Here is a 56204-nt window from a genome sequence, read left to right as displayed (position 1 = left end):
TGAACTTCCCGATCGCGCTGATCGCGTGGATCGGCGTGCGGCTCGGGGTCGCCGCCGACACCAAGGACGGCCTGACCGACGACAAGCTCGACCTGCCGGGCGCTGCTCTCAGCATCGCGACCATCGGCCTCGGCTGCTACGCGCTGACGAGCGGCGTCCAGCACGGCTGGCTCTCCGCGATCACGCTGGGCTGCGTCGCCGGCGCGGTCCTCGCCGCGGTGCTGTTCGTCCTGCGCGAGCGTCGCACCCCCGCCCCGATGCTCGACCTCACGCTGTTCCGGAACGGCACCGTGCGCGGTGCGTCGATCGCGCAGGTCGGCACCGCGGTCGCGATGGCCGGGATCATGTTCGGGCTCGTCCTGCACTTTCAGTACGCCTGGGGCTGGAGCCCCGTCAAGGCCGGCCTCGCGAACCTGCCGATGATCCTCACGATGCTCGGCGCGACCCCGTTCTCGGAGTGGCTGGTCTCCCGCTTCGGGCACCGCGTCGCCTGCCTCGTCGGCGCGGCCTTCCTGGCCGCGGGCGTGGGCGGCATGGCGTACGGCGTGGAGCACGGCTACCTCGTGATCGCCCTCGCCATGGTCGTCATGACCGTCGGCCTGCGCACGGTGATGACCGTGTGCGCCGTGGCCCTCGTGGACGAGATGCCCGCCAACCGCACGTCGATGGGCACGGCACTCAACGACACCGCCCAGGAGGTCGGCACGAGCGTCGGGACGGCGGTCGTCGGGACGCTCATCGCGACCCTCGTCGCGAGCCAGCTCCCTCCGGGGGCCTGGAGCAACGAGCTGATCGCGTCGTTCTTCCACGGCGAGCGCGTCACCTACGTCGTGCTGGCCGTCGTCGTCGGGGTCTTGGCCGCCTTCGGCGCCTCGACGCTGACGAACTCGCGATCGACCGAGGAGCACGCCGACGACGAGGAGACGGCTGAGCCGGAGCTCCAGCCGGCGTCCGCCTGATCCCGTCGCGGCAGGCGGGGCGCGCGCTCAGCGCGGCTTGCGCGCCACGACGAGGTCGCGCTGGATCGCCTGGTCGACGCGGTGCTCGAACCCGTGCCACGGGTCGGGCGCCGCGTCGTCGCGGACGTCGCCGAGCACCTCGAGCCCTGCGTCCCGGAGCACGTCCTCGAGCGCGGCCCGCGGCGCGACCCGGACGTTCCACGAGATCCCGACGGCGCCGCCCCGGCGCAGCAGCCGGACCCAGCCGGGGAGCGCCTTGGTGAGCAGGGGGACGGGGGAGCGGGTCAGCTCGTCGTGCGGGGTGGACCGCCCGCCTGCGCCGCGCGTGCCCGACGCGCGGTTGCCGTGCTGGACCCCGTACGGCGCGTCCGTGACGATCGCGTCGAAGTGCCCCGCGGGGAAGAGGTCGGCCGCGCGCACGGTGTCCGCGTTGACGAGCTCGACGGCGATCGTGTCGCCCGCGCGGTACTCGTCCGCGGTGGCGCCGACCGTCGCCTCGAACCGGCGGCCGAGGCTCCTGCCGTCCCGGCGCACGGTCGAGAGCCCGGCCGTGTGCTTGAGCCGGTGGTTCTTGAGCCAGGTCCGCAGGAACGTCGCGTACGCCTCGACGTCCTTCTGGTCGACGTCGACGCCCGCCGCGTCCCAGCCGCGGACGAGCGCCTGGTTGAGGGTGGTGCCGCGCCCGGCCATCGGGTCGAGGACCCGCAGCCGGCGCCGGGCCCCGTCGGGGCGCGTGGTCCAGGGGCCGGCGAGGTCGCGGGGGCGGTCCGTCGCCGCGACCGTGACGTTGACGAGCAGGCGAGTGAAGTCCTCGTTGGTCTTCCCGGCGTACTTCTGCACGGTCAGCAGGTCCGAGTCGAACAGGTCGACGGCCGCCCGCGTCACCGGCCGCAGCGTCGCGTCGTCCCCGTCACCGTCCACGACGAACAGCGCGTACGCCGACGACAGCGCCGACAGCAGCGCGAGGTCGGTGCCGGCCGTGTCGGGCCGGGCGGCGTCGTCGAGCGTGAACGTCACGTAGGGGAGCCCGCCGAGCGTCGTCGTCCCGACGTCGCGGAGCCGCCCCTCGAAGGCGCGCTCGGCCAGCACCGCCATCTCGGCGACGGCGAGCGCTGGCGCTGCCTGCGCGTACACGCGGTTGTGCGACGGGGAGACGAGGAAGGCGTACCGGGTCACGGGCAGCATTCTCCCGTGCGCGCCGCCCCGCCGCCGAACCTCCGGAATCTGCTGCCCACCGGCTGGTGATACAGCAGATTCCGGCGACTCGGCAGTCGGCGATGCGGGGAGCCAGCCCGGCCGAGTCAGACCAGCACGACTACTCGTGCTGCCACGAGTGCCACAGCTTCGCGTAGTCCCCGCCCGCGGCGACGAGGTCGTCGTGCGGCCCGATCTCGGTGATCCGGCCGCCGTCGACCACGGCCACGCGGTCGGCGTCGTGCGCGGTGTGGAGCCGGTGCGCGATCGCCACGACGGTCCGCCCTTCGAGCACGCCGTTGAGCGAGCGCTCGAGGTGCCGGGCGGCGCGCGGGTCGAGCAGGGACGTCGCCTCGTCGAGCACGAGCGTGTGCGGGTCGAGCAGGACGAGCCGGGCGAGCGCGATCTGCTGCGCCTGCGCGGGGCTGAGCGCGTGCCCGCCGGAGCCGACGGCGGTGGCGAGCCCCTCGGGGAGCGCCTCGGCCCAGGTGCGGGCGTCGACGGCCTCGAGGGCGTCGAGCAGCTGCTCGTCGGTCGCCGTGGTGTCGGCGAGGCGCAGGTTGTCGGCGAGCGTCCCGACGAACACGTGGTGCTCCTGGGTCACGAGCGCGACGTGGCGGCGCAGGTCCTCGAGCGGCAGCTCGACGAGCGGGACCCCGCCGACGGTGACCGACCCGCCGGTGGGCGGGTGGATGCCGGCGAGCATCCGGCCGAGCGTCGACTTCCCGGCACCCGACGGCCCGACGATCGCGAGGCGCTCGCCGACCCGCAGGTCGAGGTCCACGTCGTGCAGGACGTCGTGGCCCTCGCGGTAGGCGTAGCGGACCTGCGTCCCGACGACGTGCTCGTCCGCGGGGACGGCGGTGCCGGCCTCGCGGTCCTGGTCGACGAGCCGCACGCCGATGACGCGCGACAGGGAGACGCCGGCGACCTGGAGCTCGTCGAGCCAGAAGATGAGGTCGAAGACCGGGCCGCCGAGCTGCATGCCGAACGCCACGACGCTCGTGACGGCGCCGACCGACGTGTGGCCCTGCGACAGCAGCCACCCGCCCCACAGCAGCACGGCGACGGGCGCGAACGCGAACGCGGCGTCGACCGACGGGATGAGGACGGTGCGCAGCCGCAGCGTGTACCGCTCGGCCTCGAAGGCCTCGCGGAGGTTGCGGTCGACGCGGCGACGCATCCGCGCGCCCAGGTGCAGCGCGTCGGTGGTCCGGGCGCCCTCGACGGCCTCGGTGATGGTGCCGTTGACGGTCGCGTACGCCGCCGACTCCCGCAGGTACCCGGGCGTCGCGCGGTGCAGGTACCAGCGCGTCGCCACGACGATCGCCGGGACGCCGACGAGCAGCCCCAGGGACACGAGCGGCGCCACGATGAAGGACGCGACGAGCGTGAGGACGATCGTCACGACGCACACCATGATGCGCGGCACCCCGAAGCGGACGGCGTGCTGGAGCCGGTTGACGTCGTTGGTCGTGCGGGCGACGAGGTCGCCCGTCCCGGCGCGCTCCACGGTCGACAGCGGGAGCCGCGTGACCGTGTCCATGAACTCCTCGCGGAGCTCGGCGAAGACCTGCTCGCCGAGGACCATGGACGCCTGCTGGGCGAACCGGATCACGACGGCCTGCAGGAGCACGGCACCGAGCAGCACGGCGACCATGCGGTCGACCGCGGTGTCCGTGGTGCCGCCCGTGACGTCGTCGACGATGCGGCCGAGCAGCCACGGCCCGACGAGGCCCGCGACGGCGGCGACCGTGTGGAGCACGACGACGCGCGTCAGGGCGCGGCCGTGGGCGCGCAGCAGCGCGACGGTCGCGCGGCGGGTGGTGGCGCCGTCCGCGATGGGCAGGACGGTGGCGGTCATCGGGTCCCTCCGGTGGTCTGCAGGCGGGCCGGGTCCTCGGGCTCCTGCGAGGAGTCGTCGGCCATGCCACGCCCGACGACGGCGCGGTAGCGCGCCGCCGCGGCGTCGCCGCGGCCGAGCAGGTCGGCGTGGGTGCCGTGGGTGGTCACGAGCCCGTCCTCGAGGAGCACGACCTCGTCGACGTGGTCGAGCACGAGCGGGCTCGCGGTGACGACGAGCGTGGTACGCCCGCGCCGGACCTCGGCGACCCGCTCGGCGATCCGCGCCTCGGTGTGCGCGTCGACCGCGCTGGTCGGCTCGACGAGCACGAGGACCTCGGGGTCGGTGAGCAGGGCGCGGGCGAGCGCGACGCGCTGTCGCTGGCCGCCGGACAGCGACCGGCCCTTCTCGGGCAGCTCGCCGGTCAGGCCGCCGGGCACGGAGTCGAGGACGTCCTGCGCGTCGGCGACCATCATCGCCGCGAGCAGGTCCTCCTCGGTCGCGCGGCCGCGCGCGTCGAGCTCCTCGCCGAGCACGCCCGAGAACAGGTGCGTGGTCGCCTCGGACACGACGATGCGGTGGCGCACCTCGTCCTTGTCGAGGTCGGTGAGCCGCACGCCGCCCAGGCGGACGGGCGTGTCGGCCTCGTCCTCGTCGTCGAACCGGCCGAGGCGGGTGGCGACGCGCGCCGCGGCATCCGGGTCCGCGCTCACGAGCCCGACGACGCGGCCCGGCTCGAGCCGCAGCCCGCTCGCCTCGTCGACGAGCTCGGAGCCAGGCTCGGGGGCGTGCGTGACGGCGTCGGCGGACTCCGTCGCGGACTGCGTCCCCAGGACGGCCTGGACCTTGCCCGCCGAGATGAGGCCGCGCGTCGTCATCTGGAGCATCTGGGTCGCGAGCTGCAGCGGCCACGACAGGAACGCCGCGTAGGCGTAGAAGGTCACGAGCTCGCCCGGCGTGATCTCGCCGGCGACCGCCGCGTGCGCCCCGAGCCAGAGCACGAGCGCGACGAGCAGGCCCGGCAGCAGCACCTGGAGGCCGTCGAACACCGACTGGACGGTCGCGACGCGCACGCCCTCGCGGCGCACCTTCTGCGACTGCTCGGCGTAGCGGCCCGTGAAGACCTCCTCGCCGCCGATCCCGCGCAGGATGCGCAGGCCCGAGACGGTGTCGGCGCCGAGCGCCGTCAGGTGGCCCTGGGCCTCGCGCTGCGTGGCCTGGCGCGACTGGAGCGGCTTCACGAGCAGCGCCATGATCCCCGCCACGACGGGCAGGCCGACCACGACGACGAGGCCGAGCTTGAGCGACTGCGTGCACATGACGACGGCGACCGTCACGTAGGCGAGCACGCCGCCGACGAACCGGCCGGCCATCGCGAAGACGTCGCCGATGCGCAGCGCGTCGTTGGCCACGGCCGAGACGACCTCGCCCGTCGGGAGCTTCTGCGTGATGCGGTGCCCGGTGCGGGACGCCTTGTAGCCGACCCGCTGCGAGAACGAGAACGAGGCGCGCAGCCAGTTCTGCACGTCGAACCGGTGGCTGAACGCGCCACCGACCACCATCACCGCGCCGTTGACCAGCATGATCGCGCACCAGCCGAGCAGCTGGGAACCGAACCCGTGCGTCAGGCCGTCGTCCAGCGCGCGGCCGATGAACAGAGGGGTGAGGGCCTGGGAGACCATGGTCGCGGTGCCCGCGACCAGCGACGCGAGCAGGATCCAGCGCTGACGCCACGCCTGCCACCACAGGGCGCGTGCCGGGGATCCGAGCGGGGGTGTGCCCGGGTCGGGAAGGGGGAGGGTTCGCACCTCGTAACATTAGGTCGGGCCCCCCACACGAGGCCCACGGTTTTTCCCACAGCGCACGCCCAGCCGCGCACCGTCGTGTGCGTGACGCGAAGCCCGAGGCAGGCCCCGCATGACCACCCCCGCGAGCCCGAGCACGTCCGGCCCGTCGACCCCGGGCGGCGCGCCCGCCGCGACGTCCGAGCAGGCCGAGGCGGCCCGCACCGCGATCCGCAAGGCGCGCGGCGCCCTCGCCCGCTACCGCGTGATGGCGATCGTCACCGGCGTCATGCTCCTGCTCCTGTGCGTCGAGCTGATCCTCAACTACGTCGTCAAGGTGTCGTGGGAGGACGCGATCCGCTGGATCCCCTTCGCGCACGGCTGGATCTACGTGATCTACCTGGTGACCGTCGTCGACCTCTGGTCCAAGATGCGCTGGACGTTCGGGCGGCTCGTCGCCCAGGTCCTCGCCGGTGTCGTCCCCGTGATGAGCTTCATCGTCGAGAAGCAGGTGCACCGCGACGCCGAGGCCAAGCTCCAGGTGCTCGCGGACCAGTACGGCGTCTGACGACGACCGCCCGTCGCGCCCGACTTTCCTGACAACAGGCGTACGTACCGGTTCGCCCGCATGATGGTTCCTCGTCCGCAGGGGAACCTCACAGGCGGGAGAAGCACATGGTCACGATCACCCTCACCGGGATCATCTACGCGATCGTCGTCGGGCTCGTCATCGGCGCTCTGGGCAGGCTGTTCGCCCGGGGACGCCAGAACATCTCCATCCTCGCGACCATCCTCATCGGGATGGTGGCGGCGTTCCTGGGCGCGATCGTCGCCGGCTGGCTCCACGTGCGGCACACTGAGGGCATCGACTGGATCCAGCTCGTGATCCAGGTGGCCCTCGCGGCGCTGTTCGTCTCGCTCTACGCCGGGCGCGGCGGCCGTCGGGCACGCATCTGAGCCGACGGACGGAGAGCGCATGGCCGACGACGAGATGACGACGGCCGAGCTCGCACGCTACGCCCGGCAGCTCGCGCTGCCGGGCGTCGGCGTGCCCGGGCAGCGGCGCCTGCGAGACGCGCGCGTGCTCGTCGTCGGGGCGGGCGGGCTCGGCAGCCCGGTGCTGCTCTACCTCGCGGCGGCCGGCGTCGGCACGCTCGGGATCGTCGACGACGACGTCGTCGACACCTCCAACCTCCACCGCCAGGTGATCCACGGCGACGCGCAGGTGGGACGGCCCAAGGTGTCGTCCGCGCGCGAGGCGGTCGCGCGCGTCAACCCGCACGTCCGCGTCGAGGAGCACGCCTTCCGGCTCGACGCGACCAACGCGCTCGACCTGCTCGCCCGGTACGACGTCGTCGTCGACGGGACGGACTCGTTCGAGGCGCGCTACCTCGTCTCCGACGCCGCCGAGCTCGCCGGCGTCCCCGTCGTCTGGGGCGCGATCCACCAGTACTCGGGGCAGGTCGCCGTGTTCAGTGCGCGGGGCGTGGGCGAGGTCGACGGCGTCACCTACCGGGACGTCTTCCCCGAGCCCCCGCCGCCCGGCACCGTGCCCGACTGTGCGACGGCCGGCGTGTTCGGCGTCGTGTGCGGGACCGTGGGGACCGCGATGGCGACCGAGGTGATCAAGCTCGTCACCGGCGTCGGGCGCACGCTGCTCGGACGCCTCGCCGTCTACGACGCGCTCGACGGCGAGTGGCGCTACCTCACCGTCCGCGCCGACCCCGCCCGCACGCCCGTGACCGCGCTCGCCGAGCCCGAGCCCGTCGCGTGCGCCCTCCCGGAGCCCGCGGCCGCCGCTGACCGGATGGACGTCGGCGAGCTCGCCGACCGCCTGACGCGCGGCGGCGTCGTCGTGCTCGACGTGCGCGAGGACTGGGAGCTCGCCACCGAGCCCTTCGACCCGGCCGCCGACGCCGACGTCCGCCACCTGCCCTTCGGGCGGGTCGTCGCCGGGGACGCGGACGCGGCGCTCGCGGGGCTGCCGCGCGACGCGGTCGTGGCGGTGCTGTGCAAGGCCGGCCCGCGCGCCGAGCGGGTCACCGAGGCCGCGCGCGCGGTCGGGGTGGACGCCCGCGTCGTCGACGGGGGCCTGCTCGCGTGGCGCGCCCGCCCCGCTGCTGCGGCGCGCTGACCCGTCAGAGTCGGGCGTAGCGCGCGCGGGCGAAGAAGTAGACCCCGTACGCGATCAGGCCGAGGGCGACGACGGCCAGCAGGACGACGCCCGCGGGCAGGGCTGCGAGCGACTTGAGAGCCCCGTCGAGCCCTTCCGACTTCCGGGCGTCCGCCGTGACGGCGGCCACCCCCGTCAGGACGGCCACGACGGCCAGCGCGACGCCCTTGGCGACGTAGCCGGTCCGTCCGAGCGCCATGACGGCACGCCCCCGGGTGCCCCCGGGGACCCTGATGTCCTCGCGGAACGTGGCGCGCACGCCCTTCGCCACGAAGTAGATGGCCACGCCGAGCACCACCAGCGCGACGGCGAGGAGGAGCGCGCGACCGCCGGGCGCGTCGAGGAGGCGCGCGCTCCAGGTCCGCGTCGTGCCCTTGTTGCTCGACTGGTGGCTCCGTGCGACGCCGTAGGCGCTGCCGCCGACCGCGAGGTAGGCGAACCCCTTGCTGGCCTGCTTGACGCGCCGCATCCAGGCGTCCCGGTCGCCGCCGCGCACCAGGGCGGCCTCGAGCAGGAGGAACAGCCCGAGCGCGAACAGGGCGACCATGATCACCCAGAGCAGGACCGGGCCGCCGGGCTGTCTCCGGAGCGTGGCGAGGGCCCCGCTCGGGTCGGCCGACCCGCTCCCCCCGAACGCGATCCGCAGGGCGACGACCCCGATCAGGATGTGGACGAGGCCGGCGGCGGCGAAGCCGACGCGAGCCGCAGCGCGCATCGGGGTGCTGGCCTTGACAGCGGAAGCGGTGGCCCGGGCGTCGTGGGCGGAGGGCACGGTGGTCGGCACGGCGTCACCGTAGCCCCCGCCGGACCGCTTCGCTCTCCCGGCGCTACAACGCCAGGTCCAGGTTTCCCGCCCGCACGACGCCGTCCACGGGCGACGACGCGAGCGCCTGCTCGCGCCGTGGCACCCGGCCGGCGCGCGCGGCGTCGTGGCCGGCCTGGACCGCGAGCCGCATGGCGCGCGCCATGCGCACGGGGTCGGTCGCGCGCGTGACGGCCGTGGCGAGCAGCACGCCGTCGCACCCGAGCTCCATCGCGAGCGCCGCGTCGGACGCCGTCCCCACCCCGGCGTCGAGGATCACGGGCACGCCGGCCCGGGCGGCGATGGCCTCGATGTTCCGCGGGTTCGCGACCCCGAGCCCCGAGCCGATGGGGGAGCCCAGGGGCATGACGGCCGCGCAGCCGACGTCCTCGAGGCGGCGCGCGAGCACGGGGTCGTCGTTCGTGTAGGGCAGGACGACGAAGCCCTCGCGCACGAGGGTCTCCGCGGCCTCGAGCAGGCCGACGGGGTCGGGGAGCAGCGTCACGTCGTCGGCGATCACCTCGAGCTTGACCCAGTCGGTGCCGCAGGCCTCGCGCCCGAGCCGGGCGGTGAGCACGGCGTCGCGCGCGGTGAAGCAGCCGGCGGTGTTGGGCAGGGCGCGGATGCCGAGGCGCTCGAGCAGCGACCAGACACCGTGGTCGCCGGACCTGTCCGCGCCCGCCGGCGTCGGCGCGAACCGGCGCAGGGCGACCGTCGTCAGCTCGGTGCCGGACGCGACGAGCGCGTCCTCGAGCGCGAGCAGGCTCGACGCACCGCCGGTCCCCATGACGAGCCGGGACCGCAGCGGGGTCCCCGCGATCGTGAGCGTGTCAGCCACCCTGCACCGCCCCCACGACCTCGACCCGGGCGCCCGGGAGCACCGCGGTCGTCTCCCAGAGGCTCCGGGGCACGACGGCGTCGTCCACCGCGACGGCGATCCCGCGGGCCGTGCGGTCCGCCGCGAACGCGGGGACGAGCCGGGCCACCAGGTCGGCGACCGGCAAGGCGCCGTCGAGGGGGTACGGCTCGCCGTTGACGAGGGTCGTGGGGGCGGGCGCGGTGCGCGCCGGGGGCGGCGGGGTCATGCGGTCCTCCTGTCGTGCTCGAGGGTGAGGGAACGGCCGCGGCCCGCGAACCGGGCCGGCGCGGCGGCAGCGAGGGCGACGGCGTCGGCCGGGGAACGGCCCGTGAGCTCGGCGGCCAGCGCGGCGCCCGTGATCGGCGCGAGGAGCACGCCGTTGCGGCCGTGCCCCGTCGCGAGCCACAGCCCCGGCACGCCGGACGGCCCGACGAGCGGGCGGCCGTCGGGTGTCGTCGGGCGGGCGCGCTGCGTCACGTCGACGAGCGTGGTCTCGTCGAGCGCGGGGACGAGCGCGCGGGCGTCGCGCAGCAGCGCGAAGGTGCCCCCGGTGCGCGGGCGGCGGACGTCCGCGGTCTCCTCGGTCGTCGCCCCGACGACGACCTCGCGCGTCCCGTCAGGGCGCGGCGCTCGCGGCACGACGTAGACCGGCCGGCCCTGGACCCGGCCCCGCACGGTCCGCGTGAGCCCGAGGTCGGGGCCCGCCTCGAGCCGTACGGTCTGCCCGACGACGCCGCGCACCGGGACGGGCACGTGCGGTGCGTCCGGGGCTTCGTGGAGGGTGGTGAGCGCCACCGATCCCATGCCCGCGGCGAGGACGGTGAGCCCCGCGCGGTGGAGGTGCCCGGCGTCGTCGACGGCGCCCACCACGCGGCTCCCGTCGAGGACGAGCCGCGTGGCGGCGGCGCGCACCCGCCGCGCCCCGGCGGTGGCGAGGGCCACGGTGAGCGCCCGGTGGGTGGCACGCGGGTCCGCGCGGTGGTCGTCGGGAGCGAGCGCGGCGGCCGCGACCGGCCCGAGGGCCGGCTCGAGGCGGCGGGCGTCCGCGACGGTCAGCGACGCGGAGCGCAGGCCGGCGGTCTCGTGCGTGCCGAGGACGCGGCGCAGGTCGTCGCGGTCGCCGGCGTCGTAGCCGACCAGCAGCGTGCCGGCGGCCTCGAACCCGGGCTCCGCACCGGACGCGTCGGCCAGCTCGCGCGCGAAACCCGGCCAGCGCGCGGCGCCCGCGAGGTGCAGCGCGGTGGCGGCGACGTCGTCGGGCTCGGCCTCGCCCACGGGCGCCAGCATCCCCGCGGCGGCGTGGGTGGCCCCGTCGCCCGGAGCGGGGTCGAGGACGGTCACGTGGGCGCCCGTGCGGGCGGCGTACCAGGCGCACGTCAGCCCGACGACGCCGCCCCCGACCACGAGGACGTCGGGCACGCGTGAGCGCGGCGGGGGGACGGCAGGCACGAGGATGCTCCCTTCGCTGGCATGACCCAGAGCAGGTTCGACGGTCGACGCCTCCGCCGGCGTCCTCTCAGCCCCGGCCCCGGACGGCGTCGAGGTTCGACGACCGGGCGGGAGGGGCTCCCGTGCACGCGTCACACTACACTCGCGCCGCATGGCCGCCCCCTCGTCGTCCGCGCCCGTCACCCGTCTCGCCGACGCCCGGTTGTACCTGTGCACGGACGCCCGGCCGGGAGGCCGCGACCTCGCCGACCTCGAGGCGTTCCTCGATGCCGCGCTGCGCGGGGGAGTGGACGTCGTCCAGCTCCGCGACCGCTCGCTCGACACCCGCGACGAGCTCGCGCTGTGCGAGATGGTGGCCGACGTCGCGGGGCGGCACGGCGCGCTCTGGGCGGTCAACGACCGGGCCGACGTCGCGCAGCTCACCGGCGCGCCCGTCCTGCACACGGGCCAGGACGACCTGCCCGTGCGGGCCGCGCGGTCGCTCGTCGGGCCCGGCGTCGTGCTGGGTCGCTCCACGCACGACGACGCCCAGGCCGCCGCCGCGGACGCAGACCCCGACGTGGACTACTTCTGCGTGGGACCCGTCTGGGCGACGCCGACTAAGCCGGGCCGTCCGGGCGTCGGGCTCGACCTCGTGCGCCGGGTCGCCGCGTCGCGGCCCACGACGCCGTGGTTCGCGATCGGCGGCATCGACGCGGACACCGTGGCCGAGGTCGCGGAAGCGGGGGCGACGCGGGTCGTCGTCGTGCGCGCGATCACCGGCGCCGACGACCCGGAGGCCGCGGCCCGCGAGCTGCGCGAGCGGCTCGGGTGACCTAGCGGCGGTAGCGGTACGCGTTGACGAGCGACCAGACGTAGGAGATCTCGCCGAGGACGACCACGACGACGGCCGCGACCTTCCACCACGTCGCGGCGCCAGTGCCGAACGCACCCCAGAGGATCGAGGCCACGACGAGCTGATCGAGCAGGAACCTCCACCAGGCCTGCTCGACGGTCGACGCTCGGCCGATCAGGCGGCGCTCCCAGCGAGGCTGCTCGCGCGTCATCGATCGCCCGGTGTCGTGGTGGTCTTGGTCGTGATTGTGCGGAATGCTCGCGTCCTCGGGAGTCACGTCCGACATCTTGCCATCGGTGAACGGCCCGCACGGGCGGGCGCACCGGCGCGACTATCCTGGGACGGTGACGACTCCCGCCACCGACATCCCCGGTCCCGTGACTCCCCGCCCCGTGCTCGTCGTCGACTTCGGCGCCCAGTACGCGCAGCTCATCGCGCGCCGCGTGCGCGAGGCGAAGGTGTACTCCGAGATCGTCCCGCACACCTTCACCGTCGAGCAGATGCTCGCGAAGGACCCGGCCGCGATCATCCTGTCCGGCGGCCCCTCCTCCGTGTACGCGGAGGGTGCGCCGTTCGTCGACCCCGCCCTGTTCGACGCCGGGGTGCCCGTCATGGGCATCTGCTACGGCTTCCAGGCCATGGCCCGCGCACTCGGCGGCGAGGTCGCCCAGACCGGGCTGCGCGAGTACGGCGGCACCGAGGTCGAGGTCTGCGAGGCGGGCGTCCTGCTCGCCGGCACGCCCGACCACCAGACGACCTGGATGAGCCACGGCGACGCCGTCCACCGCGCCCCCGAGGGCTTCGAGGTGCTCGCCACGTCGTCCGGCTCGCCCGTCGCCGCGTTCGAGGACCAGGGCCGTCGCCTCTACGGCGTGCAGTGGCACCCCGAGGTCAAGCACTCCGCGCACGGCCAGACCGTCCTTGAGCACTTCCTCTACGAGGGTGCCGGGCTCGCCGCCGACTGGACGCCCGGCAACGTCATCGCCGACCAGGTCGCCGCGATCCGCGCGCAGGTCGGCGACGCCCGCGTCATCTGCGGCCTGTCCGGGGGCGTCGACTCGTCCGTCGCCGCCGCGCTCGTCCAGAAGGCCGTCGGCGACCAGCTCACCTGCGTGTTCGTCGACCACGGGCTCCTGCGCGAGGGCGAGGTCGAGCAGGTCGAGCGCGACTTCGTCGAGGCGACCGGCGTCAACCTCGTGATCCGGGACGAGAAGCAGCGGTTCCTCACCGCGCTCGCCGGTCACACCGACCCCGAGACCAAGCGCAAGATCATCGGCCGCGAGTTCATCCGCGCGTTCGAGGACGCGGCGCGCGAGATCGTCGAGCGCGCCGAGGCCGACGGCGGCGCCGGGGGCGAGGTCAAGTTCCTCGTCCAGGGCACCCTCTACCCCGACGTCGTCGAGTCCGGCGGCGGCGAGGGCGCCGCCAACATCAAGTCCCACCACAACGTCGGCGGCCTCCCCGACGACCTCCAGTTCGAGCTCGTCGAACCCCTCCGCACCCTCTTCAAGGACGAGGTCCGCGCCGTCGGGCTCGAGCTCGGCGTGCCCGAGGTCATCGTCTGGCGCCAGCCGTTCCCCGGCCCCGGCCTCGGCATCCGCATCATCGGCGAGGTCACCGCCGAACGACTCGACACCCTCCGCGCCGCCGACGCCATCGCCCGCGAAGAGCTCACCAAGGCCGGCCTCGACCGCGAGATCTGGCAGTGCCCCGTCGTCCTCCTCGCGGACGTCCGCTCCGTCGGCGTCCAGGGCGACGGCCGCACCTACGGGCACCCCGTCGTCCTGCGCCCCGTGTCGTCCGAGGACGCCATGACCGCCGACTGGACGCGGCTGCCCTACGACGTCCTCGCCACCATCTCCACCCGCATCACCAACGAGGTCGCCGACGTCAACCGCGTCACCCTCGACGTCACCAGCAAGCCGCCGGCGACGATCGAGTGGGAGTGAGCGGGCGGTCGGTGCGTTGCCTCGTCGGGGGTGTGGGGTCCGGGGTCTGTGCGCCGGTCTTCCATCCGCCTCCGCTCGTTCCTCGCTCCGGCTCCCGCCAGACCCGCCACGACCGGCGCACACACCCCGGACCCCACACCCGGTCGTCAGCGCGCGTCCACATGCCGCTGGGTGCGCTGACATGCCCGCGTGGTTGGGCAGGTGCGCCGGTGACCTTTCGCGCACGACGGCGTCGCGAGCAGTGACGCGGTGAAAGCCCCTCGGGTGGTGGCCACCGACCTCGACGGGACGTTGCTCGGGGCCGACGGGCGCGTGTCGGCCCGGACGGCTGGGGCGCTCGTCGCGGCTGCCGAGGTGGGGATCGACGTCGTGTTCGTGACCGCGCGGCCGCTGCGGTGGCTCGACGACGTCGCCGAGCACGTCGCCGGCCACGGGGTTGCCATCTGCTCCAACGGCGCCGCCGTCGTCGAGGTCGCGACTCTCGCCGTGCTCGAGGAGCACGGCATGGACGACGCGCTCGTGAGCGAGCTCGCCCGGCGTGCGCGAGACGTGCTCGGCGGGCCGGGGAACACCCAGCTCGCCGTCGAGCACGCCGGCGGCATCACGCTCGAGCGGCACTACGAGTCCGAACACCCCACGCCGGACGGCACGCCGTTCGTCGAGCGGCTCGAGGACCTCCTGCCCGGCTCGACCCTCAAGCTGCTCGTGCGCACCGGGACGCCGCGACCCGACCTGCACGCCCTCCTCGCTGACGCGTTCGGGCCGCTCGCCACCGTCGCCGACTCCGGCGCCGCCGACCTCGGCGAGATCTCGCGCCCCGACGTCAGCAAGGCCACGACGCTCGCGACGTGGCTCGCCGGGCGCGGCATCGCGGCCGACGACGTCTGGGCCTTCGGCGACGCCCCCAACGACCTGCCCATGCTCCGGTGGGCGGGCCGCTCCTTCGCCGTCGCCAACGCGCGCCGGGCCGTGCAGGACGCGGTCCACGAGGTCTGCCCCGCGAACACCGACGACGGCGTCGCGCAGGTCGTCGAGCGCGCCGTCGCGCTCGCGTCCGGCTGAGCCGCGCTCCTTGCTCGCCCGCGTCAGCGGGACGCGGCGTCCTCACTGACCGCGGCGGCCGGGACCGTGAGGTACCGGTCCAGCAGGTCGGGCCACTCCGGGCCGAACCCGTCCGACGGCGTCAGGTGGCCGCCGCCCGCGACCGTCACGACGTCGGCGCCCAGCGGGGTCGCGTACTCGTCCCACGGTCCCTCGGGGCTGAACGGATCGCCCTCCCCGGTGACGACGAGCGCCGACCGCGCGCCCGTCGTGGTCGGCGGTGAGGCCACGAACGGCGCGACCACGGTCGAAGCCAGGACCGCGGACGAGGGCGGGGACACCAGCAGCACGCGTTCGACCGTCGGGACGAGACCGTCCGTGACGGCGCGCAGCCACAACGGCACGGCGAGGCTGTGGCACACGACCGTCGTGCTCGCCGGGTCGAGGGTGGCGAGCTCGGCCGTGAGCGCGTCGAGCCACGCCTCCAGACGCGGCTCGTCCGTGTCGGGGAGCTGCGGGTAGCGCACCACGTGGCCGCGCTCGGCCAGCTCGCCGGCGAGCCAGTGCTGCCAGTGCTCCGGCGGGCGGTGGTTGCCCCAGCCGTGCAGGACCAGGAAGCCTCTCGTCATGGCGTGAGCCTAAGGCGCCGCGCCGCGTCGTGCGGCTCGCGCCTCGGCCCGGACCCCGCGGGTACCGGGCCGAGGCCTCACGCGACTCAGCGGACCGAGCACGCCTTGCCGTCGAGGCGGAAGAGCATCGGCTGGTCGCCCGGCGGCGTCGAGGCCGTCCCCGCGAGCGCGAACGACGCCGTCGCTCCCGGCCGCAGCGCGTGCGCACCTCGCGGGGCGGACGCCGTGACGTCGTCGCCGGACTGGTGCACCCGTGCCCCGATCCCGAGCACCGCCCGCTGCCCGTCGGTGTACGACCAGGTGAGCTCCCAGCCCCGGACCGTGGACGTGCCGCTGTTGCGGACGGTCACCGCGCCGGCCCACGTGTGCGGCGTGACCTTCGTCGCCCGGTAGGTGACCTGGCAGGTGGGCGTCGGGAACGGCGGTGAGGCGAGCGCCACGAGCTCGCGGGCCTGCTGCGCGAACCACGCGCCCGCGGCCGGGTCGGCGTTGCCGCCGCGCGCCGGGTCGGTGGACCGGCCCGCCGCGTCCGTGTCGCCGGTCCCGCGGTCGCACTGCCCGTCGGACTCGCCGGGCACCTTGATCCATAGGTACGCGTCGACGAGCGGGACACCGGGGTCGAGCGTGGGGCGCGCGCCTGCGCCCCGGTCGGGCGGGTTGCACCAGACCTGGGCGTCGGGCCAGCCGTTGCCGGCCGGCGGCGTCCACGGCCCGACGCCGTTGCGGCTCGTGTCGATCACGAAGTGCGCCTGGTGGGCGGGGTCGGGCGTGAGGCCCGTGGACGCGAAGTCGTCCGCGTACTTCTGGTCGGTGAGCGCCCAGGTCGAGAAGTCGCCGGGGCTCGCCGGGTAGTACTGGCTGCCGCAGTAGCTCGGCTGGTACCAGGACGACTGCGTCGAGAGCTCGATGCAGTCGCTGATCCAGGTCCCGTACTTGACGAGGTGGTCCGTCGACTCGTAGTTCGAGGCGTTGAGGAAGAAGCCGTCCGCCCGCTCGACGCCCGCCTTGATGAGCCGGTCCGCGATGTCACCCGCGCCCAGCCAGCCGCTGTGCGTGCCGTCGAGGTAGACCCTGGTCCGGTCGCCGCCCTTGAGGGCGTCGACGGCGTGGTTGAGCTGCGCGTACCGGTCCGCGACCGCGGTGGCTCGGTCCACGTCGGCCGGCTGGCACCACTCCGCGTTGCCGCCGAGGTCGGTGTTCCAGGGGATGATGCCGAGCCCGTCCGGCTCGAGGATCACGATCGCCGGGCGGTCGCCGATCCCCGCCGCGACCCCGTCGACGAACGCGTCGTAGGCGGCGGTGTCCTGGGCTCCGCCCGCCGAGTACTGCGCGCAGTCCCGGTACGGGATGTCGTAGACGACGATCGTGGGCACCGCGCCGTCGTCCGCGGCGGAGGTCGTGACGCGTTGGGCCTCGGCCTTCGCCTCGGTGGGCGTGCCGGAGGTGATCCAGGTGGCCGAGGCGTACGAGCCGAGCAGGACGGCGTCGTCCCTTGCCTGCCCGCTGAGCGTGCGCGCAGCCTGGACGGTGGTGCTGTCGGGGTCGACCCAGGGCGTCGTCGGCGACGGCGCCGGGTGGTGCGGGGCGGCAGTGGCCGGGACGGCCGTGAGCCCGACGACGGCGAGCGCGACCGCCAGCGCAGATGCGGTGACCGCGGGCCGACGTCCCCTGCGCCGGGGCCGCTGGAGGTGAGGAGTGGTGCTCTGCAGGGTGCCGTTCGTCATGGAAGCGCTCCCACACTCGTGGAAGTCCGGGACGTCGTTGTCTCGGACTGCACGCCCGCAGAACGTCCGGCATGTGCCGCAGGTCACACGAGCGAGCGAGGCAACGTTAGGCGGAGGTCGCCCGCCGGGTCAAGCCACCCCCCGACGCACGCGGGCGCCCGTCCCGCCGCCGCCGGAGACCGGCACGCAGCAGCACGGGCGCCCGAGCGGACGGGTCAGGAGCGGTCGCGACGACGCACGCCGGTCACGATCGACCCCAGGACCAGCGCCACGCCCGCCCCGGCGAGCACGCCGATCGCCACGGTGCCGCCGTCGACGGTCGCGCCGCCCGCGACCGCGAGCGCCAGCACCCCGCACACCACGACGACGAGGCCCCACACGACGGCACCGACCCGGATCGCACGCCGCCCGCTCCTCGCAGGTCCGGCGGCCGGCTCGGGAGCCGCGGGGTACGCCTGCGCGCGGGGCGGTTCCGGGGCGACCGGCGCGGCTGCCGGGGAGGCGGCGGGAGTGCCGGGCGTGTCGTCGTCGGGCGCGTCGAGCGTCCAGAGGGCGTCGACGCCCGGCTCCTCCGCGGGCAGGACTCGTGTGCCGCCGTCGCGCGCGTCCGCCTCGGGCAGGTCGAGCCGCTGGGTGGGGTCGGGCTGCGGCGTGGAGTCGAGCGGTGCGGTCGCGGCGAGACGTTCGGTCGGGGCGCCGGAGCCCTCCACCGGGTCGAGGCGCTGGGTGGCGTCCTGCGAGCCGTCGGTTCCCTCGGGGACCGGACCGGTCCCGGGCTGCTGGGTGCTCATCACTTCTCCTCGATGGTGACGGTGCCGGCGCCGGAGCTGATGTCGAGGTCGAGCTGCGGCGTGGCGCCCGCGGCGACGCCCGCGGTCTCGAACGTGTCACGGTTGGCGTGCCCGCCGTGGCGCGACTGGTGGTCGGCGGCGGGGCCGACGAGCCAGTCGACGTCGCCCGCGAACAGGTGGACGGTGGCCCGCACCTCGGCGCCCTTCGGCACGAGGATCGTCGTGTCGCCGGCGCCGAGCTTCACCGGGATGGTGAGAGCGTCCTCGCCTGCGGCGGGCAGCGCGAGCCGGGTCAGGTCGACCGTGAGGTCCCCGACCGAGTACGTGTAGCCGTCCTGTGCGGCCGTGATGTCGGTCGCGACGACGGGGGAGTCCGGGGCGATCGCCCGGACGTCGCCGTCGAACGCGCCGCTGTTGTCGAGGGTCGCGGTCGGCAGGACCACGAGGCCCAGGATGATCGCGAGGGCGGTCAGGCCGCCCGACCCGCGGCCGCGCAGACCCGCGACCACGATGCCGAGGCCGAGGAGGACGAGGCTGATGCCGCCCCACACGAGCCACGGCGAGGTGATGTGCCCGCCGCGGTCGAGGCCGAACACCACGGCTCCGGCGACGAGGCACAGCCCGACGACGGCGCTCGCGATCGCGCCCGAGCGGCGGCGGCGCCGCTTCTCGTCGCGGTCCTGGGTGGCGACGGGCGCGGGCCGGTCGAGGTCGGGGGCGCGGAGCGGCTCAGGGCTCGGCGTGCGGATGGTCGACGCGGCGGCGTACGGCGCGGCGTACGAGGCGGTCGGCGCGCTCGGCGCCGGCGGGACCGGGCCGCCCGCGGGAGGTGCCGGGTACGGCGCGGTGGGGTGCTGCGGCGCCGTGCCCGCATACGCCTGCGGTGCGCCGGGGTAGTGCTGGCCCGGGTGGGGCGCGCCGGGGGTGGGCTGACCCGGGTACGGCTGGCCGGGGTACGGCTGGCCCGGCTGCTGCGGTCCGGAGGACCCGGGGGTGCCGTAGCCGGTGCCGTTCGGGCCGCGGTGACCGCGCGCGCTGAGGACGGCGGCGACGACGACCGCGACGCCGGCGAACAGGCAGAGCCAGAAGATGCCGGCGATCCAGTCGTCGCCGCGCCACCAGCTCCACGCGCCCAGGCGCCAGTTCACGCCCAGGATGAACGCGACGATCGGGCCGACCATCTCCCCGCGGAACTGGCCGTGGACGGCGTCGCGCAGGAGGCTGCGGCCGTTACGGTCGTCGGGCAGGAGGGCCCACGCGATCGCGTAGACCACGAGGCCGACGCCGGCGACGAGGCAGAGCACGAACCACACGCCGCGCACCAGGAGCGGGTCGACGCCGAGGCGGCGGGCGACGCCGCCAGCCGTGCCGGACACCCAGCGCTCGTCGGTGCGGCGGAGCCCGAGCCGGTCGAGCCACTCGAAGAACGAGTCCCCGTCGCGCTGCGGCCCGCCCTGCGGCGGCACGCCACCCTGCGGGGGGACCCCACCCTGCGGCGGTACCTGTCCCTGCGTCGCGCCTCCGGGCTCCGCGCCCGGGGCACCAGTCGTCGTGTCCATGGCTCCATCGTCGCGGCACAGCGGTGCCGCGGACCATGCGGTGGAGCCCTGATCCGACCCTGAGCACGCCCCCGGAGCCCGGAGGGAGCCCCTGATTCTCGGCCCTCAGGGGCGCCCGGATGCCCCTGAGCCCGGCCCTCCGTGCCACGATCGGAGCATGACCACCACGCCCGGACCGCCGCCTGCGCCCCCGCAGGCCGCCTCGCCCGGCGCGCCCCTCGCCGCGTCGGGCGCCGCGAGGCCCCCGCTCCTGCGCCCCGAGGCCGGACGGCGCGTGGGCGGCGTCTGCGCGGGCGTCGCCGCGCACGTCGGGATCCCCGTGCGGACCGTGCGCCTCGCGATGATCCTCGCCGGTCTGTCGGGCGTCGGCGTGGTGCTGTACGTGTTCTGGTGGATCACGATCCCCGTGGGCGACCCGCACGTCGCCGCCGAGGAGTCCCGGCCCGCGGAGCTGCAGCGCCTCGCCCGCCGCCTCAGCCGCGAGCGCTGGACGTTCCCCGCGCGGGACGTGCTCGCCGGGGCGATCCTGCTCGCCGCGGCCGGGATCCTCGTCGCGGAACGGCTCGGCTGGGACGTCAACGCGGGCTGGGCGCTGCCCGTGCTCGTCCTCCTCGCGGGCCTCGCGCTCGCCTGGTCCCAGCTCGACGCCGCCCAGCGCGGCCGCATGCTCTCGCACGCGGGCGGCCGGACGCCGGGCTCGATGCTCCGGCTCGGGGGCGGGCTGCTGCTCGTGCTCGTCGGGGTGCTCCTGCTCGTCGGGCGGACGGCGTCGACGGCCGACATGGCCCGCGCCTGGGTCGCGGCCGTCGCCGTGCTCGCGGGCGCCGCCCTCGTGCTCGCGCCGTGGTGGCTGCGGCTCGTCCGCGCCCTCGGTGACGAGCGGGCCGCGCGTGCGCGCGAGGCCGAGCGCGCCGACATCGCGGCCCACCTGCACGACTCCGTCCTCCAGACCCTCGCGCTGATCCGGGCCTCCGCCGACGACGCCGACCAGGTCGCCCGCCTCGCACGCGCCCAGGAGCGCGAGCTGCGCGAGTGGCTGTACACGGACCGGGCCGTGAGCGGCACGTCGCTCGCCGCCGACGTCCGCGAGCTCGTCGGCCAGGTCGAGGACGCGCACGGCGTGCCCGTCGAGGTCGTCGTCGTGGGGGACTGCGTGCCCGACGACGCGAGCTCGGCCCTGCTCCGCGCCGCCCGCGAGGCGCTGCTCAACGCCGTCCGGCACGGCGAGCCGCCCGTGTCGCTCTACCTCGAGGTCCGGGCCGACGCCGTCGAGGTGTTCGTCCGCGACCGCGGCGACGGCTTCGAGCTCGACGACGTCCCCACGGACCGCTTCGGCGTGCGCGAGTCGATCCTCGGGCGCGTGCAGCGCCGGGGCGGGACGGCCGTCGTCGAGAGCAGATCCGGCTGGGGGACCGAGGTCCACCTCGAGATGCCCCGGACCGCGACGCGCGAGCGCCCGCCCGGCCCGCCGTCCGGCCCCCGCAGCGCGGACGTCCCGACCACCCGACCCGATCCGGCCGAGGAGGCCCACACGTGACCGCCGACCAGGACGCCACCACCGCCCCGACCCCCGTCGACGTGCTGATCGTCGACGACCACCTCATGTTCCGCGCCGGCGTGCGCGCGAGCCTCGACGCGCGCGTGAACGTCGTCGGCGAGGCCGCCGACGTCGACTCCGCGGTCGAGGCGGCGCACGCGCTCCGCCCGGCCGTGGTGCTGCTCGACGTGCACCTGCCCGGCGGGCTCGGCGGCGGTGGCGCCGAGGTGGCGCGCCGCTGCGCCGACCTCGCCCCCACGACGCGGTTCCTCGCGCTCTCGGTGTCGGACGCCGCGGAGGACGTGGTCGCCGTCATCCGCGCGGGCGCTCGCGGGTACGTCACCAAGGCGATCACCGGGCCCGAGCTCTCCGGCGCCGTGCAGCGCGTCGCGGCCGGTGACGCCGTGTTCTCACCCCGGCTCGCGGGCTTCGTGCTGGACGCGTTCGGCACCGGCATGGGCGACGTCGCGATCGCGGACGACGAGCTCGACCGGCTCTCGGCGCGCGAGCAGGAGGTCATGCGGCTCATCGCGCGCGGCTACACGTACCGCGAGGTCGCGAGCAAGCTCTTCATCTCCGTCAAGACGGTCGAGACGCACGTGTCCGCCGTGCTCCGCAAGCTGCAGCTCTCCTCGCGCCACGAGCTGACCCGCTGGGCGGCGGCGCGGCGCATCCTCTGAGCGCCCGCCGACGCGGGGGTTCCGTGACATGTGTCCGCATGCTGGAAGGCGCCTTCATCGCGGCGTGATGCCCGTTCTACGTTGATTGCGGGGATGGCCCGACGCCTGCCCTGGAACGTGAGCGACTCACCGATGAGGGGAACCACCCATGTCCAGCAGTGCTTCCGTCCGGCCCGTGCGCGACGTGCGCGGCACCGGAGTCTTCGCGATCGTGGTCGGGATCGTCCTGATCCTGGCCGGCGGCGCCGCGTACGGTGCCGTCACCCTGCAGCTCAGGGCCGAGAACGTCACCGTGTCCGACGGCGCCCGGTTCCTCGCGGGCGCCCGGGTCCAGGACCCGCTGACCGCGTACGCGCAGGCCGACGCGATCGACCGGGACGCGCTCGAGGCGACCGGCGGCAAGACCTACGCCCAGCTCGGCCAGGACGACCCCGCGCGGGACACGGCCCGGACCGCGTCGTTCCTGCGCGCGTCCCTGCTCACGTCCGTCGTGGCGTTCGGCGTCTCGCTCATCGTCGCCGCGAGCGGCCTGGTCTTCCTGTTCCTCGGGGCCGCGGTGCGGCGCCTGGGGAAGAACGACGCCGCGATCGTCGAGCAGTTGCCGGCGGCGGTCGCGGCGGTGCTCGCGGACGGCTCGTCGCGCGGCCCGGAGCCCGAGCTCGCCCCCGCCTGAGCTCCGTTCCGGCCGCGCCGCGCCGCCGCGCGGCACCTGAGGGCCCGGTCTACGGTGAATGTCGGGGCAGGTCAGACGCCCGCCCTGGCTCGACGGCACGTGCGCGACCCGACTCACCGAGGGGAACACTCATGTCCAGCAGCGTCACCGTCCGGCCCGTGCGCGGGGTGCGCGGGATCGGGCTCTTCGCGATCATCGTGGGGATCATCATGATCCTCGCCGGCGGCGCCACCTACGTGATGGTCACGTCGCAGCTCCGCGACGAGAACATCACCGTCTCCGACGACGCGCAGTTCTTCGGCGGCGCGCGCGTCCAGGACCCGCTCACCGCCTACGCGCAGGCCGAGGTCATCAACAAGCACGCGCTCGAGATGGCCGACGGCCAGACGTACGCCGAGCTGCCGCAGGACGACCCGCGCCGCGCGACCGTCATGAACGCGTCGTTCCTGCGGGCGTCGCTGTTCACGTCGGTCGTGGCGTTCGGTGTCGCGCTCCTCGTCGTAGCGTGCGGCGTGCTCTTCCTGCTCATCGGCATCGCGCTCAGGCGCCTCGGCAAGGGCGAGGTCAGCGTGCTCGGCGTCGTCCCCGCGGGCTCCGCGGGGGCGTCCGCCGAGACGGTCGCACCGGCCGCCCCCGTGGCTCCCCAGCCGGAGCCGACCCGGCCGGCCGCGCCGCCCGTCGAGCGCACGTCGTCGCGCCACGTCGCACCGCCCGAGGCGACCGCGCCTGCGGCCGTCCCCGAGGCCCCCGGCGTCCGCGACGACACGGTGCGCGAAGCGCCTCCCGCCCCCGAGACACGGGTGCAGGAAACCCCGGCGGCTCGACCCGCCCGGCCCGACGAGCCCTCCGCGGCCGCAGAGCCCGCTGCCGAGCCCGACGGCACGGCGCCTCCGACGAGCGACGCGCCGCGGACCGGGACGACGCCGCCCGACGACGGCACGACGCCAGGCGCGCCCCGGCCCTGACCTGCGCCGAGCGAGCGGCCCGGATGTCGAGCACGCGGTACCGAGCCGTTTGTTCGACATCCGGGCCGCTCGCTCGACACGGGCGCGCCGGACCTAGGGTGGGTGCCGTGACCACGACCGCCCCCACGCTGGTGGGCTGCTCCCACGGCACCGCGAACCGTGCCGGCCAGCTCGCGATCCGCAGCATCCTGGACGACGCGCGCGCCGCTCGTCCGGGGCTGAGCGTCCTCGAGACGTACGTCGACGTGCAGGAGCCGCAGGTCGAGGAGGTCCTCGGCTCCGTGCCCGCAGGCACGCCGGCAGTGGTCGTGCCGCTGCTGCTGTCGGCCGGCTTCCACGTCTACGTCGACATCGCCGAGGCGGCGGACGCGCGACCCGACACGGTCGCCGCCGACGCGCTCGGACCCGACGAGCGGCTCGTCGCCCTGCTGCGGCGCCGGGCGGTCGAGGCGGGCGCGGCCGCGGGCGACGCCGTCGTCGTCGCGGCCGCCGGGTCGAGCGACGCGCGGGCCGTCGCGGACGTCGAGGCCGTGGTCGGGGCGTTCGCGCGCACGTGGGACGGTCCGGTGAGCGTCGGGTACGGGTCGATGGCGCGTCCGTCGGTCGCGCAGGCGGTGCAGGCCGCCCGCGACGCCGGGGCGGAGCGCGTCGTCGTCGCGTCGTACCTGCTGGCGCCCGGCTGGTTCCACGACCAGCTCGCGGGTTCCGGCGCCGACGTCGTCTCCGAGCCGCTCGCCCCTGCGCCCGAGCTCGCCGACGTCGTCCTCGACCGGTACGACGCGGCCGCGCGACTCTGACCGCTCGGGCGCCCGCGGCGGTGCTGGACGCGCGAAAGTGCTGGTCCGGGGCCACGATCGGAGGGTGACCCCCGACCCGCCGCCGCCCGCGTCGCTCGCCACCCTCGACCCGCCCCGAGCCGTCGACGAAGGCCCACGGCCGGTCCTCGCCCGCCGGATCGGGACCGTGGGACTGCTCGTCGTCGTCCTCGCGGGTGCGCTGAACTTCTTCGGCCTGTGGACCTCGACGACGATCCGCACCGAGGACGGCTGGTCCGTGAGCGTCCACTACGCGCGCATCGCGCGCGCCGGGCTCGACGCGCCGTGGACGGTGACGGTCCAGCACCCGGGCGGGTTCGGCAAGGAGATCGAGCTGCGCGTCACCTCGGCGTACTTCGACATCTTCGAGAGCCAGGGCCTGGACCCCGAGCCCAGCGACGAGACCTCCGACGGCACCGACGACACGTGGACGTTCAGCGCGCCCGAGGGCGACACGTTCGCGGTCTCGTTCGACGCGTACATCCAGCCGTCGAGCCATCGCGGAGCCTCGGGCCGGGTCGCCGTCCTCGTCGACGGGCGCGAGGTCGCGTCCACGCCCTTCCGCACCACACTGCTTCCCTAGGAGCTGCCATGGAGATCGTCGTCCGCGCGCTCGTGCTGTTCCTGTTCCTGTGGTTCGTGACCCGCGTCGTGGGGAGGTCGACGCTGGGGGAGCTGAGCACGTTCCAGCTCGTGCTGTTCGTGGTCATGGGCGACCTGATCCAGCAGGGCGTCACCCAGCAGGACTACTCGGTCACGTCCGCGGTCCTCGCGGTGGGGACGTTCGCGCTGCTCACCATCCTGCTCACGTGGGTGGGCGCGAGGTTCCCGCGCAGCCGCGCCGTCGTGCACGGGGTGCCGGTGGTCATCGTGTCCGACGGCGAGCCGGCCTACGAGGTGATGAAGCGCGAGCGGGTCTCCCTCGACGACCTGCTCGACGCCGCGCGTCAGCACGGCGTGGAGCACGTGCGCGACATCCGGGTCGCGGTGCTCGAGGCGAACGGGCAGATGTCGTTCTTCACGCGGGACGAGGAGCGCGAGCAAAAACCCGCCGAGGTGCCCGAGACCTAGGGCGTGCCTGACAATCGTTTCGTCCAGGCGATGACGGCGTTCAGGGCGACCGCGGCGCGGTAGACGATGGCGTGCTTGTCGTATCGGGTGGCCAGGGTGCGCCACCGCTCGAGGTGGCAAAACCGGCGTTCGATGACGTTGCCGTTCCTGTAGCCGGGGGTATCAAGACTGACGGGTCGCCCGCCGCGTGATCCGCGCCGTTATGCGGTGGCCCTTTTCGTCGTGGGGCTCGGGGTCACGGCCTTGATTCCGCGCCCGGGCAGGTGGGCTCGGATCGCCCGGTCCTTCAACCTGCTCAAGCAGCGGCGCGGCCTGGCCACCCGATACGACAAGCACGCCGTCGTCGACGGGGCCGGGGCCGTCCTGGTCGCCACCGTCACCTGGCTACGGAGGTCCTAGGACAGTTCCAGCCACTCGCACGGCTCGCCCGTGGCCGCGGCTACCTGCCGCGTGACCCGCTCGATCCATTCCTCGGCCCGAGGCATGTCCGCATCGAAGGTGACCTGCCAGCCGATCTCCTCACCGGAGTACGAGACCTCGACACCCCCAGCTCGGACACGGAAGTCACCTGCGCCACCAATCGGTTCGCAGTCCCAGCCGGCTGGCTGCAAGACCTCTGTCATCCGGTCGCTCGGCAGCGCGGGCCAGCCATGATCGGCGCTGGCACGGATCAGAAACTCACGCATGGCCGAATCATGGCAGACCAACTAGGAGACACGCCCTGGCTCGTAGTGCTCCCGCCACGCGGGGCTGAGCGTCACGACGTCGCCCACGACGACGACGGCCGGCGGCCGCACGCCCGCCTCCTCGACCGTCCGTGCGAGCGTGCCGAGCGTGGCGACGGTCGTCCGGAACCGGGACCCGTAGCCGTCCTCGACGACGGCCGCCGGCGTGTCGGCCGACCGCCCGTGCGCGACGAGGGCGTCGGCGGTGGCGGCGAGGTGCGAGACGCCCATGAGCAGGATCAGGGTGTGGTCGGGCGCCGCCGGCACTGCCCCCACGGACTCGTGCCCGGTGAGCACGGTGAACCCGCGCGCGAGGCCGCGGTGGGTCACGGGGATCCCGGCCGCGGCGGGGACGGCGACCGCGCTGGTCACGCCCGGCACGACCTCGACGGGGACGCCCGCGGCGCGGCACGCCTCGGCCTCCTCGCCGCCGCGCCCGAACACGTACGGGTCCCCGCCCTTGAGCCGGACCACGCGGTGCCCCGCGAGCGCGCGGTCCACGAGGACCCGGTTGATCTCGTCCTGGGGAACCGGGTGGTGGCCGCTCGTCTTGCCGACGTCGACGACCTCGACGTCGGGCGCGAGGTCCGCCAGCACTCCGCGCGGCGCGAGCCGGTCCACCACGACGACGTCCGCCTGGGCGAGCAGGCGTCGCCCGCGGACGGTGAGCAGCCCGTCGGCGCCGGGGCCGCCCCCGACGAGCGCGACGCTCCCCGTCCCGGGCCTGCGCCGCGTGGCGCGCACGGGGAGCTCCCCGGCGTCCAGGGCCGACGCGACGGCGTCGCGGACCGCGCGGGCCCGGCCCGGGTCGCCGCCGGCGTTGACCGCGACGGTCACCGGGGCGCCGTCGTCGAGCGTGGTCCGGGCGACGGCGGGCGTCCAGGCGCTCGCGAGCGCGGCGTCACCGGCCGTGACGCACCACGTGCGCTGCGCCTCGGCGTCCGCGGCGACGACGGCGTCGACCGCCGGGTCGCCCGTCGCGACGTGGACGAGCCAGGCGCCGTCAAGATCTCCCGCGCGGTAGGCGCGGCGCTCCCAGACGAGCCGCCCCGAGTCCGCCAGATCCGCGAGCTCGGTGACGGCGTCGGGCGCGACGACGAGCACGTCGGCGCGCGCGTCGAGGAGGCCGCGCGCGCGGCGTGCCGCGACCGGCCCGCCCCCGACGACGACGACCCGCCGCCCCTCGACCCGCAGGCCCAGGGGGTACAGGGCGGCGTCCTCGGTGGTCACGGGCGTCAGATCGCGTACTGCGCGGGGCGCTGCTCGGGGTGGCGGGCGGCGGCGAGCGCGTCGCCGACCATCCCTGCCGCGAGCGTCGCGCCGTCCTGGGCGTCGATGAGCAGGAACGCACCGGTCCGGCGGGACGTCACGTACTCCTCGGCGGCGACGGGCGACGCGAGGCGCAGGGTGACCCGGCCGATGTCGTTGAGGTCGAGCTGCTCCGCGGGGACCAGCTCGGCCGCGTCGAGGTCGAGCCGCCCGACGACGTCCCGCACGACCGCCTGGACGGTGCGCGTGGTGTGCTTGAGCAGCACGCGGGCGCCGGGCCGCAGCGGGCGGTCGGACAACCACGACACGGTGCCCTCGACGTCCTGGGTGAGGTCGGGCGCGTCGGTCGCCGCGGCGACGAGGTCGCCCCGGGTCACGTCGATCTCGTCCTCGAGGCGCAGGGTGACCGACTGCGGCGCGAACGCCTCGGTCAGCCCGGCGAACGGGTCTTCGGCGAGCAGGGTGTCGGCGGTGTCGATGCCGGCCACGCGCGTGCGGCGTCCCGACGGCAGCACGACGACCTCGTCCCCGACCCGCACGACGCCGGACGCGATCTGGCCGGCGTAGCCGCGGTAGTCGCGGAAGCGCTCGTCGGGGGCAGCGCCCTGGGGGCGCAGCACAACCTGGACGGGGAGGCGGAACGCCTCGGTGTCGGGGTCGTCGCCGGTCGGCAGGTCCTCGAGGAGCTCGAGGAGGGTCGGGCCGTCGTACCAGGGCGTGCCCTCGCCGCGCTCGACGACGTTGTCGCCGACCAGCGCGGACACCGGGATCGTGTGCACGTCCGCGACGCCGAGGGAGCGCGCGGTCTCGCGGATCTGGGCCGCGAGCTCCTCGTAGCGGGCTTGCGAGTAGTCGACGAGGTCGATCTTGTTCACGGCCACGACGACGTGCGGCACGCGCAGCAGGCTCACGACGGCGAGGTGGCGGCGCGTCTGCTCGAGCAGGCCCTTGCGGGCGTCGATGAGCAGGACGACGGCGTCGGCCGTGGAGGCGCCCGTCACCGTGTTGCGCGTGTACTGGACGTGCCCGGGGCAGTCGGCGAGGACGAACGAGCGCCGCGCCGTCGCGAAGTACCGGTACGCGACGTCGATCGTGATGCCCTGCTCGCGCTCGGCGCGCAGGCCGTCCGTGAGGAGCGCGAGGTCCGCGGTCTCGAGCCCGCGGTCGCGCGAGACCCGCTCGACGGCGTCGAGCTGGTCCGCGAGGACGGACTTGGAGTCGAAGAGGAGGCGGCCGACGAGCGTGGACTTGCCGTCGTCGACCGAACCGGCGGTCGCGAGGCGCAGCAGGGTGCCGGTGGGAAGCACGGGCGCGGGGAGCGTGGGGGTGCTCATCTAGAAGTAACCCTCCTTCTTGCGGTCCTCCATGGCGGCCTCGGAGATCCGGTCGTCCGCGCGGGTGGCCCCGCGCTCGGTGATGCGGGTGGCCGCGACCTCGGCGATGACGGCCTCGACGTCGCGGGCGTCGGACTCGACGGCGCCCGTGCAGGACATGTCTCCGACCGTCCGGTACCGGACGGTCTGGGTGCGGACGCTCTCGGCCTCGGCGTCGTTCCGGGGCTGCGAGTACGGCCCGACGGCGAGCAGCATGCCGTCGCGGTCGAAGACGTCGCGGTCGTGCGCGTAGTACAGCTCGGGCAGCGCGATGTCCTCGGCGGCGATGTACCGCCAGACGTCGAGCTCGGTCCAGTTCGACAGCGGGAACACGCGCACGTGCTCGCCGGGCCGGTGCCGCCCGTTGTACAGGTTCCAGAGCTCGGGGCGCTGGTTGCGGGGGTCCCACTGGCCGAACTCGTCGCGCAGGGAGAACACGCGCTCCTTGGCGCGCGCCTTCTCCTCGTCGCGCCGGCCGCCGCCGAACACGGCGTCGAACCGGTGGCCCGAGATCGCGTCGAGCAGCGGCTGGGTCTGGAGCGGGTTGCGGGTACCGTCGGCGCGCTCGCGCAGGCGGCCGTCGTCGAGGTAGTCCTGGACGCTCGCGACCTCGAGCCGCAGGCGCAGGCGCTCGACCGTCGCGTCACGGAACGCCAGCACCTCGGGGAAGTTGTGCCCGGTGTCGACGTGCAGGACGGGGAACGGCACGGGAGCCGGCCAGAACGCCTTGGCCGCGAGGTGCAGCATGACGACGGAGTCCTTGCCGCCCGAGAAGAGCATCACGGGCCGCTCGAACTCCGCGACGACCTCGCGGATGATGTGGATCGCCTCGGACTCGAGCGCCTCGAGCTGGCTGAGCCGGTGGTCGCCGCCCGCGAGCGCGCCGCTCGTGGCGGCGTCGTCGGCGGTGGCGGTCCCGGCGACGTCGATGGTGTCGGTGAGTGTCATACGTGCAGTCCGCATTCCGTCTTGTCGAGGCCGGCCCAGCGGCCCGAGCGGGGGTCTTCTCCGGGGGCGACGCGTCGCGTGCAGGGCGCGCAGCCGATCGACGGGTAGCCGTCGTTGAGGAGCGGGTTGAGGATCACCTGGTGCTTGGTCGCGTAGGCGAGGAGCTCGTCGAACGTCCAGGCGGCGAGCGGGTTGATCTTCACCAGCCCGTTCTTCTCGTCCCAGGTGACGAGGGGTGTCGCGGACCGGGTCGGTGCCTCCTCGCGGCGCACCCCCGTGACCCACACCTCGTAGCCGGCGAGCCGGTCGTGCAGCGGCTCGACCTTGCGGAGCTGGCAGCACAGGCCCGGGTCGCGCGACCACAGGTCCTTGCCGTGGGCGGCGTCCTGCTCGGCGACGGTCTGCCGGGGCGTGATGTCGACGATCGTCACGTCCATGCTCGTCTCGACGGCGTCGCGCGTCCCGTAGGTCTCAGCGAAGTGGTAGCCGGTGTCGAGGAACAGGACGTCGACCCACGGCTTGATCGCGGCGACGACGTGCGGCAGCACGGCGTCCGCCATCGAGCAGGCGACGGCGACCGAGTCCCCGAACTCGCGGGCCGCCCAGGCGACGACCTCCTCGGCCGTGGCCTCGCGGGTCGCGTCGGGCGACGCCCCCGGCCAGCCCGGGCCGTGCAGCTCGGCCTGCCCGCGCCGGACGATCTCCTTGAGCTCGGCGGCCGAGCGCTTGGGCCGCGCCTCGGCGGCGCGACGCTCGGCGTCGGCGGCCTTCGCGGCGTCGCGGGCGCGGGTCCGCTCCTGGGCCGCGGCGCGCAGGGCGGCAAGCGGGTCGGCCGGAGCTGCTGCGGTGGTCGGTTCGGTCGTCACTGGAGTGCCTCCTCGTTCGCGCGGTGCGCCCACTGGGCGAACGTCTCGCCGTCCTGACGCTCGTCGCCGAAGCGGCGGACGAGCCGCTCGACGTAGTCGGCGACCTCGCTCGCCGGTACCTTGAGCCCGCGCACCGTGCGCCCGAGGCCGCCGGCGTCCTGACCGGTACCGGCGAGCCCTCCGCCCAGGTGGACCTGGAACCCGGGGACCTGCTCGCCGTCGACCGTGATGATCTGGCCCTTGAGGCCGATGTCCGACGTCTGGATGCGAGCGCACGAGTTCGGGCAGCCGTTGAGGTTGAGGTCGATCGGCTGGTCCGCGAGCCAGGGCAGGTCGGCGAGGCGACGCTCGAGCTCGGTGATGACGTCCGTCGCGGTGTCCTTGGTGTCGACGATCGCGAGCTTGCAGAACTCGAGGCCCGTGCACGCCATGGTCGAGCGGCGGAACGGGCTCGGCTGCGCCGTCAGACCGAGGGGCTCGAGCCCCGCGACGAAGGCGTCGACCTGGTCCGCGGGCACGCCCAGCGCGACGAGCTTCTGGAAGGCGGTGAGCCGGACGCCGAGCGCCCCGGTCCGCTCGACGAGGTCGGCGAGCCCGGAGATCGTGTCGCCGCCGATCCTCCCGACGAGCGGTGCTGCGCCGATGTAGTAGTTGCCGTCCTTCTGCAGGTGCACCCCGACGTGGTCGCCGCGGCCCGTGGCGGGAGCGGGGGCGGGGCCGTCGGCGAGCCGGTAGCCCAGGTACTCCGTCTCGAGGACCTCGCGGAACTTCTCCGTGCCCCAGTCCGCGAGCAGGAACTTCAGGCGCGCCTTGTTGCGCAGCCGCCGGTACCCGTAGTCGCGGAAGATCCGGCACACGCCGTGCCATACGTCCGCCGCCTGGTCCTGCGTGACGAACGCGCCCAGGCGCTCGCCGAGGCGGGGCGTCGTGGACAGCGCGCCGCCGACCCACAGGTCGTAGCCGGGCCCGAGCTCCGGGTGCACGACGCCGACGAGGGACACGTCGTTGATCTCGTGCACGACATCGAGGCTCGGGTGCCCGGTGATCGCCGTCTTGAACTTGCGGGGCAGGTTCGCGAGCTCGGGGTCGCCGAGGAACCGGCGCTTGATCTCGAGGATCGCGGGGGTGGGGTCGATGATCTCGTCGGCGGCGAGGCCCGCGACGGGGCTCCCGAGGAACCCGCGCGGCGTGTCGCCGCAGGCCGTCGTCGTCTCGAGGCCGACCGTCGCCAGCCGGCGCCAGATCTCGGGGACGCTCTCGATGTCCACCCAGTGGTACTGGACGTTCTGGCGGTCCGTGATGTCGGCGGTGCCGCGCGCGAAGTCGGCCGAGATGCTGCCGAGGACGCGCAGGGCCTCCGCGTTCAGCAGCTGGCCGTCCGAGCGGACCCGGAGCATGAAGTAGCGGTCCTCGAGCTCTTCGGGCTCGAGCGTGGCCGTCTTGCCGCCGTCGATCCCTGGCTTGCGCTGCGTGTACAGCCCCCACCAGCGAAAACGGCCGTGCAGGTCGTCGCCGGGGATCGAGTCGAAGCCCTCGACCGCGTAGATCTCCTCGATCCGCGCGCGGACGTTGAGGCCGTTGTCGGCGGCCTTGAGCTCCTCGTTGGAGTTGAGGGGGGCCGGGCCGTCGACCTTCCACTGGCCGTTGGGCCGGTTGTTGCGGGACGGGCGGACGGCCGATGTCGCGGGGGCGGACGTCGTGGTCATCGGGCTCCTTGGGGGCCGCGAGCACGCGCGGAGCGGGAGCCTCAGCCGGCAGAGCCGGGGGGAGCCGAGGACCGCTGTCGCGCGCCCTCGCTCGGGGGATGGTGCCGCTCAGGCGGCAGGACCGAGTTCGGGCTGGTCAACAACAACACGGGGCGACGGGGCACATGCCCGGACGCGCGCCCGCGCACGCCACGGCAGCCGGGGTCACCGGCGCGAGGGGGCGTGCGGAAGCGGTCATGGCCCCGACGCTAGCGGCGCGGCGCCCGTATGCCTAGCCGCTGTCCGGATGCTGGACCGCCGGTCTCGGGATCCGGGCCTGTCTTTCCGGGCGCTGCGGGTGAAACGCGACACGACCGGCGCGATCCGGTCGAATCGTTTGGAGTGTCGGTGGCGCCGACGGGGGAGACGGTGCGACCGTAGGGGCACGTCGGGCGACCGGTGGGGCGAAATACGAGGCGTCCTCCCGGAACGGTCGGCGTGCAGGGCCCGCCGAAGACGGCGGCAGGAAGAGGGGCACTTCATGACAGAGACTCCGCCGCACCTGCGGGGGACACGACACACCACCGACCACGGGGAGATCCAGGCCTGGGCTGCGGCGCACGGCGCGCTGCCCGCCGTGGCGCGCACGGGCTGGCGAGGTCGCCGGGCCGAGCCGACGTTCGCGCTCCCGGGCGACGCCGCGGGGCTCACCCTGGTCGACTGGCCGGCGTGGTTCCGGCTGTTCGACCGGTCGTCGCAGGTCTTCAGCTACCGGATCGAGGCGGGCGAGCTGCTCGTGCCGGGTGACGTCGAGGCCGAGCAGGCGGACGAGGCCGGCGCGCAGGCCGCCCTGGCGGCGTCCGCCCGCGCCGAGGACGCGCGGCGGGGGGTCGGGCCCGCGCGGCGGTTCCGGCGCGCCGTCGTGACCGGTGGCGCCGGGTTCCTCGGGAGCCACGTCTGCGAGGCGCTGCTCGCGCACAACGTCGAGGTGCTCTGCCTGGACGACTTCTCGACGGGCGCCGAGCGCAACGTCGCCGACCTGGGCTCGCTGCCCGGGTTCGGGTGCGAGGAGGTCGACGTCCGCACGCTCGAGCCCGACCGCGCCGCGGGGCTCTTCGCGGGGGCGGACCTCGTCGTGCACCTGGCGTCCGCGGCGTCGACCGTCGACACCGCGCGCCGGCCCGTCGAGACCCTCGAGGCCGGCGCCGTCGGCACGCGCAACGTGCTCGCCGCGGCGCAGGAGGTCGGCGCGCGGTTCGTGCTCGGGTCGTCGTCGGCGCTCGACACCGACCCCGAGTTCGCCTACCGACTCCGCTCGAGCTGGGCCGCCCCGGACGGCGCGCCGCCCCTGTCGGTGTACGTGGAGGCGAAGCGGTTCGCCGAGGCACAGACGGCGACCTGGCTGGCGTCCCGCGGGCTCGACGGCGGCGTCGTGCGGATGCACAACGTCTACGGCCCGCGCATGCGCACCGACGACGGCCGGATGATCCCGACGTTCGTCGGCCAGGCGCGGCGCGGCGACCCGCTCACGGTGCCGGGCGACGGCGTGCGCACGCGCCAGGTCTGCTTCGTCGACGACGTCGTCACCGGCTTCCTCGACTACGCCGCCAGCGACCGGCGCGAACCGGTCACGGTCGGCGGCGGGCCGCGCCTGAGCGTGCAGCGCGTCGCGGAGGACGTCGGGTCGGTGCTCGGCCTCGACACGCGCATCGAGCACGTCCCGCCGTCGCCCGACGACGTCGACGCGCTCGTACCCGGCCTCGCTGTCGGCAAGCTCGTCTCACCCGCCCAGACGACGCCGTGGGTGGAGGGGCTCACGCGGACCGTTGCCGCATTGAACTGACGTGGCGGATCCCACGCCGCGCCCGTTTCACGACACCCGTGTCAGAAAGATACGATCGCGCCCATGAAGGTCCTCTTCGACATCTTCCTGATCCTCCACTTCGTCGGCTGGGCGATCGTCCTCGGCGGGTACCTCACGAGCATGCGCAAGCCGGGGCTGCCCGTCGGCGTCTTCCACGGCGCGGCCACCGCGGTCGTCGCGGGCCTCGTCATGATGGGCATCTACGAGTCCAACAAGGACGTGCTCAACTACGAGCTGTCCCAGGCCGCGCTCGGCGCGAAGCTGGTGTTCGCACTCATCGTCGCCGTGCTCGCGTTCGTCGCGCAGCGCAAGAAGGAGCAGACGCCCGCGTGGGTCAAGCACGGCGTCGGCGTGCTGGTGCTCGTCAACATCGTCATCGCGGTCTTCTGGCTCTGATCCTGGTTCTCCGTCGCCCGACGAGGCAGCCTGGTCGCCAGGTGTGACGCCGGTGTTCACCGGGTGCGACGCCCGCGGTCGGGTTCGCGGGCGGGCGCGGCGAGGTGGTTCGGGCTGTCGTGCTTCGGCCCTGGGGGCCGTGCGCACTCCTTGACGCCGTTTACCACCTCCCCGCGCCCACCCGCTCGACCGTTGTCTCGCCGTCGTCGTTCAGGGCTCCAGCACGACGAGCTGCTGCGTCGCGCGGGTCATCGCGACGTACCGGTCCACGGCGGCGGTGACCGCTCCCTCGCCGGCGGCGAAACCGCCTGGGTCGACCAGCACGACGAGGTCGAACTCGAGACCCTTCGCGGTGACGGGGTCGAGCCACCGCACCCGCTCCCGGTCGGGCTCGCGCGAACCCTGCCGCTCGCCCTCGGGCTCCACCCCGATGACGCACGCCACACCGTCGTGCCCCGCCAGCCAGAGGTCCAGGACGTCGTCGAGGTCGGCGACCCGGCCGCGGGCGACGGGGAGCCCGCTCGACCGCACCGACGTCGGGACGTTCGCGTCGGGGATTGCGGCACGGATGACGGGCTCCGCAGCGTCCATGACCTCCGACGGCGTCCGGTAGTTGATGCCGAGCCCGGCCACTCGCGTCCCGGTGATCCCGGCCCCCGCGAGCCGGTCCTGCCAGGACTGCGTGAACCCGTGCCGCGCCTGCGCGCGGTCGCCGACGATCGTCAGGCTGCGCGACGGGCACCGCGCGAGGAGCACCTGCCACTCCGCGTCCGTAAGCTCCTGGGCCTCGTCGACGACGACGTGCGCGAACGGTCCCGCGAGCCGGTCGGCGTCGGCCCGGGGTGCGGCCTCGGTCGTGCCGAGCGCGCCGCGCAGGTCGGCGCCGCGCAGCATGCCCATGACCTGCATCTCGGAGCCGTCGGCCTCGATCAGGTCCGCGACGACGTCGTCCATCCGGGCCGCGGCGGCCTCGGCCTCCGCCCGCTCCCGACGCCGCCGCCGCGACGCCGCGGGGTCGCCGAGCCGCTGCCGGGCCGCGTCGAGGAACGGCAGGTCGGCCGTGGTCCACGCCTGCGGCTCCCGCCGCTGGAGCGCGCGGACCTCGTCGGGCGTGAGCCACGGCGCGCACAGCCGCAGGTAAGCCGGCACGGACCACAGGTCCCCGACGACGTCCGCCGCGTCGAGCAGCGGCCACGCCTCGCCGAGGGCGTCCCGGAGCTCGGTGTCCTGCTCGAGCGCGCGACGCACCTGCTCGGGCGGCACCTCGTCGTCGTGCTTGTCGACGAGGAGCTCGAGGAGCGCGTCCCACACCTCGCCGCGACCGTCGTTGTGCGGCGTGCCCGGCTCGGGCGCCGCGAACGCGTCCGCCCAGTCGCCGGCCGTCAGGCGCACGTCGGCCCACGGCGTCGAGACGGTGCGCCCGCGCGTCGGCGGCTCCTCGTAGAACCGGATCCCCGTCTCGAGGGCCCGCACCAGGTCGGCCGACGCCTTGAGCCGCGCCACCTCGGGGTCGGTCTCGACGCCGGCGCGTGCCCCCTCGGGAACGAGGTCGCGCAGGGTCGCGAGCTGCACCCCCTCCTCGCCGAGGCTCGGCAGGACGTCCGCCACGTAGTCGAGGTACGGCTGGTGCGGCCCGACGACGAGCACCCCGCCGCGCCGCGCGTCCACCAGCGGCTCCGCGTACAGGAGGTAGGCGGCACGGTGCAGCGCGACGACGGTCTTCCCGGTGCCGGGACCGCCGTCGACCACGAGGGCGCCGCGTGCCCCGGCCCGGATGACGGCGTCCTGGTCGGCGGCGAGCGTGCCGAGCACGTCCCGCATCCGGGGCGACCGGGCGCCGCCGAGGCTCGCGACGAAGGCCGACTGGTCGTCGAGCGAGGCGGTGCCGAGCGGGCCGTCGGCGCCCGTGAGCGGACCGGCCGTGAAGATCTCGTCCCAGTAGTCGGTGATCCGCCCGGACGTCCAGCGGTACCGGCGCCGGCTCGCCAGACCCATCGGGTCCGCGAGGGTCGCACCGAAGAACGGCTCGGCCGCGGGGGAGCGCCAGTCGACGAGGAGCTGGCGGCCGTCCTCGTCGGTCAGCCCGAGCCGCCCGACGTACACGGTCTCGGTGTCGTCGGCGCGAACCATCCGGCCCAGGCACAGGTCGACTCCGAACCGGCGCAGCGTGCGCAGGCGCGCGGTGAGGCGGTGGACCTCCTGGTCGCGGTCGAGGGCTTGCTGTCCGGCGCGGGCAGGCGCGCGGCGGGCGGCGTCGAGGCGGTCGGACAGATCGGCGACGGTGCGCTCGAGGCACGCGGCGACGTCCGCGAGGTGCTGCGCGTCGTGCGCGACGAGCGCGGGATCGGCCTTGGCGGCCAGGTGGTGGGGGAGGGCGAACAGGTCCGTCGTCGGCTGGGTCACGTCTCGGCTTCCGCTCCGGGACCGCGGCCGGACGGGCCGCGGCCTGCGATTCTCCGCCCCCACCGGGGCCTTGCCGCAAGACCCCCTGTGAGCTATATCTTGAAAATGGAGGGGTGAGTGTCGACCCGCGGCAGGATGGTCGTCCATGGTGACGACGGCGGACTGCGAGCGGGTCCAGAGCGCCTGGTTCAGGCTCCGCGCGACGACGCTCGGGGGCGTGGCCCACCACGACGGCGACCTCGAATGGACCGACGGCCCCGACGGCCTCAACCTCCTCTTTCCCCGCAACCTGACGACGGCGGCCGTGCGCCGCGGCCTCGACCGTGCGCGCGCCGCCGGGCGGACGCCGGTGGGTGCGTGGCTCGCGTCTGACGTCGACCCGACGGCGCTGGCCGACGCCGGGTTCGAGCGCGGCTGGTCGCCGTGGTGGATGGTCGCGGACCTGGCGGACGTCGCGGCAGCGGCCCCGGCAGCAGGGCCGCACGTCACGCTCGAGGAGGACGCCGACGACTACCGGGGCGAGCACGCCGCCTACCGCGACCAGCTCTCGCTCGCCCGGCTGCGGCCACGCGTCGCCTGGTACGCGGCGGCGCACGTCGGGCCTGGCCGGCGGTTCGCGGGACGCGCGTGGTCGTTCCTCGACGGCGGCCTCGCCGGTGTGTTCGACATGGCCGTGTGGCCGCCCTTCCGCCGCCGCGGGCTGGGCACCGCGCTGCTCGGCGCGGTCTGTGCTGCCGCCCGGGAGGCCGGGGCGACGCACGCCGTCCTCAATGCGACCCCCGAGGGAAAGCTGCTCTACGAGACGTGCGGGTTCCGGCAGGTCGGCGAGGGCGCGACGTGGTGGTGGCACGCGCCCGCCGGGCCGGTGGAAGCGGCCCCGGCCGTCGGCGGCGACGCCTAGGCTTGGCCCTGAGATGAACCCGCTCTTCGAGAACCTTCCCCTGCCCGGCCTCAGCACCTTCGGCGCGACATCGATCGGAGTCCCCGCGGTGCCTGACGGTGCGCGGCTGCCGCTCGGCGGCTCGTCCGCGCGCCCGCTGCCCGACGACGAGGCACAGCCCTCGTACGCGGGCGCGCCACGCGCGTCGGGCGGGGGAGCGGCCGGTGGCCGGCGCGACCCCGAGACCCTGCTCGAGGGGCTCAACCCGCAGCAGCGCGAGGCCGTCGTGCACGAGGGCGGCCAGCTGCTCATCGTCGCGGGCGCCGGGTCGGGCAAGACGCGCGTCCTCACGCACCGCATCGCGTACGCGCTCGCGACTGGGCGCGCGACACCCGGCGAGGTCCTCGCCATCACCTTCACCAACAAGGCCGCCGCCGAGATGCGCGAGCGCGTCGCGGCGCTCGTCGGGCCGGTCGCCCGGCGCATGTGGGTCTCGACGTTCCACTCCGCGTGCGTGCGGATCCTGCGTGCCGAGCACGACCAGCTCGGGCTCAAGTCGACGTTCTCGATCTACGACGCCGCCGACTCCCAGCGCCTCGTGACGCTCGTCTGCCGCGAGCTCGACCTCGACGTCAAGAAGTACCCGCCGCGGTCGCTCGCGAACAAGATCTCCGACCTCAAGAACGAGCTCGTCGACCCGGAGACGTATCGCACGACGTCGGGCGCGAGCAGCGAGAGCGCGAACGCGTTCGACGCCGTGCTGACCGACGTCTACGTGCGCTACCAGCAGCGGCTCCAGCAGGCGCACGCGCTCGACTTCGACGACCTCATCATGACGACGGTCAACCTGCTCCAAGCGTTCCCCGCCGTCGCCGAGCACTACCGCCGCCGGTTCCGGCACATCCTCGTCGACGAGTACCAGGACACGAACCACGCCCAGTACGTGCTCGTGCGGGAGCTCGCGGGCGTGGGCGCCGAGGAGACCGAGGCGGTCGAGGGCGACGACCGCGAGCAGCACCACGCCGCGCCCGTGCCGCCCGCCGAGCTCACCGTCGTCGGCGACGCCGACCAGTCGATCTACGCGTTCCGCGGCGCCACGATCCGCAACATCCTCGAGTTCGAAGCCGACTACCCGAACGCCCGGACCATCCTCCTCGAGCAGAACTACCGGTCCACCCAGACCATCCTGTCGGCCGCGAACGCCGTCATCGCGCGCAACCCCGACCGCAAGCCCAAGCGCCTGTGGACGGACTCCGGCGCCGGGACCAAGATCATCGGCTACGTCGCGGACAACGAGCACGAGGAAGCCCGGTTCGTCGCCGAGGAGATCGACCGCCTCGGCGACAGCGACGGCGTCCGGCCCGGAGACGTCGCCGTGTTCTACCGGACCAACGCGCAGTCCCGGGCGCTCGAAGAGGTGCTCATCCGCGTCGGCCTGCCGTACAAGGTCGTCGGCGGCACCCGGTTCTACGAGCGCCGCGAGATCAAGGACGCCATCGCCTACCTGCGCGCGGTCGACAACGTCGACGACGACGTCAACCTCCGCCGCGTCCTCGGCGTGCCCAAGCGCGGCATCGGCGAGCGGTCGGAGGCCCTCGTCGCGTCGTTCGCCGAGCGTGAGCGCATCTCGTTCGGCGCCGCCCTCGGCCGCCTCGACGAGATCCCCGCGATGACGACCCGCACCCTGCGGCCGCTCGAGGGCTTCCGCGACCTCATGGCCGGGCTGCGCGAGCTCGCCGCGACCGCCGTCGGGCCGGCCGAGGTCCTCGGCGCCGTGCTCGACCAGTCCGGGCTGCTCGCCGAGCTCCGCGCGAGCGAGGACCCGCAGGACGCCAGCCGCGTCGAGAACCTCGCCGAGCTTCACGCCGTCGCCGTCGAGTTCGAGCAGGACGAGCCCGACGGGACCCTCGCCGACTTCCTCGAGCGCGTCTCGCTCGTGGCCGACTCCGACCAGATCCCGGCCGGCGACGGTGGAGACGACGGCACGCGCGACCCCGGCGTCATCACCCTCATGACCCTCCACACCGCCAAGGGCCTCGAGTTCCCCGTCGTCTTCCTCACCGGCCTCGAGGACGGCACCTTCCCGCACATGCGCTCCCTGCACGACGACGCCGAGCTCGCCGAGGAGAGGCGCCTCGCCTACGTCGGCATCACGCGCGCGCGTGAACGCCTCTATATGTCGCGGTCAGCGGTGCGGTCCGCGTGGGGGATGGCCAACGAGTTCCCGCCGTCCCGCTTCCTCGACGAGATCCCCGACGACCTCGTCGACTGGAGGCGCGCGGAGTCGTCGATGCAGACGCTGCGCGCCGGTGGGTCGTTGTACGGGTCGGGGGGCTACGGCTCGTCCGGAGGCTGGGGTGCGTCCCGCCCGACGCGACGCGAGTCGTCGTCGCAGGAGAGCGGCGGCTTCCGGTCGTCCTCACGCGGCGGCCGCATCGGCACCCGGGAGGAGCCTGCGCCGTCGTTCGGGTCGGCCACCCCGCGGGACGACGCGAGCATCCCGTCGCTCAGCGTGGGTGACAAGGTCACGCACGACGCCTACGGGCTCGGCACCGTCGTGGCGCTCGAGGGCTCCGGGCGCAACGCCGTCGCCAAGATCGACTTCGGCGCCGACGGCACCAAGCGCCTGCTGCTGCGGTTCTCGCCCGTCACCAAGCTGTAGCCGAACCCTGGCTCGGACGCGCGCGTCGGGGCATGCTGGACGCGGCGGATTTCCGGCGCGGACGACGGGGGACAAGGTGAGCGCACGGGCGGTGGTCGAGAAGGTCGCGGGCGAGTACACGGTCAGAGCACTCGGTCCCGACACCTGGGAGGCGTTCGCGGCGCTGTGCGAGCGCAACAACGGTGCCGGCATGGGCGGGTGCTGGTGCTGCTGGTTCCAGGAGGCGACGATGGCCGAGCGGGAGACCGAGATCCGAGCCTGCGGGGGCAACGAGCAGTACAAGCACCAGCGCGTCCTCGACGGGAGGGCGCACGCGGCGCTCGTCTTCGAGGGTGACGACGCGGTGGGCTGGTGTGAGTACGGCCCGCCGTCGGAGCTTCCCGGCGTCTACCACGCGAAGGAGATCGCGGCGTCCGGCGACCCGTTGCCCGACTACCGGCTCACGTGCCTCTTCGTGGACCGCCGGCACCGGGGCCGCGGCGTCGCGACCGCTGCCGTGCGGGGCGCCCTGGAGCTCATCGCGGAGGCCGGAGGCGGCGTCGTCGAGACCTACCCGCGCGACGCCCCCGGCAAGACGTCCGCGTCGTTCCTCTACAACGGGGTCCGGCCCATGTTCGAGAAGGCCGGGTTCGGCTACGTGCGCCCCAAGGGCACCAAGAACTGCGTGATGCGTCTGACGGTCGCGCCCGCGTAGCCGCACGAACCCGGTCGCGAGGCGCGCCCGCGTGGCGCGCCTGCGCCGTCGTCGGCGGTCGCTACGGTGAGGACTGCAGCTGCCGGGGAGGGAAGCCGTGGACGACGTCGACGGGACCGCGACACGCGGCGGCGTCGGTCCGGTGCCGCCGCCCCCGCCACCGCCGCCGCGACCGTCCACGCTCCGGGTCGCCGACGAGGTGCGCGTCGCCCCCGCGGGCCCCCCGACCGCTGGGCGCCCCGGCACGGACCACGACGTCACCCCGACCGTCGCAGGCCGTGCCGTCTCGCGGCAGGCCCGCGGACGCATCGCCGGCCTCGACGGGCTCCGGGCGTTCGCGGTGGTCGCCGTCGTGATCTACCACGTGCAGCCGACCTGGCTGCCGGGCGGGTTCCTCGGCGTCGACGTGTTCTTCGTGGTCAGCGGTTTCCTCATCACGACCCTGCTGCTGCGCGAGCTCCAGCGCGCGCGCCGCCTCAACCTCCCGGCGTTCTGGCTGCGCCGTGCGAGACGCCTGCTGCCCGCGCTCGGTGCCGTCGTCGTCACGAGCATCCTCGCGGCTCGCGTCGTCGAGCCCGACCTCCTCGTCGGCATCGGCCGCCAGACGCTCGGCGCGCTCACGTTCTCCAGCAACTGGGTGCAGATCGCGTCCGGCGCCAGCTACTTCGACCGCACCGCCCCGCAGCTCTTCATGACGTTCTGGTCGCTCGCCATCGAGGAGCAGTTCTACGTCCTGTGGCCGCTGCTCCTCGCGCTCCTGGTCGCCGTGACGACGTCCGGCCGCACCCGCGCGCGCGTCGCACTCGCCGGCGCCGTCGCGTCCGCGCTGCTCATGGCGGTCCTCTACACGCCAGGGACCGACCCGACGCGCGTCTACTACGGCACCGACACCCACGTGTTCGGGCTGCTGCTCGGCGTCGCCGCCGCGTTCTGGTGGACCACCCGCCCCCGGCTCCTCGCCGCGCCCTGGGCGCACCGGTGGGTGCCCGTGGCCTCGCTCGCCGGGCTGGTGGTCCTCATGCTCACCCTGCACGACGACGCACCCGCCACCTACCGGGGCGGGATCGCCCTCGGGTCCGTCCTCGCCCTGGGCGCGGTGGCCGGCTGCACCGGGGGCGCCACCGCGAGCGTGCGCGCGCTCGAGCTCCGGCCCGCACGCTGGGTGGGCGAGCGGTCGTACGGGATCTACCTGTGGCACTGGCCGTTGCTGCTCCTCGCGTGGGCCGCCGTCCCCGCCGAGCCCGGCACCGCACGCTGGTGGTGGTCCACCGGCGCCGCCGTCGCGCTCACGTTCCTGCTGTCCTGGGCGTCGTACCGGTGGATCGAGACCCCGATCCGCCGCGACGGGTTCCGTGTCAGCGCCGCGCGCGCGACCGCGGCGGTGCGGCGACCCGGCGCCCGGGTCGCCCCCGCGGTCGCCGTCGTCGGGGTGCTCGCGGTCGTCGGCGCCGGGGTCGTCGTCGTCACCGCCCCTGCGGAGTCCGGTGCCCAGCGCTCCATCGAGCAGGGGCTCGGCGCCATCGACACCACCACCGGCGCTGCCACGCCCGTCGTTGCTCCCCACGGCTGGTCGCCCCTCACGGCTCCCGGTGCGACCCCGAACGGGCCAGCCCTCGCACCCCGACCCAGCCCCCGCGCCACCCAGCACGGTGCCGGTGGGGGAGCGACGTCGTCGGGCGCGCTCCCGCCGCTCCTCGTGGGCGGCAAGGTGGACGGCACCCAGGTCGTCGGGTTCGGGGACTCCGTGCTGTCCGGCGCCGCGCCCGCGATGCTCAGCCACTTCCCCGGCATCGGGCTGGACGCCAAACCCATCCGCAAGTGGGTCGACGCGCCCGCGCTCGTCCAGAAGGCCGCGGACGCCGGGAAGCTCCGGCCCTACGTCGTCCTCAACTTCGGCACCAACGGCGGGTTCCAGTTCAAGGGCTCCGACGCCGCGCTCGAGAAGGTCCTCGACGTCCTCGGGCCGGACCGCCGCGTGGTGCTCGTCAACACCGTGGGGATCAGCTACTGGGTGCCGGACGCCAACAAGGAGCTCGCGCGGATCGCCGGGAAGCACCCGAACGTCGTCGTCGCCGACTGGAACCGTGCCGTCCGCGGGAAGCCGGGACTGCTGCACGCGGACCGGACGCACCCCAACATGAAGGGGATCGACGTGTACGCGGACGTCGTGGACGCGGCGCTGCGCGAGGTCGCGGGCGAGTAGGACCGGCAGGTCGTCGCTATCGTTGCGACGTGCCTGCCGCGTTCTGGGTCTGTGGACTCGTCACCCTCGTCAGCGCCGCGGTCAGCCTGGGGTACTCGATCGCCGCGCTCCGCGCGGCCGACGCCCCGGGCGAGCGCCTGGCCTCCCGCTACGCGGCCGCCCGGAGCGTGGCGCTCGCGTCGGTCGCCGTCGTGGCCCTCTTCTCGGGTTCGGAGGGGTTCGTGGTCGCCGTCGGGCTCGCCATGGTCGTCGTGCAGGCGCTCGACGCCATCGTCGGGTCGACGATCCCCGACCGGCTCAAGACCGTCGGGCCGGCGGCCACCGCCGTCGTGAACGCGGCGGCGGTCGTGTGGCTGCTCGCGTCGTGACACGGCGCTGAGGCCGGGCGCCGCGGCGTCAAGCGGCTTCCGCGTCGCAGGTCTGCTCCGCCGACGCGCGGAGGGCGGGCAGGTCTGCACCCGCGGCGACCAGGGTGCGGGCCGCCGGTGACGCAGGGTCGCGCAGCACGCCGAGGAGGAGATGGGCGCTCGTGATCTGGCGGTCGCGCAGCCGGACCGCCTCACGCAGCGCGAGTTCCAGCGTCTTCTTCGCGTCGGGTGAGAAGCGGGGCCGGCGGCCGCGGCCGCGCCGGCCCTCGGCGACGACCGGGGTGTCCAGGGCGCCCGGCCCGAACACGTCGTCCGCGCGGGCGCGGATCGCGTCGAGGTCGATGCCGAGCGACGCGAGCGCCTCGGCGTCGAGGTCGGGATCGGCGGAACCGGGGCCGTCGGAGACGTCCGCCGTGGGACGGTCGGGGCGGTCGACGGTGGCGGCGGCCGCCTCGAGCCGGGCGCGGTCGAGCCCCGCGTCACGCAGCACGGCTGCCGCGGCGCCGCCGTCGCCCGGGTCCTGCCAGGCGAGCGCGAGGAGCAGGGAGACGGAGTCGACGGTCCCCGTGGCCTCGCCGTCGCCGACGGCCAGGTTCACGACGGACCGGGCGTCCTTGGTGAAGCGTTCGAACATGGTCAGTCCCTTCCGTTCTCGAGGCCCGTGCCCCGTCTCGAACCGTGCTTCTTGTGGACGGCCTGCCGGCTCACGCCGAGCGCGTCCGCGATGTCCTGCCACGACCAGCCGAGCGCACGCGCCCGGCCGACCTGGAGCGCCTCGAGCCGCTCCGCGAGCGTGCGGAGCGACCGCACGGCCCGCAGGCCGACGGCGGGGTCGTCGGAGACGGCGGCGGTCGCGTCGCGCGGGGTCGGCCGCTGCTGCGAGCCGTTCGTGTCGGACATGGTGTCAACATAGGTTGACGCCAGGCGGGGTGTCAACCTTTGTTGACGTGTGGAACGTCGCGGCGGCCTGTGCGCCGCGCGCCGAGCAAGCGCTCGCCGTGTCGAGCAAGCCGAAGAAGGCCGCTTGGTCGACGGGAAACCCGCTTGCTCGGCGTCGACGACGGTGGGAGCCGCGCGCCCCGGGTGTGGCGCTCGTCACGACCGGCACCACGGCGGGCGGGAAGGCTCCACGCCGGGGGCTACTCTGGAAGGCGGTGTCTTGACGTCGAGACACCCGCAAACCTGTCGATGGAAGGACGCACCAGGGTGGACCTGTTCGAATACCAGGCGCGCGACCTCTTCGAGAAGCACGGTGTACCGGTGCTGGGCGGCGTCGTCGCGACGACCCCCGAAGAGGCTCGCGAAGGCGCAGTCAAGCTGACCGGCGGTGGTGACGGCGTCGTGGTCGTCAAGGCGCAGGTGAAGGTCGGGGGCCGCGGGAAGGCCGGCGGCGTCAAGCTCGCGAAGTCCGCCGACGAGGCCGCCGAGAAGGCGTCCGAGATCCTCGGCATGGACATCAAGGGCCACACGGTCCACCGCGTCATGATCGCGGAGGGCGCCCAGATCGAGGAGGAGTACTACTTCTCCGTGCTCCTCGACCGGGCCAACCGCTCCCTGCTCGCCATGGCGAGCAAGGAGGGCGGCATGGAGATCGAGCAGCTCGCCGTCGAGCGCCCCGACGCGCTCGCGCGCATCGAGGTCAACGCGCTCACCGGCATCGACGCGGCGAAGGCCGCCGAGATCGTCGCGGCCGCGGGCTTCGACGCCGACGTCGCGGACAAGATCGCCGACGTCATCCAGAAGCTCTGGACGGTCTACAAGGAGGAGGACGCGACGCTCGTCGAGGTCAACCCCCTCGTCAAGACGGCGTCCGGCGACATCGTCGCCCTCGACGGGAAGGTCTCGCTCGACGAGAACGCCGCGTTCCGGCACCCCGACCACGAGGCGCTCGAGGACAAGGCCGCGGCGGACCCGCTCGAGGCCAAGGCCAAGGAGAACGACCTCAACTACGTCAAGCTCGACGGCGAGGTCGGCATCATCGGCAACGGCGCGGGGCTCGTCATGAGCACGCTCGACGTCGTCGCGTACGCGGGCGAGAGCCACGGCGGCGTGAAGCCGGCGAACTTCCTCGACATCGGCGGCGGCGCCTCGGCTGAGGTCATGGCCGCGGGCCTCGACGTCATCCTCAACGACGCGCAGGTCAAGAGCGTGTTCGTCAACGTCTTCGGCGGCATCACCGCGTGCGACGCCGTCGCGAACGGCATCGTCAAGGCCCTGCAGATCCTCGGCGACGAGGCCAACAAGCCGCTCGTCGTCCGCCTCGACGGCAACAACGTCGAGGAGGGCCGTCGCATCCTCGCGGAGGCCGCGCACCCGCTCGTCACGCTGGCGAGCACCATGGACGAGGGCGCCGACAAGGCCGCCGAGCTGGCTGCGAAGTAAGGGATACGAGAACGATGTCTGTCTTCCTCAACAAGGACTCCAAGGTCATCGTCCAGGGCATCACGGGCGGCGAGGGCACCAAGCACACCGCCCTCATGCTCAAGGCCGGCACGCAGGTCGTGGGCGGCGTCAACGCCCGCAAGGCCGGCACGACCGTGACCCACACCGACAAGGCCGGCGCCGAGGTGGAGCTCCCCGTGTTCGGGGCCGTCGCCGAGGCGATCGAGAAGACCGGCGCGGACGTGTCGATCATCTTCGTGCCTGCCGCGCACACCAAGGCCGCCATGATCGAGGCCATCGACGCCGAGATCCCGCTCCTCGTGGTCATCACGGAGGGCGTGCCGGTCGAGGACGCCGCCGAGGCGTGGGCCTACGCGATCGAGAAGGGCAACAAGACCCGGATCATCGGCCCGAACTGCCCCGGCATCATCACGCCCGGCGAGTCGCTGGTCGGCATCACGCCCGCCACGATCACGGGCTCGGGCCCGATCGGTCTCGTGTCCAAGTCGGGCACCCTGACCTACCAGATGATGTTCGAGCTGCGGGACTTCGGGTTCTCCACCGCCATCGGCATCGGCGGCGACCCGATCATCGGGACCACGCACATCGACGCGCTCGCCGCGTTCGAGGCCGACCCCGAGACCAAGGCGATCGTCATGATCGGCGAGATCGGCGGCGACGCCGAGGAGCGCGCGGCAGCGTTCCTCAAGGAGCACGTCACCAAGCCGGTCGTCGGCTACGTCGCGGGCTTCACCGCCCCCGAGGGCAAGACGATGGGCCACGCGGGCGCCATCGTGTCGGGGTCGTCCGGCACGGCCGCCGCGAAGAAGGAGGCCCTCGAGGCCGCGGGCGTGAAGGTCGGCAAGACGCCGTCCGAGACCGCTTCCCTCATGCGGGAGATCCTCACCTCGCTCGCCTGAGCGTGACGCGGGCCGTCCGGCTCGCACCGACGAGGCCCGGGTCGGGCACCGCTGCGGCGGTGTCGGCCCGGGCCTCGTCGCGTCGGGCCGGCGGGCCGCAGGGCCGCACAGGGCGCCTGAGGGCCGAACCGGGGCCGCGACGGCGCGGCCTGCACCGGACGCGCCGTGTCGTCGGGGACGATAGCCCCGTGAGCTCCACCGGCACGCCCACCCGTTCGCCCCGTGCGCGCACCCTCGACGCGCCCGGCGACGACCGCCGCCGCGGCGCGCCGTCCGAGCTGGTCGCGTCGTTCCTGTCGGCCGTGGTCGTCGTCGTGGAGTGCGTCGTCCTGACCCTGCTGGTCGTCGTCCTCGTCGTCGGCGCGGTGCTCGTCGCGAGCCCGACGGGCGCGGGCTGGTCCGGCGCGGCGACCATCGCCGCGTCGACGTGGCTCCTGGGGCACGGTGTGCCCGTCGAGGCGAGCGGCGCGACCCTGACCATCGTGCCGCTCGGCGTCACGGCGCTCGCGCTGTTCGTCGCGTTCGCCGTCGGACGACGCACGCTGCGCCCCCGCGCCGCGGCCCTCGCCTTCGCGGTGCTCGGCTACGCGGCGGTGGTGACCGTCGTCGCCGTCGTGACCGGTCCGGTCGCGCCCGGGGGCGTCCTCTGGGCTCCGGTCGGCGGGGCGATGCTCGCGCTCGCGGGACTCGGCCTCGGCATGACGACGCGCCCCGACGCCCCGACGCCGGGCGAGCTCGCCGAACGGCTGCAGGAGGTCCTCGAGCCGCGGGTCCCGATCCCGTCGGTCGCGCTCGACGGCGTCCGGCGCGGTGCAGCCGCAGGCGTGGTCGGGGTGCTCCTCGCGGTCGCGGCAGCCGGGGTGCTCCTCGTGGTGTGGGCGGTGTCCGGCCGGTCGACCGTCGGGGACGTGCTGCGCGCGCTCGACCCGGGGACCGCGTCGGGGCTGCTCCTCGGCGTCGCGCAGCTCGCGTTCGTCCCGAACCTCGTGGCGTGGGCGCTCGCCTGGCTCGTCGGGCCGGGGTTCGCCGTCGGCGTCGGCTCGGAGTACGCGCCGTCGTCGCACGTGGACGGCGCGCTCCCGCTCGTGCCGCTCGTGGGGGCACTGCCCGGTCCGGGCTGGGCGAACCCCGTCGCGCAGGCGTCGGTGCTCGTCGTGGTCGCCGCCGGCGTGGTGGCGGGCGTCTACCTGTGGCGCGCGCACGCCTTCGCGGGCGGCACCACGTGGACCGGGCTCGTCACGTCCGTGGTCACCGCGCCCGTCGTCGCCGGGGTGCTCGTCGCGGGGCTCGAGGGGGTCGCGGGCGGCGCCGTCGGGCCGGGAGCGATGCGGCAGGTCGGCGCCCAGCCGTGGGTGGTCGGCGGCCTCGCCGCGCTGTGGGTGGGCCTCGGCGTCGCGCTCGCCGTCGGGTGGCGCCTCCTCGACCTGAGGGGCCGGTCGCGCCGCTGACGCCCCGATAGGGTGAGGCTGTGCAGACCCCCTCCGGCCACCCCGTGGACGTCACGTCCTCCGCCCGGCTCGTCGTGCTCGTCAGCGGCACCGGCTCGAACCTCGCCGCCCTGCTCGCCGCGCACGACGACCCCGCGTACGGGGCGCGCGTCGTCGGCGTCGTGTCCGACCGGCCCGGCATCCGTGGGCTCGAGCTCGCCCAGGAGGCGGGGATCCCGACCGCCGTCGTGAGCCTCAAGGACTTCGCGGACCGGGCGGCCTGGGACGAGGCGCTGGCCGAGGCGGTCGCCGTGTTCTCGCCCGACTACGTCGTCGCGGCCGGCTTCATGAAGCTGGTCGGCGCACCGTTCCACGCGCGCTTCGGGGGTCGGACGCTCAACACGCACCCCGCCCTCCTGCCTTCGTTCCCCGGGGCGCACGGCGTGCGCGACGCGCTGGCGTACGGGGTCAAGGTCTCCGGCTGCAGCGTGATCGTCGTCGACGAGGGCGTCGACAGCGGGCCGATCGTCGCCCAGGTCCCGGTCGTCGTGGAGGACGGTGACGACGAGGAGAGCCTCCACGAGCGCATCAAGATCGCCGAGCGCGCCCTGCTCGTCGACGTCGTGGGCCGGGTCGCGCGCGAGGGCCTCGTCGTCGAGGGGCGCCAGGCGCGCTACGGACGCTGACATGACCGCGCCGCTGCCGCTCGTCGCGCGCGGCGGTGCGGGCGCGCTCGCGGGGAGCCTGTGGCTGCCGGGCGGCGCCCCGCGGGCTCTCGTCCTCATGCACCCGGGCTCCGGCCCCTCCGACCGCGACAACGACGTCTTCTTCCCGCCGATCCGGGCCGCGCTGCTCGCGGCCGGGGCCGCCGTCGCGTCGTACGACAAGCGCGGCGTGGGGGAGTCGGAGGGCTCCTGGCTCACCGCGGACATCGCCGACCAGGCCGACGACGCCGCAGCCGGTCTCCGGGCGGCCCGCACGGCCCTCGCGGGCGTGCCAGGAGAGGGCGGGACCGGCCGCGACGTGCCCGTGGTCCTGTTCGGGCACTCGCAGGGCGGCTGGGTCGTGCTCGAGGCGGCCGCGCGGCCCGACCTGCGCGACGACGTCGCGGGCGTTGCGACCAGCTCCGGGCCGGCCGTCACACCCGGGGCGCAGGAGCGGTTCTCGACCGCGACCCTGCTCCGGAGAGCGGGACGGTCGGGCGCGGACGCCGAGAGGGCGCTCGCGGTGTTCGACGGGCTCATGGCGCTCGCCGAGCGCGGGGCGTCGTTCGACGAGGCGCGAGCCTGGTCGGAGGAGCCCGGGCGCCGCGCGGCGCTCGACGGGCTCGCGGAGCTCGGCGCCTTCGTCCCCGGTGCACCGGAGGTCTGGGGCCTCGCGACACGGATCGTCGGGCACGACCCGGTGCACGCGCTCCGGAGCCTCGACGCCCCGCTCCTCGCGGTCTTCGGCGGCGACGACGGCGTGGTGCCGGTCGAGCGGAGCGTCGCGGTGCTGCGCGGGACGGTCGGCGCGGGTCTGCTCGACGTCGCCGTGCTCGCCGGCGGCGACCGCCGCCTCCAGGACGCCGACGACGCGTTCGTGCCCGGCTACCCGGACGTCGTCGTCGACTTCGTCCGCCGGGTCGCGGCGGACGCGTAGCCGCGCCCGGGCCCGGCGCAGCCGCACGACGTCGTACCGCGCGTCGTCGCTACCGCGCGTCGTCGCTACCGCGCGAGGGCTGCGAGCGTGACCGCGGCCGCGTCCTCCGCGAGGGCCGCGGGAAGGTCCGGCCCGCCGCGCTCCGCGACGGCCCGCCGCCAGGCCGCGCCGCCGAACGTCCCGACGGCGGACGCCGCGGCTCCCAGCAGCGCGGCGGCGACGAGCGTGCCAGGCCGTGAGCCGGCGCGGCGGGTCAGCGTGGCAGCGCCCACGGCTCCCGCGATCGCGCGCACGACGGGTCCGGGCGGGTCGAGCCGGCTCGGCGTCGCGGGCAGCTTGTCGCCCACGAGCTCCGCGCCGACGCCGAGCAGGCCGACGATCCGAAGGGCGCGGTGGCCGGACGTCAGGAACGGCTGGGCGAGTCCGAGCGAGCTGCGCGAGCCGGCCGCGGCGCCGACGAACGCCGCGCGGACGACGAGGTTCATCCCTCCACGGTCGGCTCGTTCGGCCACCCGGGCAAGCGGACGCGGCGGGTGAAAGATGGTTGCCCTGGTTGCGTATCGCGTGACGTCGTATCAACCTCGACACGGAATCTCCAGCTCGTCGATCGTAGAAGCCGGAGGGGGTCGATGACGCCGCACGCGCCGCGCACGACGGGGGCACCGCGCCTCCGTCGCTGGGTCGTGCGCGCGCTCGGCGCCGCTGCCGGGGTCGTCGGGGGCGCTGCGCTCGGCGTGGCGCTCGCGTCCGGGGCGTCGGCCCACGACCGGCCCGACCCGGGCCTCGACGGGCTCCTCTCACCTGTCACGGGGGCGGTCCAACGGGTCACCGACACGGTCGTCGAACCCCTGCTCGACGGCGTCACCGCCGCCGTGACGCCCGACCGCGGCTCGAGCACCCCGCCCGCGGGCGGTGGCTCGACGAGCACCACGACCCACCCGGGGACGTCGTCGACGACGCCGGCCCCTGCCGCCCCGGCGCAGCGCGCGTCGGCCACGGGCCCCGCTCACCGCTCCTCGTCCACGGCGCCCACCGCCCACCGCTCGTCGTCCGGCGACCGAGCCCACCGAGCGTCGTCCGGCGACCGAGCCCACCGAGCGTCGTCCGGCGACCGAGCCCACCGAGCGTCGTCCGGCGACCGGGCCCCCCGCGCCCCGGGCGCGGCCACGACCCGCGCCGCGCCGAGCAAGCACGCGCGGACGTCGGCGCACCCCGCTGAGCGCCCGGCCACGCCGCCCGCGCGTCGTGGTCCCGTGACAGGGGCCGTCGAGGCCACGGCCCGGGCTCTCGCGCCGGTGACCGAGGTCGTGGGCGGCGTGCTGCGACCGGTCACGACGGCCGTCGCCCGGGCCGGTGCTCCGCTGACGCCGGTCCTCGACGGCGCACTCTCGTCCGTGCGACCGGTCCTCGACCCGGTGACCCGCGCCGCCGCCCCCGTGCTCGGCGTCGTGACCGCCCCGGCGGCCGACGCGCTCGCGCCCGTGACGGACGCGCTGGCGCCGCTGCTGCGCCCGGTCACGGCCGCCGTCGCGCCGGTGCTGACCGTCGTGCGTCCCGTGACCCGCCCGCTCGACCCGGTCACCGACCCGCTCACGCCCGTGACCGATCCCGTCCTTCCCGGCGGGCTCGGTGGCGCACCCGGGCCCGGGGGACCACCCGGGCCGGGGGACGCGTCGTCGCCGACGGTCGCGCCGGTGGCGAGCTCCGCGGGCGGCCACGGCGTCAGCGCCACGGCACCGCCGCGCACGATCGCGCGGGCCCGCACGGGCGCGACCGCCACGCCGGCCCACCAGACGCGCTCGTCGCACCCGGCACCCGCCGGGGAGGCGGCGGCGCTCGCTGCGGGGACACGCGTCGCCACGGGCTCCGGCGCCACGGTCGCGAGCCCCCCCGAGCACGCCACGGTCGCGCCCGGCACGGCTGAGGTCGCGGGTTCCGGCCGAGGCCCCGCCCCGGCGGCGCCCGCCGTGCCCGGCTCCGCGTCGGCCGGACCGAGCGCCGACGCCTCGGCTGCCCGCGCGCACCGCGGCGACGTCGCTTTCCTCGAGCCCGGCCGGACCGGCGCCGCGCCGTCCTGGACCCGTGCGGCGGCCGAGTCGCTCGCACGCCACCTCAGCGTCTTCCTCGAGGTCCCTGTCTCTCCTGCCTGACGTCGGCCCGGCCGTCCCTGCGACGGCACGAGCCACCGGCGACGAACCCGTCGCCCCACCACGTCAGACCAGGAGAAGCATCATGCGAACCATGCTCCGACGAACGCTCCAGACGGCGTTCGTCACCGGCGGGCTGTGCCTCGCCGGTGCCGCCGCGGCCCACGCCGCCGACGGCCCCTCGGCGGAGGCCACGCCGGCCCCCACCCACCACGCCTCGAGCCTGCTCGGCGGGCTCCTCCCGGACGTGTCCGTCGACGCGCCCGTCTCCGTCCCCGTGACCGTGCACGACGTCGTCGCGTCCGTCGGCGGCACCGCGAAGGCCATGCCCCACGCGTCGTCCGCGGGCGACGGAGGTCACGCGGCCACGCGACCGGCCCCAGCCGTGTCGAAGGGTGTCCGCGTCACGGCGCCCGTGCGGGTGCCCGTCCACGTCCGGCACGTCGCGGTCGGCGTCCTCGGGGACGCACGCGTCACGCACCGCTCGTCCGACCACGCCGGCAGCGCCGGGGCGGCGACCGCGAGCACGAGCCGTCACCGGGCGCCCGCCGCGTCGGCGGCGTCGACCGCGAAGAAGGCTCGGGCCACGGCGGCGTCGTCGGGCGCGCGGAGCGCCGGGGTGCGCGCCGCGGCGCCCGTCCGGCTGCCTGTCACCGTGGATCGCGTCGCCGTCGCCGTGCTGGGCGACGCGGTGGCTGGTGACGGCACCGGCTCCGCCCGCCACGAGGGTCTGCTGCCCCGGGTCCTCGGTCGGACGGGCACCGGTGTGGAGGGCGTGCTCGACGCGACGCTCGGCACCGACGGGCTCCTCGACGACCTGACCTCGGGCGACGCGACTGCCGAGGACGTCCTGACGGACGTCGTCGGGAGCGCCACGCTCCCGGACGTCGAGCACGCGCTCGGCTCCGTCGCCGACGAGGGACGACAGGTCCTCGGGGACGACGGCACCGTCGACCGAGCGCTCACGGACCTGCTCGGTCCGGACGGCGTCGTGGACGACGCGCTCGCTCGCGACGGCGCGGTCGCCCGCGCGGCCGACGGGACCCTCGGCAAGGACGGCTCGGTCGAGCAGCTGCTCACCGGACGCACCGACCCGGCCGACCTCGTGCGGTCCGTCGTCGGGCACGGGGGTGCCGTGGACGACCTCCTCTCCGACGGTCTCTCCGACCTGCCGGTGCAGTCGGTCTCCGCGCCCGTGACGGTACCGGTCACGGTCTCCGGGGTCGCGGCCGCGGTGCTCGGTGACGCCTCGGTCGCCGGGACCTCCGGTGCCGACGCCGCCGCGACGCCGGCCGGCGAGCCGGGCATCCTCGGCTCGCTCGTCGACCAGCGAGGGCTGACGCGCTCGCTCCTCGGTGACAGCGGCACGGTGGACCAGCTCCTCGACGCCGACGGCCCCGTCGACGCGCTCGTCGCGCCGCGCGGCCTCACCGACCAGCTCCTCGGTTCGGGCGGCGCCCTCCCGCAGCTCGTGCGTCCCGGCGGGACGACCGACGCGCTGCTCGCCGACGGCGGGGCGCTCGACCACGCGACCGACGGGGGTCTCACCCTCGACTCGGTCGTGCCGGACGCCCTGGGCGCCGTCCCGTCCCTCGCGCTCGACGTCCCCGTGACGCTCCCCGTGACGGTCGGCTGCACGGCGGTCGCCGTCCTGGGTGACGCAGCCGGCTGCGGGACCGCCAGCACGACGCCCGGCGACCCGGGCAACCCCGGGACGCCCGGCGACCCGGGCACGCCTGGCACCCCCGGAACCCCTGGCACCCCCGGCAACCCCGGGACGCCTGGCACCCCGGGCACGCCGGGGACTCCCGGCACCGCGGGCGGCACGACCACGCCGTCGGGCACCGGGGGCACCGAGCCCGCGGGCTACGTGACCACCGGCAGCGCGCCCGCCGCGACGTCGTCGGGCACCGCGACCACCGGCTCGGGAGTCACCGCGGCGGGCACCGCCGCCGTGGTCCCGACGGCGCTCGCGGAGACGGGTGCCGGCGACCTCTGGCTCCTGTGGCTGGCGCTCGCGCTCGTCCTCGTCGGCGCGGGCTTCGAGGGCGGCTACCGGCGCTGGTCGCGCGACACGATCGACCGCGTGATCGACGGGAGGCCGCTCGTCCGGTCGCCGCGCGGATGACGGCGGACGGATGACACCCACGAGCCGGCCCGGCGACGTCTGCCGGGCCGGCTCGGCCCACCGGTCGGCCGATGGGTACACTTGCGGCGGCCGCGACTGGCGTTGACAGGTGGGATCGACCACCGGGGAGCGGCCGGAACCTTCTGAGACCCGACGTCGTCCGCCTGGGCGTCGGACCATCGCCCGCCCGGCGACCGCCGGGCGCTGCCGCTCAGGAGGAAACATGTCCGGCGCTCCGTCGCTGCCCCCCGTCCAGCTCGCCGACGACTCCCGTCGCGAGATCCGTCGCGCCCTGCTGTCCGTCTACGACAAGACCGGCCTCGTCGAGCTGGCCCGCGGCCTGCACGCCGCGGGCGTCGAGCTCGTGTCGACCGGCTCGACGGCCGCCACCGTCGCCGCCGAGGGCATCCCGGTCACGCGTGTCGAGGACCTCACCGGCTTCCCCGAGTGCCTCGAGGGCCGCGTCAAGACGCTGCACCCGCGCGTCCACGCCGGCATCCTCGCCGACTCGCGCAAGCCCGAGCACCTCGCCCAGCTCGACGAGCTCGGCGTCGCGCCCTTCGAGCTCGTCGTCGTCAACCTCTACCCGTTCCGCCAGACCGTGCTGTCGGGCGCCACGCCCGACGAGTGCGTCGAGCAGATCGACATCGGCGGCCCCTCGATGGTCCGCGCCGCCGCGAAGAACCACCCGAGCGTCGCGGTCGTCGTCGACCCGGCCGCGTACGCCGACGTGCTCGCCGCCGTGACCGAGGGCGGCTTCACGTTCGCCGCCCGCAAGCGCCTCGCCGCGCAGGCGTTCGCGCACACCGCCGCCTACGACGTCGCCGTCGCCTCCTGGTTCGGGAGCGCCTACGCGCCCGACGGCGAGGGCCAGGGCTTCCCGGCCTTCACCGGCGCCACGTGGGACCGGTCCGCGGTGCTCCGCTACGGCGAGAACCCGCACCAGAAGGCCGCGCTCTACACCCACTGGCGCGGTGGCCTCGCCACCGCGACCCAGCTCCAGGGCAAGGAGATGAGCTACAACAACTACGTCGACGCCGACGCCGCCCGCCGCGCCGCGTTCGACCACGACGGCCCCGCGGTCGCCGTCGTCAAGCACAACAACCCGTGCGGCATCGCGACGGCCGACGACATCGCCGCCGCCTACCGCAAGGCCCACGCCACCGACCCCGTGTCCGCGTACGGGGGCGTCGTCGCGTCGAACCGCGTCGTCACGACCGAGCTCGCCGAGGCCCTCAAGCCGGTGTTCACCGAGGTCATCGTGGCCCCGGGGTACGAGGACGGGGCCCTCGAGGTCCTCGCGAGCAAGAAGAACCTCCGGGTCCTCGTGCTCCCCGCCGACGTCAAGGACGACCCGATCGAGTTCCGCGCCATCTCCGGCGGCGTGCTCGTCCAGACGGTCGACAAGGTCGACGCCGTCGTCCGCGACGCCGACGGTCAGGTCACCGGCGGCGACGACCCGCAGAGCTGGCGGCTCGTCGCCGGCGACGCCGCCGACGACGCGACCCTCGCCGACCTCGCGTTCGCGTGGACCTCGATCCGCGCCGTGAAGTCCAACGCCATCCTCCTCGCCGACCAGCAGGCCGCCGTCGGGATCGGCATGGGCCAGGTCAACCGGGTCGACTCCTGCAAGCTCGCCGTCGAGCGCGCCAACGCGCTCGCGGACGGCGAGGAGCGTGCTCGCGGCTCCGTCGCGGCGTCCGACGCGTTCTTCCCCTTCGCCGACGGGCTGCAGATCCTCCTCGACGCCGGCGTGCGCGCCGTCGTCGCGCCCGGAGGATCGATCCGCGACGACGAGGTGATCGCGGCGGCTCAGGAGGCGGGCGTCACGATGTACTTCACGGGCACGCGCCACTTCGCCCACTGATCGGCCGCGGCGCCCGGGCTGTTC

The 56204-nt window shown here is 74.9% G+C and carries 51 protein-coding genes, 1 pseudogene and 2 riboswitches (1 of these 54 running past the window's edge); of the genes and pseudogenes, 29 read left to right on the top strand and 23 right to left on the bottom strand.

From position 1 onward, the window contains the following. A protein-coding gene (locus ACFT5B_RS15170) for an MFS transporter (protein ID WP_386799679.1) crosses the window boundary here: on the top strand, positions 1 to 959 show its 3' portion. It extends 550 nt beyond the left edge of the window; 959 of the gene's 1509 nt are visible here — the last part of the coding sequence; the start codon falls outside the window, past its left edge; its stop codon occupies positions 957 to 959. A 27-nt stretch (positions 960 to 986) separates the two neighbouring features. On the opposite strand, the gene ACFT5B_RS15165 is transcribed toward ACFT5B_RS15170, so the two are convergent. The 3 genes from ACFT5B_RS15165 to ACFT5B_RS15155 all read right to left on the bottom strand — a co-directional run bounded on the left by ACFT5B_RS15165 (position 987) and on the right by ACFT5B_RS15155 (position 5804). After that, entirely contained in the window at positions 987 to 2144 is a 1158-nt protein-coding gene (locus ACFT5B_RS15165; RefSeq protein WP_386799677.1) for a TRM11 family SAM-dependent methyltransferase, read from the bottom strand. A 130-nt stretch (positions 2145 to 2274) separates the two neighbouring features. Beyond that, complete coding sequence (locus tag ACFT5B_RS15160) at positions 2275 to 4017, bottom strand: ABC transporter ATP-binding protein (RefSeq protein WP_386799674.1); 1743 nt, start codon at positions 4015 to 4017, stop codon at positions 2275 to 2277. Then, positions 4014 to 5804 carry an ABC transporter ATP-binding protein gene (locus ACFT5B_RS15155; RefSeq protein ID WP_386799672.1) on the bottom strand — a complete coding sequence of 597 codons (1791 nt, stop codon included), beginning with the start codon at positions 5802 to 5804 and terminating at the stop codon, positions 4014 to 4016. The genes ACFT5B_RS15160 and ACFT5B_RS15155 overlap by 4 nt, the downstream gene beginning before the upstream one ends. 109 nt (positions 5805 to 5913) lie before the next feature. Between ACFT5B_RS15155 and ACFT5B_RS15150 the strand changes: the two genes are divergently transcribed. The 3 genes from ACFT5B_RS15150 (at position 5914) to ACFT5B_RS15140 (ending at position 7914) form a co-directional block, all read left to right on the top strand. Continuing rightward, positions 5914 to 6348, top strand: a complete 435-nt coding sequence (locus ACFT5B_RS15150; protein ID WP_386799670.1) for a DUF3817 domain-containing protein — start codon at positions 5914 to 5916, stop codon at positions 6346 to 6348. A 107-nt stretch (positions 6349 to 6455) separates the two neighbouring features. Continuing rightward, positions 6456 to 6737, top strand: a complete 282-nt coding sequence (locus ACFT5B_RS15145; RefSeq protein WP_386799668.1) for a GlsB/YeaQ/YmgE family stress response membrane protein — start codon at positions 6456 to 6458, stop codon at positions 6735 to 6737. A gap of 19 nt (positions 6738 to 6756) precedes the next feature. Further along, positions 6757 to 7914 (top strand): ThiF family adenylyltransferase, encoded by a 1158-nt coding sequence (locus ACFT5B_RS15140; RefSeq protein ID WP_386799666.1) that lies wholly within the window; start codon positions 6757 to 6759, stop codon positions 7912 to 7914. 4 nt (positions 7915 to 7918) lie between these two features. Here the strand turns inward: ACFT5B_RS15140 and ACFT5B_RS15135 are convergent, their stop codons facing one another. The 4 genes from ACFT5B_RS15135 to ACFT5B_RS15120 all read right to left on the bottom strand — a co-directional run bounded on the left by ACFT5B_RS15135 (position 7919) and on the right by ACFT5B_RS15120 (position 11063). Next, entirely contained in the window at positions 7919 to 8737 is an 819-nt protein-coding gene (locus tag ACFT5B_RS15135; protein WP_386799664.1) for a DUF1206 domain-containing protein, read from the bottom strand. A gap of 43 nt (positions 8738 to 8780) precedes the next feature. Next, on the bottom strand, positions 8781 to 9593 hold the full coding sequence (locus ACFT5B_RS15130) for a thiazole synthase (RefSeq protein WP_386799662.1): 813 nt from the start codon (positions 9591 to 9593) through the stop codon (positions 8781 to 8783). Further along, complete coding sequence (gene thiS, locus ACFT5B_RS15125; protein ID WP_386799660.1) at positions 9586 to 9840, bottom strand: sulfur carrier protein ThiS; 255 nt, start codon at positions 9838 to 9840, stop codon at positions 9586 to 9588. Before thiS ends, ACFT5B_RS15130 begins: the two co-directional genes overlap by 8 nt. Then, positions 9837 to 11063: an FAD-dependent oxidoreductase gene (locus tag ACFT5B_RS15120; protein WP_386799658.1), complete on the bottom strand. Its 1227-nt coding sequence runs from the start codon at positions 11061 to 11063 to the stop codon at positions 9837 to 9839. Before ACFT5B_RS15120 ends, thiS begins: the two co-directional genes overlap by 4 nt. Then, a riboswitch (TPP riboswitch) is annotated at positions 11055 to 11197 on the bottom strand. It overlaps the preceding gene by 9 nt. 17 nt (positions 11198 to 11214) lie before the next feature. Between ACFT5B_RS15120 and thiE the strand changes: the two genes are divergently transcribed. Continuing rightward, complete coding sequence (thiE, locus tag ACFT5B_RS15115; protein ID WP_386799657.1) at positions 11215 to 11877, top strand: thiamine phosphate synthase; 663 nt, start codon at positions 11215 to 11217, stop codon at positions 11875 to 11877. A gap of 1 nt (position 11878) precedes the next feature. Here the strand turns inward: thiE and ACFT5B_RS15110 are convergent, their stop codons facing one another. Beyond that, positions 11879 to 12109, bottom strand: coding sequence for a hypothetical protein (locus tag ACFT5B_RS15110; protein ID WP_386799655.1), 231 nt, complete (start codon positions 12107 to 12109; stop codon positions 11879 to 11881). A gap of 133 nt (positions 12110 to 12242) precedes the next feature. Between ACFT5B_RS15110 and guaA the strand changes: the two genes are divergently transcribed. Together guaA and ACFT5B_RS15100 are read left to right on the top strand one after the other, a co-directional pair. After that, positions 12243 to 13847, top strand: a complete 1605-nt coding sequence (gene guaA, locus ACFT5B_RS15105; protein ID WP_386799653.1) for a glutamine-hydrolyzing GMP synthase — start codon at positions 12243 to 12245, stop codon at positions 13845 to 13847. A 249-nt stretch (positions 13848 to 14096) separates the two neighbouring features. Then, on the top strand, positions 14097 to 14909 hold the full coding sequence (locus tag ACFT5B_RS15100; protein WP_386799650.1) for an HAD family hydrolase: 813 nt from the start codon (positions 14097 to 14099) through the stop codon (positions 14907 to 14909). A gap of 23 nt (positions 14910 to 14932) precedes the next feature. On the opposite strand, the gene ACFT5B_RS15095 is transcribed toward ACFT5B_RS15100, so the two are convergent. The 4 genes from ACFT5B_RS15095 to ACFT5B_RS15080 form a co-directional block, all read right to left on the bottom strand. Continuing rightward, a complete protein-coding gene (locus tag ACFT5B_RS15095; protein WP_386799648.1) occupies positions 14933 to 15517 on the bottom strand; it encodes an RBBP9/YdeN family alpha/beta hydrolase in 585 nt (194 codons plus the stop codon). A gap of 86 nt (positions 15518 to 15603) precedes the next feature. Next, positions 15604 to 17241 carry a glycoside hydrolase family 6 protein gene (locus ACFT5B_RS15090; protein ID WP_386799646.1) on the bottom strand — a complete coding sequence of 546 codons (1638 nt, stop codon included), beginning with the start codon at positions 17239 to 17241 and terminating at the stop codon, positions 15604 to 15606. A gap of 215 nt (positions 17242 to 17456) precedes the next feature. Then, complete coding sequence (locus ACFT5B_RS15085) at positions 17457 to 18032, bottom strand: hypothetical protein (protein WP_386799644.1); 576 nt, start codon at positions 18030 to 18032, stop codon at positions 17457 to 17459. Beyond that, entirely contained in the window at positions 18032 to 19591 is a 1560-nt protein-coding gene (locus tag ACFT5B_RS15080) for a PspC domain-containing protein (protein WP_386799642.1), read from the bottom strand. Before ACFT5B_RS15080 ends, ACFT5B_RS15085 begins: the two co-directional genes overlap by 1 nt. A gap of 157 nt (positions 19592 to 19748) precedes the next feature. Between ACFT5B_RS15080 and ACFT5B_RS15075 the strand changes: the two genes are divergently transcribed. From ACFT5B_RS15075 to ACFT5B_RS15045, 7 genes are all read left to right on the top strand, one after another. Further along, positions 19749 to 21128: a PspC domain-containing protein gene (locus tag ACFT5B_RS15075; RefSeq protein ID WP_386799640.1), complete on the top strand. Its 1380-nt coding sequence runs from the start codon at positions 19749 to 19751 to the stop codon at positions 21126 to 21128. Next, positions 21125 to 21808, top strand: coding sequence for a LuxR C-terminal-related transcriptional regulator (locus tag ACFT5B_RS15070; RefSeq protein WP_386799638.1), 684 nt, complete (start codon positions 21125 to 21127; stop codon positions 21806 to 21808). Before ACFT5B_RS15075 ends, ACFT5B_RS15070 begins: the two co-directional genes overlap by 4 nt. Before the next feature lie 148 nt (positions 21809 to 21956). Beyond that, on the top strand, positions 21957 to 22481 hold the full coding sequence (locus tag ACFT5B_RS15065; RefSeq protein WP_386799636.1) for an aromatic ring-opening dioxygenase LigA: 525 nt from the start codon (positions 21957 to 21959) through the stop codon (positions 22479 to 22481). 131 nt (positions 22482 to 22612) lie between these two features. Continuing rightward, positions 22613 to 23446, top strand: a complete 834-nt coding sequence (locus ACFT5B_RS15060) for a hypothetical protein (protein ID WP_386799634.1) — start codon at positions 22613 to 22615, stop codon at positions 23444 to 23446. Between the two features lie 107 nt (positions 23447 to 23553). Beyond that, positions 23554 to 24243, top strand: a complete 690-nt coding sequence (locus tag ACFT5B_RS15055) for a sirohydrochlorin chelatase (RefSeq protein ID WP_386799632.1) — start codon at positions 23554 to 23556, stop codon at positions 24241 to 24243. A 64-nt stretch (positions 24244 to 24307) separates the two neighbouring features. Next, positions 24308 to 24844, top strand: coding sequence for a hypothetical protein (locus ACFT5B_RS15050; RefSeq protein WP_386799630.1), 537 nt, complete (start codon positions 24308 to 24310; stop codon positions 24842 to 24844). A gap of 8 nt (positions 24845 to 24852) precedes the next feature. Continuing rightward, positions 24853 to 25332, top strand: coding sequence for a DUF421 domain-containing protein (locus ACFT5B_RS15045; RefSeq protein WP_386799628.1), 480 nt, complete (start codon positions 24853 to 24855; stop codon positions 25330 to 25332). Here ACFT5B_RS15045 and ACFT5B_RS15040 read toward each other — a convergent pair. The 7 genes and pseudogenes from ACFT5B_RS15040 to ACFT5B_RS15010 all read right to left on the bottom strand — a co-directional run. Continuing rightward, positions 25329 to 25613 (bottom strand): annotated as a pseudogene (locus ACFT5B_RS15040) (IS5/IS1182 family transposase); the annotation flags it as partial. The gene ACFT5B_RS15045 and the pseudogene ACFT5B_RS15040 overlap by 4 nt on opposite strands. Positions 25614 to 25727: 114 nt before the next feature. Then, entirely contained in the window at positions 25728 to 26018 is a 291-nt protein-coding gene (locus ACFT5B_RS15035; RefSeq protein WP_386799626.1) for a hypothetical protein, read from the bottom strand. 21 nt (positions 26019 to 26039) lie between these two features. Continuing rightward, positions 26040 to 27296, bottom strand: a complete 1257-nt coding sequence (gene cobA, locus ACFT5B_RS15030) for a uroporphyrinogen-III C-methyltransferase (RefSeq protein ID WP_386799685.1) — start codon at positions 27294 to 27296, stop codon at positions 26040 to 26042. Then, complete coding sequence (locus tag ACFT5B_RS15025) at positions 27293 to 28660, bottom strand: sulfate adenylyltransferase subunit 1 (protein WP_386799624.1); 1368 nt, start codon at positions 28658 to 28660, stop codon at positions 27293 to 27295. The genes cobA and ACFT5B_RS15025 overlap by 4 nt, the downstream gene beginning before the upstream one ends. Further along, positions 28661 to 29647, bottom strand: coding sequence for a sulfate adenylyltransferase subunit CysD (gene cysD / locus ACFT5B_RS15020; RefSeq protein ID WP_386799622.1), 987 nt, complete (start codon positions 29645 to 29647; stop codon positions 28661 to 28663). Beyond that, the gene (locus tag ACFT5B_RS15015) at positions 29644 to 30513 is read right to left on the bottom strand and encodes a phosphoadenylyl-sulfate reductase (RefSeq protein ID WP_386799620.1); all 870 of its coding nucleotides are present in this window, start codon (positions 30511 to 30513) and stop codon (positions 29644 to 29646) included. The genes cysD and ACFT5B_RS15015 overlap by 4 nt, the downstream gene beginning before the upstream one ends. Next, on the bottom strand, positions 30510 to 32219 hold the full coding sequence (locus tag ACFT5B_RS15010) for a nitrite/sulfite reductase (RefSeq protein ID WP_386799618.1): 1710 nt from the start codon (positions 32217 to 32219) through the stop codon (positions 30510 to 30512). Before ACFT5B_RS15010 ends, ACFT5B_RS15015 begins: the two co-directional genes overlap by 4 nt. Before the next feature lie 520 nt (positions 32220 to 32739). Between ACFT5B_RS15010 and ACFT5B_RS15005 the strand changes: the two genes are divergently transcribed. Both ACFT5B_RS15005 and ACFT5B_RS15000 read left to right on the top strand, forming a co-directional pair. Beyond that, positions 32740 to 34041 carry an NAD-dependent epimerase/dehydratase family protein gene (locus ACFT5B_RS15005; RefSeq protein WP_386799616.1) on the top strand — a complete coding sequence of 434 codons (1302 nt, stop codon included), beginning with the start codon at positions 32740 to 32742 and terminating at the stop codon, positions 34039 to 34041. Positions 34042 to 34104: 63 nt separating this feature from the next. Continuing rightward, positions 34105 to 34458, top strand: a complete 354-nt coding sequence (locus ACFT5B_RS15000; protein ID WP_386799614.1) for a hypothetical protein — start codon at positions 34105 to 34107, stop codon at positions 34456 to 34458. A 210-nt stretch (positions 34459 to 34668) separates the two neighbouring features. On the opposite strand, the gene helR is transcribed toward ACFT5B_RS15000, so the two are convergent. Continuing rightward, positions 34669 to 36861, bottom strand: a complete 2193-nt coding sequence (gene helR / locus ACFT5B_RS14995) for an RNA polymerase recycling motor ATPase HelR (protein ID WP_386799612.1) — start codon at positions 36859 to 36861, stop codon at positions 34669 to 34671. Between the two features lie 145 nt (positions 36862 to 37006). On the opposite strand from helR, the gene ACFT5B_RS14990 reads away from it, so the two are divergent. The 5 genes from ACFT5B_RS14990 (at position 37007) to ACFT5B_RS14970 (ending at position 43668) form a co-directional block, all read left to right on the top strand. Continuing rightward, positions 37007 to 37762, top strand: coding sequence for a GNAT family N-acetyltransferase (locus ACFT5B_RS14990; RefSeq protein WP_386799610.1), 756 nt, complete (start codon positions 37007 to 37009; stop codon positions 37760 to 37762). A 13-nt stretch (positions 37763 to 37775) separates the two neighbouring features. Next, positions 37776 to 40403: a DNA helicase PcrA gene (pcrA, locus tag ACFT5B_RS14985; RefSeq protein WP_386799608.1), complete on the top strand. Its 2628-nt coding sequence runs from the start codon at positions 37776 to 37778 to the stop codon at positions 40401 to 40403. Between the two features lie 76 nt (positions 40404 to 40479). Then, complete coding sequence (locus tag ACFT5B_RS14980; RefSeq protein WP_386799606.1) at positions 40480 to 41097, top strand: GNAT family N-acetyltransferase; 618 nt, start codon at positions 40480 to 40482, stop codon at positions 41095 to 41097. 97 nt (positions 41098 to 41194) lie between these two features. Beyond that, positions 41195 to 43300, top strand: a complete 2106-nt coding sequence (locus ACFT5B_RS14975) for an acyltransferase family protein (protein WP_386799604.1) — start codon at positions 41195 to 41197, stop codon at positions 43298 to 43300. 29 nt (positions 43301 to 43329) lie between these two features. Next, positions 43330 to 43668: a hypothetical protein gene (locus ACFT5B_RS14970; protein WP_386799602.1), complete on the top strand. Its 339-nt coding sequence runs from the start codon at positions 43330 to 43332 to the stop codon at positions 43666 to 43668. A 28-nt stretch (positions 43669 to 43696) separates the two neighbouring features. Here ACFT5B_RS14970 and ACFT5B_RS14965 read toward each other — a convergent pair whose 3' ends face one another. Next, positions 43697 to 44302 (bottom strand): Clp protease N-terminal domain-containing protein, encoded by a 606-nt coding sequence (locus tag ACFT5B_RS14965; RefSeq protein ID WP_386799600.1) that lies wholly within the window; start codon positions 44300 to 44302, stop codon positions 43697 to 43699. Between the two features lie 2 nt (positions 44303 to 44304). After that, positions 44305 to 44568 (bottom strand): helix-turn-helix domain-containing protein, encoded by a 264-nt coding sequence (locus ACFT5B_RS14960; RefSeq protein WP_386799598.1) that lies wholly within the window; start codon positions 44566 to 44568, stop codon positions 44305 to 44307. A gap of 306 nt (positions 44569 to 44874) precedes the next feature. Between ACFT5B_RS14960 and sucC the strand changes: the two genes are divergently transcribed. From sucC to ACFT5B_RS14935, 5 genes are all read left to right on the top strand, one after another. Then, positions 44875 to 46050, top strand: a complete 1176-nt coding sequence (gene sucC, locus ACFT5B_RS14955) for an ADP-forming succinate--CoA ligase subunit beta (RefSeq protein WP_386799597.1) — start codon at positions 44875 to 44877, stop codon at positions 46048 to 46050. A 14-nt stretch (positions 46051 to 46064) separates the two neighbouring features. Continuing rightward, the gene (gene sucD, locus ACFT5B_RS14950) at positions 46065 to 46970 is read left to right on the top strand and encodes a succinate--CoA ligase subunit alpha (protein ID WP_386799595.1); all 906 of its coding nucleotides are present in this window, start codon (positions 46065 to 46067) and stop codon (positions 46968 to 46970) included. Between the two features lie 188 nt (positions 46971 to 47158). After that, a complete protein-coding gene (locus ACFT5B_RS14945) occupies positions 47159 to 48418 on the top strand; it encodes a DUF6350 family protein (protein WP_386799593.1) in 1260 nt (419 codons plus the stop codon). Positions 48419 to 48438: 20 nt separating this feature from the next. Beyond that, positions 48439 to 49083: a phosphoribosylglycinamide formyltransferase gene (gene purN / locus ACFT5B_RS14940; protein ID WP_386799591.1), complete on the top strand. Its 645-nt coding sequence runs from the start codon at positions 48439 to 48441 to the stop codon at positions 49081 to 49083. Position 49084: 1 nt separating this feature from the next. Then, a complete protein-coding gene (locus tag ACFT5B_RS14935) occupies positions 49085 to 50038 on the top strand; it encodes an alpha/beta fold hydrolase (RefSeq protein WP_386799588.1) in 954 nt (317 codons plus the stop codon). A gap of 65 nt (positions 50039 to 50103) precedes the next feature. Here ACFT5B_RS14935 and ACFT5B_RS14930 read toward each other — a convergent pair whose 3' ends face one another. Then, complete coding sequence (locus ACFT5B_RS14930) at positions 50104 to 50523, bottom strand: hypothetical protein (protein WP_386799586.1); 420 nt, start codon at positions 50521 to 50523, stop codon at positions 50104 to 50106. A 144-nt stretch (positions 50524 to 50667) separates the two neighbouring features. Between ACFT5B_RS14930 and ACFT5B_RS14925 the strand changes: the two genes are divergently transcribed. The 3 genes from ACFT5B_RS14925 (at position 50668) to purH (ending at position 56180) form a co-directional block, all read left to right on the top strand. Continuing rightward, a complete protein-coding gene (locus ACFT5B_RS14925; RefSeq protein ID WP_386799584.1) occupies positions 50668 to 52188 on the top strand; it encodes a hypothetical protein in 1521 nt (506 codons plus the stop codon). Between the two features lie 82 nt (positions 52189 to 52270). Beyond that, positions 52271 to 54313, top strand: a complete 2043-nt coding sequence (locus ACFT5B_RS14920) for a hypothetical protein (protein ID WP_386799582.1) — start codon at positions 52271 to 52273, stop codon at positions 54311 to 54313. Positions 54314 to 54395: 82 nt separating this feature from the next. Continuing rightward, a riboswitch (ZMP/ZTP riboswitch) is annotated at positions 54396 to 54490 on the top strand. Positions 54491 to 54536: 46 nt separating this feature from the next. Continuing rightward, on the top strand, positions 54537 to 56180 hold the full coding sequence (gene purH / locus ACFT5B_RS14915; RefSeq protein WP_386799580.1) for a bifunctional phosphoribosylaminoimidazolecarboxamide formyltransferase/IMP cyclohydrolase: 1644 nt from the start codon (positions 54537 to 54539) through the stop codon (positions 56178 to 56180). Positions 56181 to 56204 lie beyond the last annotated feature (24 nt).

The organism is Luteimicrobium sp. NPDC057192 (genome assembly GCF_042670205.1).
Lineage (GTDB): Bacteria > Actinomycetota > Actinomycetes > Actinomycetales > Cellulomonadaceae > Luteimicrobium.
This window is presented reverse-complemented; position numbering and strand designations above follow the sequence as displayed.

Bases quoted from the DNA above. Each gene is read 5' to 3' on its own strand.
- ACFT5B_RS15165 (WP_386799677.1), bottom strand. From the start codon at position 2,144: ATGCTGCCCGTGACCCGGTACGCCTTCCTCGTCTCCCCGTCGCACAAC.
- ACFT5B_RS15160 (WP_386799674.1), bottom strand. From the start codon at position 4,017: ATGACCGCCACCGTCCTGCCCATCGCGGACGGCGCCACCACCCGCCGC.
- ACFT5B_RS15150 (WP_386799670.1), top strand. From the start codon at position 5,914: ATGACCACCCCCGCGAGCCCGAGCACGTCCGGCCCGTCGACCCCGGGC.
- ACFT5B_RS15145 (WP_386799668.1), top strand. From the start codon at position 6,456: ATGGTCACGATCACCCTCACCGGGATCATCTACGCGATCGTCGTCGGG.
- ACFT5B_RS15140 (WP_386799666.1), top strand. From the start codon at position 6,757: ATGGCCGACGACGAGATGACGACGGCCGAGCTCGCACGCTACGCCCGG.
- thiS (WP_386799660.1), bottom strand. From the start codon at position 9,840: ATGACCCCGCCGCCCCCGGCGCGCACCGCGCCCGCCCCCACGACCCTC.
- thiE (WP_386799657.1), top strand. From the start codon at position 11,215: ATGGCCGCCCCCTCGTCGTCCGCGCCCGTCACCCGTCTCGCCGACGCC.
- ACFT5B_RS15110 (WP_386799655.1), bottom strand. From the start codon at position 12,109: ATGACGCGCGAGCAGCCTCGCTGGGAGCGCCGCCTGATCGGCCGAGCG.
- ACFT5B_RS15095 (WP_386799648.1), bottom strand. From the start codon at position 15,517: ATGACGAGAGGCTTCCTGGTCCTGCACGGCTGGGGCAACCACCGCCCG.
- ACFT5B_RS15090 (WP_386799646.1), bottom strand. From the start codon at position 17,241: ATGACGAACGGCACCCTGCAGAGCACCACTCCTCACCTCCAGCGGCCC.
- ACFT5B_RS15085 (WP_386799644.1), bottom strand. From the start codon at position 18,032: ATGAGCACCCAGCAGCCCGGGACCGGTCCGGTCCCCGAGGGAACCGAC.
- ACFT5B_RS15080 (WP_386799642.1), bottom strand. From the start codon at position 19,591: ATGGACACGACGACTGGTGCCCCGGGCGCGGAGCCCGGAGGCGCGACG.
- ACFT5B_RS15075 (WP_386799640.1), top strand. From the start codon at position 19,749: ATGACCACCACGCCCGGACCGCCGCCTGCGCCCCCGCAGGCCGCCTCG.
- ACFT5B_RS15065 (WP_386799636.1), top strand. From the start codon at position 21,957: ATGTCCAGCAGTGCTTCCGTCCGGCCCGTGCGCGACGTGCGCGGCACC.
- ACFT5B_RS15060 (WP_386799634.1), top strand. From the start codon at position 22,613: ATGTCCAGCAGCGTCACCGTCCGGCCCGTGCGCGGGGTGCGCGGGATC.
- ACFT5B_RS15045 (WP_386799628.1), top strand. From the start codon at position 24,853: ATGGAGATCGTCGTCCGCGCGCTCGTGCTGTTCCTGTTCCTGTGGTTC.
- ACFT5B_RS15035 (WP_386799626.1), bottom strand. From the start codon at position 26,018: ATGCGTGAGTTTCTGATCCGTGCCAGCGCCGATCATGGCTGGCCCGCG.
- ACFT5B_RS15025 (WP_386799624.1), bottom strand. From the start codon at position 28,660: ATGAGCACCCCCACGCTCCCCGCGCCCGTGCTTCCCACCGGCACCCTG.
- cysD (WP_386799622.1), bottom strand. From the start codon at position 29,647: ATGACACTCACCGACACCATCGACGTCGCCGGGACCGCCACCGCCGAC.
- ACFT5B_RS15010 (WP_386799618.1), bottom strand. From the start codon at position 32,219: ATGACCACGACGTCCGCCCCCGCGACATCGGCCGTCCGCCCGTCCCGC.
- ACFT5B_RS15005 (WP_386799616.1), top strand. From the start codon at position 32,740: ATGACAGAGACTCCGCCGCACCTGCGGGGGACACGACACACCACCGAC.
- ACFT5B_RS15000 (WP_386799614.1), top strand. From the start codon at position 34,105: ATGAAGGTCCTCTTCGACATCTTCCTGATCCTCCACTTCGTCGGCTGG.
- ACFT5B_RS14990 (WP_386799610.1), top strand. From the start codon at position 37,007: ATGGTGACGACGGCGGACTGCGAGCGGGTCCAGAGCGCCTGGTTCAGG.
- pcrA (WP_386799608.1), top strand. From the start codon at position 37,776: ATGAACCCGCTCTTCGAGAACCTTCCCCTGCCCGGCCTCAGCACCTTC.
- ACFT5B_RS14965 (WP_386799600.1), bottom strand. From the start codon at position 44,302: ATGTTCGAACGCTTCACCAAGGACGCCCGGTCCGTCGTGAACCTGGCC.
- ACFT5B_RS14960 (WP_386799598.1), bottom strand. From the start codon at position 44,568: ATGTCCGACACGAACGGCTCGCAGCAGCGGCCGACCCCGCGCGACGCG.
- sucD (WP_386799595.1), top strand. From the start codon at position 46,065: ATGTCTGTCTTCCTCAACAAGGACTCCAAGGTCATCGTCCAGGGCATC.
- ACFT5B_RS14935 (WP_386799588.1), top strand. From the start codon at position 49,085: ATGACCGCGCCGCTGCCGCTCGTCGCGCGCGGCGGTGCGGGCGCGCTC.
- ACFT5B_RS14930 (WP_386799586.1), bottom strand. From the start codon at position 50,523: ATGAACCTCGTCGTCCGCGCGGCGTTCGTCGGCGCCGCGGCCGGCTCG.
- ACFT5B_RS14925 (WP_386799584.1), top strand. From the start codon at position 50,668: ATGACGCCGCACGCGCCGCGCACGACGGGGGCACCGCGCCTCCGTCGC.
- ACFT5B_RS14920 (WP_386799582.1), top strand. From the start codon at position 52,271: ATGCGAACCATGCTCCGACGAACGCTCCAGACGGCGTTCGTCACCGGC.
- purH (WP_386799580.1), top strand. From the start codon at position 54,537: ATGTCCGGCGCTCCGTCGCTGCCCCCCGTCCAGCTCGCCGACGACTCC.